Below are 55990 nucleotides of genomic sequence, written 5' to 3' on the forward strand. Positions count from 1 at the left end.
GAGCCGTTCGAAGCCGATGCCATGGTCACCAACGTGCCGGCGCTGGCGCTCGGCATTCTGACGGCCGACTGCACTCCGATCCTGTTCGCTGATGCAGAAGCCGGCATCATTGGCGCTGCCCATGCCGGGTGGCGTGGCGCGGCCAGTGGCATCTGCGAGGCGACAATCATGGGGATGGTCGCCATCGGCGCCAATGTCTCTCGCATCGTCGCGGCGATCGGACCGACGATTTCGGGGCCAAACTACGAGGTCGGCCCGCAATTCGCAGCTGACCTGCTGCGGCTCTACCCGAGTGCGAGCAATCGCATTTTCGTTCCCCAAAGCGGTGTCGAGCATTTCGATCTGCCCGGCTTCGTAGACGACTGCATTCGCGGCGCCGGTGTCGCCACGGTGGATCGCGTCGGCGGCTGCACCTATGGCGAACCGGAGCGCTATTTCTCCCATCGCTACGCCACCCATCAGGGCACGCGCACCGGTCGGCAGGTCGCCATTATCGGCCTGACGTGAATCTTTACCCATCCGACGTTTGTTGCGTTGCGAGTCCGGGAGCGACTCGCTAAAGGTGCCCGCGAAACTGGTGGTCTCCTCCCGGGACCGGTTGAGACAGGATCGCGCCCCATGAAGCTGGTGACCGGCAATTCGAACCGGGCTCTTGCCCAGGCCATCGCCAGCTATCTCGAGCTCCCCCTCACCGATTGCACGGTCAAGCGTTTCGCGGACAAGGAAGTCTTCGTCGAAATCCACGAAAACGTCCGTGGCGAGGATGTGTTCATCCTGCAGTCGACCAGCTTTCCGGCCAATGACAACCTGATGGAACTGCTGATCCTGACCGACGCCCTGCGCCGGTCCTCGGCACGCCGCATCACCGCCGTGCTGCCCTATTTCGGCTATGCCAGACAGGACCGTCGTGCCACGGGCCGCACCCCGATCTCGGCCAAGCTGGTTGCCAACCTGATCACCGAGGCCGGCGTCAACCGCGTCATTACGCTTGACCTGCACGCCGCGCAAATCCAGGGATTCTTCGACATCCCGACGGACAATCTCTACGCAGCGCCGATCATCACGCGCGACATCCTGGACAACTACAAGCTCGACAACACCACCATCGTCTCGCCAGACGTCGGTGGTGTCGCCCGCGCCCGTGCGGTGGCCCAGCGCCTGGGCACCGACCTTGCCATCGTCGACAAGCGACGCCCCAAGGCTGGTGTGTCCGAGGTGATGAACATCATCGGCGATGTGTCGGGCCAGTCCTGCATCCTGATCGACGATATCGTCGACAGCGGCGGCACGCTGGTCAACGCTGCCGAGGCCCTGCTCAAGGCCGGCGCCAAGCAGGTCTCCGCCTACATCACCCATGGCGTGCTGTCCGAGGGCGCCTCGGAGCGCATCGCGGCATCCAAGCTCAAGGAGCTGGTGGTGACCGACTCCATCGAAGAAACCGAAGCCGTGCGCAAGGCAGGCAATATTCGCCGCCTGGCGATTGCGCCGCTGATCGGCGAGGCCATTGCCCGCACAGCCAGCGAGCAGAGCGTGTCGAGCCTGTTTGACTGATTGTGCCACGCCCTCGTAGTTCGAGGCGCTGAAGAAGCGCACCTCACCATCAGGGCTGTTGATATGCCGAGCTCCTAGCAGGCCTCATGGTGAGGCGGGAGCGCAGCGACCCTCGAGCCACGAGGGCGTGGCGCGGTTCTTTCCAGCTCTTGTCGAAATCCGTCTCCCTCGCGCGACATTGCCCTGAAGGGCTATGGTGCCCGTGACGAGGAGATGCGCGATGAAGTTCATGCTGATGCTGTTTGCTGACGAGAAGGTCGGCACGTCGTTTCCGCCCGAGGAAATGGCCAAGGCCATGGAGCAGATGTACGCCTACCAGCAGACGCTGGAAAAGGCCGGAGCGTTTGTTTCAACTGCTGCTCTCGCACCGACATGGGATGGCCGGACAATCACCAAGTTTGACGGTGAACTGAAGGTCCACGATGGCCCATATGCCGAGACCCGCGAGCAGTTTGGCGGCTATTTTATGATCGAGGCGCCCGACATGGAGCGAGCGATCGAACTGGCCGCACTCTGCCCGGCGGCGACCTGGGGCCCAATTGAGATACGGCCCTTTCACCCCGGCTATGAACCCGACTGAAGATTGTTTGCCGAAACGTCGAAAGCCGTCTGGGCGCGCCGACATTGTAGCATCGGAGCATGCCGCACCGACGACACAGAGGACAAAACAATGCGCTACATGATGATCATCCACCACGACGACGAAGCCCTGAGCAAGGCGCCGCAGCAGGAGCTGTGGAGTGAGTATGCCGCCTTCAACCAGGCGCTCAACAAGGCCGGCGCTGGCTTCTCGGGCGGCTTGCGGCTGAGCCCGGGCAAGGAGGGCACCATCGTCCGCAGCCGTTCCGGCAAGACCGATGTGCTCGATGGTCCCTATGCCGACACGCGCGAACAGCTCGCCGGCTACTTCTTCATCGACGTCCCCGATATCGAGCAGGCCGTGGAATGGGCCAATCGCTGCCCGAGTTCGAAATATGGGGCCATCGAAATCCGCCCGATCGTCGAGCAGAACGCGTCGTGACGATGTCCGACGAGGCGCGCCGCACCGCCGAGCGGGTTGCCCGCGACAGCTATGGCCGCCTCGTCGCCTTTCTCGCCGCCCGCACCCGCGACGTGGCGGGGGCCGAGGATGCGCTGGCGGAGGCCTTTGCCAGCGCGCTCAAATCCTGGCCAGCGGATGGCGTGCCTGACAATCCAGATGCGTGGTTGCTGACCGTCGCCCGCCGCCGCCAGACCGACGCGGCGCGCCGACGGCACACCCGTACCGCCGGGGAGGTTCATATCCAGCTCATGACCGAGGAACTCGACGAAGCCGCTGCCAATCCCGAGGTCATCCCCGATCGCCGGCTGGCGCTGATGTTTGCCTGCGCCCACCCCGATATCGAGCGTGGCATGCGGGCGCCGCTGATCCTGCAGACCATTCTCGGCCTCACCGCCATCGACATCGCGGCGGCGTTTCTCATTCCGCCGGCCACCATGGGGCAGCGACTGGTGCGGGCCAAGGCGCGGATCAAGGAGGCTGCCCTCCCCTTCGGCATTCCCGAACGCGAGCACTTGCCCGAGCGACTCGATGCGGTGCTGGAGGCCATCTACGCGGCCTATGCCAAGGGCTGGACCGAGATTGGCGATACTGCGGCCGACAGGCTGGCCGACGAGGCGATCTGGCTGGGTCGACTGGTCGTTTCCCTGATGCCTGAGGAGCCCGAGGCCAAGGGCATGCTGGCGCTGATGCTCTATGCCGAGGCCCGCCGCAATGCCCGTCGCAACATCAGCGGCGCCTATGTCCCGCTGGAAGAGCAGGATATCGAACAATGGGACGAGGCGGCCATCATGACCGCCGAGGCCCTACTGCGCGACGCCAATCGCGCGGGACCCACGGGCCGTTATCAGCTCGAGGCGGCGATCCAGTCAGCCCATGTGGCTCGCCGGGTCACGGGTCAACCAACCTGGCCCGCCATTGTGGCGCTCTATGACGTGCTGCTGGATATGACCGGATCGCCAGTGGTTGTGCTCAACCGGGCAGCCGCACTGGCCGAAACCGCCGGCCCGGAAGCCGGGCTGGCCAGCCTCGATACCATCGCCGGCGACAAGCGTATGGCCAACTACCAGCCCTATTGGGCCGCTCGCGGGCACCTGGCTGCGCGTGCCGGGCAGAAGGACGCAGCATACGAGGCACTGACCCTCGCAATCGGCCTCTCAGCTGACGAAGCCGTGCGGCAGTATCTGATCGGCCAGCGTTCCAGGTTGAGCGACGGCTAGCAGCCCATGCCGCTTGCTCCCGCCTGCCCTTTCGGCTATAGCCGCGCCATGAAGCGCTCGTCACCCCTGGAGGACGGGCGCGTATGCTGTTGTAGTGACGCATACACCAACCAGAATGGATATTTCCATGGCTGCGACTAAGGTGCTCAGTGCACAGGCGCGTGAAGGAGTAGGCAAGGGGGCCGCTCGTGAACTGCGCCGTCAGGGACTCGTTCCTGCTGTTATCTACGGTGACAAGAAGGCCCCCGTTACCGTCTCGATCCCCTACAAGGACGCTCACAAGCAGATTTATGCTGGCGGCTTCCTCAGCCACATCATCGAACTCGATGTCGATGGCACCAAGCACCGCGTGATTCCGCGCGACTACCAGCTTGATCCGGTGAAGGATTTCCCGATCCACATCGACTTCCTGCGCGTCGGCAAGGGCACCAAGCTCAACGTCCAGGTGCATGTGAACTTCATCAACGAAGAAGCCAGCCCGGGCCTGAAGCGCGGTGGTACGCTCAACATTGTGCACCACACGCTCGACCTGACTGTCGATGCTGACAATATCCCCGAGGAAGTGACCGTCGATCTGACCGGTCTCGATATCGGCGATACCATCCATATCTCGTCGGTCAAGCTGCCGTCCGGTGCTGTCGACCACAGCCACGAAGACGACGTGACCATCGCGACCATCGTTGCTCCGTCGGCCCTGAAGTCGGCCGGCGACGCTGACGAAGCCGCTGAAGGCGAAGCCACTGCTGAGTAATTTCAGCTGGTTATGCTATGAGTTCGAGGCGGCCTTCGGGTCGCCTCTTTCGTTTTGGAGCCGGAAATGAAGCTGATCGTGGGCCTGGGCAATCCGGGCGGCCAGTATGCGGGCAATCGCCACAATATCGGTTTCATGGCGCTCGATGCGATCGCCAGACAGCACAATATTACCCAGTTCCGGACCAAGCATGCTGGAAGTCTTGCTGAGGGTAGCATCGGCGGCGAGAAGGTCATCCTGCTCAAGCCGCAGACCTTCATGAACCGCTCGGGCGACAGCGTTCAGCAGGTGGCGCAATTCTACAAGATCGCACCCGCTGATATCATCGTGCTGTACGACGAACTTGATCTGGCTGAAGGCAAGGTGCGGGTCAAGGTTGGCGGCGGCAATGGCGGGCACAATGGGCTGCGCTCGATCGATCCGCAGATTGGGCTGGACTATAAGCGTGTTCGGCTTGGCATCGGCCATCCTGGCAAGGAATTCGTGACCCATCATGTGCTTGGCGACTTCGCCAAGGCCGACCAGGCCTGGCTGGAGCCGCTGCTCGATGCGGTCGCCAAGAATGTCGACATGCTGATCAAGGGCGACGATAGCGGCTTCATGAACAAGCTGGCGCTGGCGGTGAAGGGTGCTGACGAGCCTCTGGCCAAACCGGCGCCCAAGGCGCAGAGCCATATCCGGCAGGCCCGACCGGCCAAGCCGCAGGTAGCGGCGCCGACAAGCGGGCCGATGGCTGATATGCTCAAGAAGATCTTCAGAGGAGATTGAGATGGCGGGTGAGGTGGTGTTCTTCCAGGCGCTGAGCCAGGACGGGTTTGTCACCGATGCCAACGGGTCCGCGGCGTGGCAGGGGCCGTATTTCATCCCCGAACTGGGATTTCATGATTTCATCGCCGCAGTGAGCGCGGTGATCATCGCCCGCCAGACCTACGAGACGATCGCGGCGGGTGGGAAGTGGCCCTATGGCGTGCCGGGCATCGTGCCGGCGAGCCACCCCCTCACCGATATCGGCGCGCCAGTCGAGGCCGTGCGCGATGAGCCAGCCGCGCTAGTGGCGGCGGCGCGGACCAAGGGCGACGGCACCGTCTGGGTGCAGGGCGACACGCCGCTGGCGCTGCGACTGATCGCGGCGGGCGTGGTGGATCGGTTGGAGCTGTTCGTGATGCCGGTGACGCTGGGGAGCGGCACCGAGAAGATCGACGTGGCGACCCTGCCCGGCTTCGAACTCGGTGGCGAAGTGAGCTTCGCCAACGAGGTTATCCGGAAAACGTATCGCCGCGTCTAGGCCGCGCTGACGCGCCAGACGGCGTCGCCGACGTCGTCGACAGCCAGCAGCGCGCCGTCCTTGGCCACGACGACGCCAACCGGGCGGCCGTTGGATGTCTTCTCGTCGTCGGCAAGGAAGCCGGTGAGCAGGTCGATGGGCGCGCCCTGCGGCTTGCCGTTGTTGAACGGCACCAGCACGACGCGATAGCCGCTGAGCTTGCTGCGGTTCCATGAGCCATGCTGGCCGATGACCATGCCAGATGGCAGGCCCGGCAGCGTGCTTTCGGGCAGCCAGCAGAGGCCGAGCGAGGCGGTGTGGCCGCCCAGCGCATAGTCCGGAGCCGAGGCCTTGGCGACCAATGCGGCATCCTGCGGTACGCGATCGTCGACCGTCTGGCCCCAATAACTGTAGGGCCAGCCGTAGAAGCCGCCATCTTTGACCGAGGTCAGGTAATCGGGTGGGGTTTCATCGCCCAGGCCGTCGCGCTCGTTGACCACCGTCCAGAGCTTGCCGTCGGTCGGCTCCCAGGCCATGCCGACGGGATTGCGCAAGCCGCCAGCAAAGATGCGGTGCTGCTCGGTCTTGAGGTCGAGTTCGAAAATGCAGGCCCGGCCTTCTTCGACTTCGAAGCCGCTCTCGGCAATGTTGCTCTGCGAGCCCACGGCGACATAGAGCTTGGTGCCGTCCTTGGAGGCGATGATGTTGCGCGTCCAGTGGCCGCCCGGCTTCATCGACATGAGCTTGCGGCCGGGCGCGGTGATTTTGGTCTGGCCAGCCTCATAGGGGAAGGCCATGACGCTGTCGGTATTGCCGATATAGAGCGTCGAACCGACCAGGGCCATGCCGAAGGGCTGGCTGAGGCCGCTCATGAACACTTCGCGCACTTCCGGCACGCCATCGCCATCGGCGTCGCGCAGCAACGTGATCTGGTTGGCGCTTGGACGGGTGGCGCCAGCACGGCTCATCACACGGTTCATGGCATAGTCGCGGACATTCTTGACCGTGCCAGGCAGTGAGGCCGACTCGGCGATCAGCACATCACCATTGGGCAGCACATAGGCCCAGCGCGGATGCTTGAGATTGAGCGCGAAAGGCGTGACCTTGAGACCGGACTTGACGGTCGGCACCTTGCCTGGCGCCCAGCCCATGGCCGTCGGCATCTTGAGCATAGGCATGGCGCCCTGCGGCTTGGCCTCGGGAATAGCGGGCTTGGTGCCGACCGCCTGCGCGAATGAGCCCATGTGGCGACCGCGATAGTAGTACCAGGCGCCACCGGCGATCAGGGCGGCCAAAACGACCAGGGTGAGCAGAACCTCCACGAGGCGCCTCCAACTGAAAGGAACAAGACTTGAATGGTAGCCTAATAGGCCGCCGGGCGCGGAACGGCAAGACGGCCATGCCCGTCCCGCATTGACTTCTCATCCCATCCGAACGATGTGAGGGCCAACAAATTCCGGAGCTTTCCCCATGGGTTTCAAGATGGGCATCGTCGGCCTGCCGAATGTCGGCAAGTCGACCCTCTTCAATGCGGTGACCCGCACCGCCGCTGCGGCTGCGGCAAACTTCCCGTTCTGCACCATCGAGCCCAATGTGGGCGACGTCCCGGTACCGGATGCGCGGTTGCAGAAGCTGGCGACCATCGGCAAGTCGGTCAACGTGCTGCCGGCGCGCATGAGCTTTGTCGATATTGCGGGCCTGGTGAAGGGCGCATCAAAGGGTGAGGGCCTGGGCAACCAGTTCCTCGCCAATATCCGCGAATGCGACGCCATTGCTTATGTGCTGCGCTGCTTCGAGGACGGCAACATCATCCACGTCAACAACAAGGTCGACCCGCTGGCCGATGCCGAAGTGGTGGAAACCGAATTGATGCTGGCCGATCTCGAAAGCCTCGAGAAGCGCCGCACGGGCGTCGAAAAGAAGGCCAAGGGCAATGACAAGGACGCCAAGGTCACACTGGACCTGATCGACCGCGCGCTGGTGCTGCTGCGCGAGGGCAAGTCAGCCCGTTTCGTCGAGCGCTCTGCCGAAGAAGAAAAGGCGTTCCAGGAACTGCAGCTGCTGACGTCCAAGCCAGTGCTTTACGTCTGCAACGTGGACGAAGGCTCGGCCGAGCATGGCAATGACATGAGCAAGGCCGTCGAGGCCTATGCCCATGCCAATGGCGCAGGTGTGGTCATCATTTCGGCCGAGATCGAGAGCCAGCTGGCGCAGCTTCCCGATGCCGAGCAGGCCGAATACCTGGAATCGCTGGGCCTTCATGAAGCCGGCCTCAATCGCCTGATCCGCGAGGCCTATGCGCTGCTGGGCCTGCAGACCTACTTTACCGTCGGCCCCAAAGAGACGCGCGCCTGGACCATCCACAAGGGCGACAAGGCCCCAGCGGCAGCCGGCGTCATCCACTCCGACTTCGAACGCGGCTTCATCCGCGCCCAGACCATCGGCTACGAGGATTTCGTGACGCTGGGCGGCGAGGTGGCGGCCAAGGAAGCGGGCAAGGCCCGCGACGAAGGCAAGGAATATGTCGTCAAGGACGGCGACGTGATGCTGTTCAAGTTTAATACTTAGCGTCGGCGGCCTTCGGCCGCAAAATCGCTACAGTGGAGCGATTTTAGACGCTAAGGCCATGAGGGCTGTGCCCGAATGGCCCAGCTGCGCCGCAATCACGGACCTATCCGGCCCACCCAGCATCGACTTCGTCGCTAGATCTCAGGATGGATCCCGGCCTTCGCCGGGATGACATCGTGGTTGGGGGCAGCTTACGACCCCATTTCGGTCGTTCGGAGCCAACTCATGGGTTCCCGAAAGCTGCCGTTCGCTGTGGCAGACAATATCGGCTTTGCGCCAGTTGGTCCAACCGGTCGTCGCAGTAATTTTGGCGAGATCACGAAGCACCCATTCGCCTCCGCATGCCGTCGCCATGTGTTTTGACAGGAATGATACAACGGACCTGTCACGCGCGGCTGAAAGTCTCCAAAAGAGACACGAAGCTGTGCCGTTCACCTTGGCCTTCGGTGAGTTTCACCCGGCCTTCGATGTCGCCCAGGTGCGTGTCCATCAGGTCCTGGGCCTTCTTCAGATTGTTTTCTCGCAGGGCCGCAACTATCGCTCGATGATGCTCAGCACCGCAATCGTCGGCGCGTTCGTCCTCGTAGAGCGCCATCACCAGGGATAGGCGAGCGACCAGCTTTGCCAGCATTTCGGACAGCACATCGTTACCGGCGATGCGCGACAGCTCGACGTGGAACTGCCCCACCGACGCGCTCTTGGGAGCGTTGTGGTCGGCGTGATAAATGCGAAGCTCCTCGTCAGTGAGGGCTTCCAGCCGGTCGAGATCGGCGGGGGTGATGCGCTGCGTGACCAGCTCCAGCGTCGTCCGCTCCAGGGCTCGTCGTGCTTCGAAGAGCTGTTTGGCCTCTTCGATTGAGGGCTCGGCGACGAATGTGCCGCGGTTACGCTTGCGCTCAAGCAGGCGGTCGCGCTGCAGCACGCCGAGCGCGCCACGGACCACGGTCCGGCTCACGCCGAAATGCTCGGCGATGGCTTCCTCGATGATCTTGCTGCCAGGCTTCAGCGCCCCTTCACCGATAGCCGTAGCCAGGGTGGCGCAGATGCGGTCCGTCACATCCTCGGCTTCCTCGATATCGGTCACCATTTCCGCCGCTGGCGACGGCTTTTTCCTTGTCGGCTTACGCATGCTCACTCCGAATCTTTGCCTAACAATAGCGCAGCTGGCGAAATTTTGTGCATCATTTTTGCGCGAGTATATCCGAACATATATTCGCATGAAGTTTCGCAAGTTTGTTGTAGAGACAATTACGCATTGTAATTCATATGCTTGTTCGATTTCTCGGCTGACGTCATCCGACATGGCACGGCGCTTGCAATGTCGTTGGCACGACCAAGAAACACCATTGCAAGTCTCATGCCGTTGCTGACGGCCACTCCGAACCGGGAGAGACCATATGACCGAGCTCATCGCCAACGCCCTGTCCGTCCGAGGGCTGACGCATAGCTATGGCGGCGCTGCCGCTGTCGATGACGTGTCGTTCACCGTCCCGGCCGGCGAGATTGCGGCGCTGCTCGGCCCCAGCGGTTGCGGCAAGTCGACCGTGCTGCGCGCCATTGCCGGGCTCATCGCTCCGCGCAGCGGCAGCATCGAGCTGGGCGCGACCAACCTGGCCAGTCTGCCGGCACGAGAGCGTGGCATCGGCATGGTGTTCCAGAATTACGCATTGTTCCCCCATCTGACCGTCGCCGAAAACATCGCCTATCCCCTGGCCTGCCAGCATGTCCCTCGGACAGAACGCCGCGAGCGAGTCGCCGAAATGCTCGACCTGGTGCAGCTCGGCGAATACGGCAAGCGCCTGCCGCGCGAGCTGTCGGGCGGACAGCAGCAGCGCGTTGCCGTGGCCCGCGCCATCGCACCCCGGCCATCGCTGCTACTGCTCGACGAACCCTTCGGGGCGCTCGACCGGGCGCTGCGCTTCGATCTGCAGGTCGAGATGCTGCACCTGCAGAAGACACTCGGCATCACCACACTGATCGTCACCCACGACCAGGAGGAGGCGCAGAGCCTCGCCAGTTCGCTGGTGCTGATGAACAAGGGCCGCATCGAGCAGATCGATACGCCGATGGCCGTCTATGACCGGCCGCAGACCCTGTTCGTCAATAGCTTCATCGGCCAGGCCAACCAGTTCGAGGCGACGGTCGAGGCCCTTGAAACCAACGCAACGACGCTCCGCCTGCGCTCCGGCGAGGTTCTATCCCTGCCACGCAGGTTGGATTTCGCCACCGGCGCCGCCGTGGTCGCCACCTGTCGGCCTGAGCACGTGTTTCTGGTCGATGCGCCCGCCGCCAACACGATGACGGCCACCGTCGGTGTCTCGGTGCCGCTCGGCGCAATCCTCGTCCACGACCTCATCCTTCCTAACGGTGGCGAGCTGCGTGCCAGCCAGTCGCGCGGACCGGAAACCCGTATCCCGGCCTCCGGCTCCACCGTCTTTGCCAGCATCGACACCGCGCGATGCCACGTCTTTCCGGCCCAGGCCGGGATGCCTTCTGCCTGATACGTCCCTCAAACCCCATGGTGCAACATGACTGAATTCAAACTCACTCGCCGCCAGTTCGGACTTCTCGCCGCCAGCGCTGCTGCTGCCGGCCTGCTGCCAATCCCCGCCCGCGCCGCCAATGGCAGCCTGGTCGCCGCGACTTTCCCGGGCAACTGGGAAGACGCCTATCGCCGCGTCCTGACTCCGTTGGTGTCGGAAGCCGGCTATGACCTGACCATTGCTCCGGCTTTGGCGCAGGACCAGTTGGCCAAGGTGATGGCCAGCCCCGGAGCCCCCGCCTATGACACCCTGCTGATGTCGCCCGGCCAGATGGCCATCGCGCTCGAAAACGACCTGATCCAGAAGATCGACACCAGCCGCCTCTCCAACTGGAGCAAGCTCGATCCGGCGTTCCAGGGCGAATACGGCCCGACCGTCACCGTCGAAGTCAATGGCATCGCCTACAATCCCGATCTGGTGCCGGCACCCAAGGGCTATGCCGACCTGTTCGAGAACCCCGCCTATGCCGGCAAGGTGTCCTGGACCGGATTTGGCTCCAACACCGCCGTGATGGCCTATACCCAGCTCGCCAAGATCTACGGCAGCGGCCCCGAGGACATGGACGCCGTGTTCAAGTTGTTTGCCGATCATCCGGAAAACCTGGCCGGCGTGGTCGACAGCACCAACAGCCAGATGTCGCTCTACCAGCAGGGTGAGATCGCGGTGTTCATGTGCAGCACCGGCAATGTCGCCAAGCTCAAGAGTCTTGGTCTCAATGCCGAGTTCGTGCATCCTGAGACCGGTTCGCCGGCGGCCCCTGTCAATATCCACCTGACCAAGGGCTCGAACAATCTCGATGCCGCCTATGCCTATATGGACGCCGCCATCTCCCAGGCAGCTCAGGAACAGTTGACCCTTCCGCCCACCGAGATGTTCCCGACCAATATGGACGTTGCCCTCACGCCTGGCATTGAAGCCTTTGTGACGCGCGACACCATCCCTTCGCTGGTCTATCCGGATTGGGCCTTGATCAACAAGAACCGCCCCGACTGGATCCGCGCCTTCGACGCCCTGGTCATGGGCTAAGACCATGCGGGCGAGCGGCTTTCCATTCCTCGTGCCTATGCTGGCATTGTCGGTGGCCTTCTTCGCACTGCCGCTCGCTCTGCTCTTTGCCTACAGTTTTGCGGGTGAAACCGGGCCATCACTGGAGAACTACGCCAGGTTCCTCGGCGACCCCTTCAATTTCCGCGTGCTGCTCAACACCGCCCGTCTCGGCTTCGAGACGGTACTGAGCACGACGTTGCTCGGCATCCCCATCGCGCTGCTGTTCTGGCATAGCGGACAGCGCACGCGACAGGTCATCATCTTCCTGACGCTGATCCCGATGCTCACCAGCAATGTCGTGCGTACCTTCGCCTGGATCGTCATTCTCGGGCGCCAAGGCCCGATTAGCGAAACGCTTATGGCACTTGGGCTAACCGGCGCGCCGATCAGCCTGATGTTCACCGAGTTTGGTCTGATACTGGCAATGACGCAGATAGACCTGCCGCTGATCATCCTGCCGCTGGTGGCCATCCTTTCGCGGTTGCCGCGCAACCTCACCGAGGCGGCAGAGGTCTCGGGGGCTGGTCCGTGGCGCGTGATGGTGACGGTGCTGCTGCCACTGATGGTCCCGGCACTGCTGGCGGGCTGGATCCTGGTCTATGCCAGCACCAGCGCCTCCTTCGTCACCCAAGCCGTCATCGGCGGCGCCCGCAATGTCTACGTCCCGCAACTGATCTATCGCGAAGTCGGCACCCTGTTCGACTGGCCGCTAGCCTCGGCTATCGCCGTCGTCCTGCTCTTCACCACCGGCATCCTGTTGCTGGCCCTCAGCATGCTGTCCCGTCACCGGAGGCTCGTCGGTCATGGCTAGAGTTTCGTCCAATCCGCTGCCCGCACTGCTCTACAAGCTGTTCGTCTTCGGCTTCGGCACGCTGTGTCTGGCCTTCCTGGTTGCACCGATCGCACTGGCCCTCGCCACCTCCTTCACCGGTGGCCAGACGCTGAAGTTCCCGCCGGAAGGCTTCTCGCTGCGCTGGTATGAGGCGTTGCTCGATCCGGTGCGCTCATCGACGGAGCACATCGCCGCATTCAACTCGCTCAAGATCGCGGCTCTGGCAGTACTCGGGGCCCTGCTGTTCGCCGTGCCGGCCGCCATCGGTGCCAGCCGTGTCGGGCGCCGGACCGCCAATTCGGTCGAACCACTGCTGCTGTCGCCGCTGGTGTTGCCGAGCCTGGTCTACGGCCTGGCCGCGCTGATCGTCGCCAACCTGATCGGCATCCGCCCGTCGCTGTGGCTCACGGTTGCCGGGCACATCGTGGTCTTCGGACCGCTGATGTACCGCGCTGTCGCCGTGGTCGCACAGGGTCTCGACCCATCGCTCGAGGAAGCATCGACCCTGATGGGCGCGAGCTGGCTCACGACGCTCCGCCGGGTGACCCTGCCGCTGCTGTTGCCGGGCATCCTTGCAGGGGCGTTCCTGGTCTTCATCCAGTCTCTCGACAATGTCTCGATCTCGCTGTTCCTCGCCGATCCCTCGACCACCGTGCTGCCACTGCGCATGTTCGCGCTGATCGAGGAAGGGCTCGACGTCCGCGTCGCTGCCATGTCCGGCATCCTCATCGTCGTGGTGCTGATCGGCCTGCTGATCGGCCGCCGTGCCCTCGGAAAATCCCAGACCTCATAGCCATTGCGCTCCGGCGCCCAAGCAACAAGGACCATCGAAATGAACATGCATGCACCCGCCGGCACCCGCCGGATCGAAGAGCTGTTGTCCGATTTCCAGCCCGATTTCGACTTCAAGGCGCCGCTGCCGCTGCCGCTCGAAGAGTATGAGGAGCGCCTGCGCCGCATCCGCCGCGAGGCCGTACTCGCCGGTCACGACGCGCTGGTGATCCATACCGACATGGTCGGCTGGTTCCATACCTCCAACGCCTACCTGCGCTATGTCTGCGACTGGATGCGCGAAGGCGTGCTGATCATCCCGACCGACAGCGACAAGCCGATCACCCTGCTGTCCTTCTTCACCCAAGCGGTCATCCTGCCACCCGGCGGCGAGCCCATGCTGGTCGAGGATATCTGGCAGATCGGCGCCATCGGCCGCGAATATGCCGACCGTCCCGGCTCGTCGATAGCATTGACTGCCCAGCACTGCGCCAATCTGCTGGCTAAGCTGGGCCTCTCAAAGGGCCAGATCGGTCGCCTCGGCGACCGCACCTCGCTCGAATTCTGGCGCTACCTCGAACAGGGCATGCCATCAGCCAAGTTCGTCGGCGACAATGCCATCATCGACCGTATGCAGAAACTGCGTAGCCCACGCGAGGTGGAAATGTTCCGCGCCGCCGCCCAGCTCATCAGCATCGGCACCCAGGCCGCCTATCACGTTACACGTCCTGGCGTCACCGACGCCGAAATCTATGCCGCCTTCAGCTTGGCGCAGCTTGCCCGTGGCGGCGAGACCGGCGACGGCTACCAGATCGGCATCAACGAATACGGTACCCATTGCGGCAAGCCCTATGGCCATGTCGTCCGCCCCGGCGACCTGATCAATCTCTACATCTCCAACGTCACCTATCGCGGCTATACGGCCCAGACGGCACGTATGATTGCTGTCGGCGAGATCACTGCCCGGCAGGAAAAGGTGCTCGCGGCCTGTACCGAGGGCGTCAAGCGCGCCGAAAAGCTGATCAGGCCCGGTACGCTGATCAGCGAAGTGAACAACGCCGCCTTCTCGTCCTATATCGAACACGGCATGCTTGATGCCCCCGACGCCCGCACCATGCCCTACAACTGGAGCACCGCCGACGACGGCGGTCCGCGCCTGCTGCCGCGCCAGTATGTTCCGGACGCAGATTGGGAAGCGCAGGGGCGCAAGCTGATGCACGTCTATCCGGCGACGCACGGCCCGCATAACCCGAACCTTGGACACTCGGTCGGCATGGCCGGCGCACAGAACAGCTTCAACGTCTCGTCGCATAATTTCGACCGGCTGGAAGAGGGCATGATCTTCGTGCTGCATACCCAATGGCTGGAGTCCCAGTCCGCCGGCTGCAACATCGGCGACTGCTATCTCGTGACCAAGGATGGCTTCGAAAACCTCAGCCGTCATACGCCGCTCGAAGCGCATCGGATCGCCGCCTGATGGATCAACTGGCCGCCACGCACACCCATTTCGACTTTGCCGCGCTCGATGCGCGGCAAAGATACAAGCTGCTGATCGGTACCGTGATACCGCGGCCGATCGCGCTCATCACGACGCTCGGTCTCGATGGCAAGGCCAATGCCGGCCCGTTCAGCTTCTTCAATGTGCTCACGCACGACCCGGCCATCGTGGCCATCGGCGTCGAGAACTATTCGGATGCCAGCTTCAAGGACACGGCGCGCAACATCCGCGAGACGGGCGAGTTCACCGTCCACATCGTGGACCAGGCCTTGGCCGCGCAGATGGAAATTTGCGCCATCAAGTTTGGGCCAGACGTGGATGAACTGGCCGAAGCCGGCCTTGAAACCGTCCCCGGACAAATGGTCCGCAGCCCGCGGATTCTCGCCGCGCCAGCAGCGCTGGAATGCCGCCGCTACATGACTCTTGAAGTCGGCAAAGCCCGCGAGATCATCCTTGGCGAAGTCGTCGGCCTCTACGTCCGCTCCGACGCCATCGACCCGAGCAACCTGCATATCGACCAGCACGCCATGGACGCCATCGGCCGCCTCGGCGGGCATAGCTATACCCGTACGCAGGATCAGTTCGAAGCAAAGACGCCCACGGCGCTTGAGTGGGAGAGCGCCAAGCGATGTGCAGGGTGAGAGCGCAGACCGAGTACGGCGGCTTTATCGAACTCTAGGCCAAGAGCGGACAGTCGCCTTCCCACCCCATTTCACACACTACGCGCCAGCCGTTTAGTAGTGCGCCGACCATGCCGCTGGCTGTAGACGGAACTCTAATGCGGCCCCGCCGGCAAAGCCTGCACCGTGCCACAGGGCCCGCCCTCCATGTTGACCGCAATGGCCTGTTCTTGTCCGTCAAAGCTCATGGCGTCGTACCAGTGGCTGATCTCCCTGGTGCTCGCCGGCACGTAGTGGAAGATCAGCGAGCGGCGGAAGCGGTCGGCGCTGGTATTGGGCGTCGAGCCGTGGATGACGCTGCCATTGAAGAACAGCACGTCGCCGGCCTTGAGCTCCATCATCTGCGGTTCGAGTCCATCAGGCGGCTCGACATGCTCGGTAGTGAAGAACAGGGCCGGATCGGCCTGCTCCGGGCAGGCAATGTCGAGCGTCGCGGTCTGGGGCACGCACATCATGCCGCCATTGCCGGCATCGGCATCGTCGACGGCAATCCAGGCAGCCATGCAGGTGCCTGGCTTCACCCGCAGGTAGAAATTGTCCTGGTGCAGATCCTGTCCCCGCGCCCCAGGCGGCTTGAAATAGAACATGGATTGGACGGCAAACGGCTCTTCTTCGAACAGGCTGGCAAGGATCGGGCGGATACGCGCGTCGAACATGAAGCGCGTGGCCACTTGCCCCACGGCTTTGTCGGCATGCTTGTGCGGATGCATCATGCGCGGGAATTGGGCCAGCGGATCATTGCTGCTGGGCGGCGTGCCATCTCGCGCCTTGGGCACGTCGGACAGGCCCGGTACCGGACCATTGGCGGCCGCCTGCATGAATGTCTCGCGGATATGTGCGATTTCATCGGGTGCGATCAGGCCTCGGATCGCAACAAAGCCATCGCGGGCGAACTGTTCCCGCTGCTCCAAATTCAGTCCCGTCTCCGCCATTGTGTCTCCTCCTGTTGCCTGGAGGGTACGAAGGTACGCCCCGCTGCACCATGGAACGGCCTGCCAATGACATGTAATATCCTGCTATGACCGTCGCAGCCGAAACCCCCCATAGAGCCGTCCTGAGCCTGCTCACTGGACACTTCCATGAGACATCAGGCTATCGCGCCGTGCGACGGCAAGGCGTTGGCGACTGGCTGCTGATTCACACCGTCGCTGGTCGCGGTCGCTTCGGCCATGCCGGGGGCGAGCTGATTGCGGAGCCCGGCGACTGGGTGTTGCTGCGGCCGGGCACGCCGCACGACTATGGCGTCGAAACATCCCTTCAGCGCTGGGACCTCGTTTGGGCACATTTCCAGCCGCGGGCCGACTGGCTGGCCTGGCTGAACTGGCCGGAGCAAGCGGCTGGTCTGATGCGGCTGCATGTCGAGGACGAGGCGTTCGGGGCGCAGTTTCTTGCAGTGCATGGCCTGCTTGGCAGCCAGCGGCTCCGATCCGATGCGCTGGCCATGAACGCATTGGAGGCGCTGCTGCTCAGGCTCGACGAGCACAATGTCGAGGGGCGGGCCAAATCGGGCGATCCGCGAATTCACCAAGCCATGGACTTCCTTGACCGCCATCTGGCGGAAAAACTGCTGATCGACGATGTGGCCGACGGTGTCGGACTATCGCCGTCTCGGCTGGCGCATCTGTTCAAGCAGCAGACGGGGCAGACTGTGCAGGGCTACCTTGAGGCGCGGCGCATGCAGGTGGCGGCGGACCTGTTGCGCCGCACCAGCTTTCCCATCAAGCAGGTTGCGGCGGCGGCCGGCTTCGAGAGCCAGTTCTACTTCTCGCAACGCTTCAGTCGCTGGACGGGACTGTCGCCATTGGCGTTTCGCAGGGACGGCCACTAGCCCTCAATGGTGTCCTTGCGCATCTGGCTCGGAGTCATGCCATAGGCCTTGCGGAAGTGCTCGTAGAATTGGGTCTGGCTCACAAAGCCGGACTGGAATGCCACGTTGGCAATGGAGAGGCTGCCGTCGAACAGCAGCGAGCGGGCGCGGATCAGGCGCATGCGGGTGACGAACTTGACCACCGAGATATGCATCACCTTGGTGAAGAGGTTGGTGGCATAGTTGGGATGCAGGCCAACCACATCGGCGATGCTCTCGGCGCTCAGCGGCTCGGTGATGTTTTCGACGATGTGGCGCACCATGCGGACCACATAGCGGACCGGCGAGCCGGTTCGGGTGCGCGAGCCGACGTCCTCGACCCAGGCGGGCAGCAGCTCGTCCCAGCCGGTGATGGCGGCGCGCCGGAACATGGTGCCGATCTCAGCGCGGACGATGTCGGTGCGCAGGGCGTTGCCGCTGCGATAGTCCTGGTGCCAGCGATCCAGTGTTTCGAGGCCGATGCAATCGGGGTTGAGCTGGATGACGCCGCCGCCCATCAGCGTTTCGGTGAGGCGGCCAAGCTGCGGCATTTCGAGGAAGGCATCCATCGGCAGGTAGATGTTGAGCTGGCGGCCATCGGCGATGTCCGTCAGTCCTACTGTCTGGTGCGGGATACCGGCCCAGAAGGCGATCAACCGGTTCGAACCGACGGCCACCGGCCCGCCATCGAAGGCGTAATCCATCGTCCCCTGGGTCAGCCAGTTGAATTCGATATGCCCATGGCTATGTGGTTGTGGCATGATCTGGGGCGCGAAGGAGCGGATGCCGAAACGGCCGAAAGCCTTCCCGGACGAATAGAAGCTGCGGTCCGGCCGCGGCGTGGGTCGGGGTGCGCGCTCGCGCACGGAACGCGTCAGGGACACTGTCTCAACAGTCATACTTATCGGCGCACTTCTTAGAAAACCGGAATAAGTCTCTATCATTCCGGATTGCTTCATTCATTGCAAGGCGTACGTTTTAGCCGTTCAGCACGGAAAGAGATCGGCAGGGAGTGTCCGATCGCGGCATCAATGCCAGCCGTTGCTATGGGAGGTTTTATGAGAAGACACACGATTGCCCTTGGCGGGGCAGGACTGATGCTGGGCGTTTCGCTGTTGGCGATTCCGGCCCAGGAATTGACGGGCGAACTGCCCGATCCGCCGGAATTCGCCGCGCAGAGCGAACCCATTTTCGTCAGCATTTCCGACATCATGGAATACAAGGCGCTGCCGGAATACCACGAGCCCGACTGGGTCACGAGCAAGTATGTCGAGGCCGGCACCCTGCCGCCCGTCGCCGAGCGCCTGCCCAAGGAACCGCTGGTTTACAAGACTGCCAACATGCCTGACGGCGTCGGCGTCTACGGCGACGTCATGCGTCACGTGATCGGCGGCCGGCCGGAAGGCTGGAACTATATTGGCGGCCAGAGCCAGGGTTGGGGCGGCATCGATATCGGCCTCTCCGAATGCCTGACGCGCACCGGCCCGCTGTTCATGGTCAAGGCCGATGAACTCGAGCCCATGCCGAACCTAGCCAAGAGCTGGGAATGGTCTGAAGACGGCAAGACGCTGACCATGCACCTCATCGAAGGCGCGAAATGGTCCGACGGCGATGCCTTCGACTCCGAAGACGTCATGTTCTACTGGGAAGACAACATCCTCGACACCAATGTCTCCCCGCTCAACGGCGGCACGCCCGAGACCTTCGGCGTCGGCACGACGCTCGAAGCGATCGACGCCTATACGATCAAGTGGACCTTCACCGAGGCCAATCCGACGCAGTACCTCTACGCCATGGCGTATGGCACGTTCTGCCCCGGCCCGAGCCATATCCTCAAGCCGCAGCATCCCAAGTACAACGCGGACAATACGTACGAAGAGTACAAGAACGCCTTCCCGCCGGAATATATGAACATTCCGGTGATGGGCGCCTGGGTGCCGGTTGAGTATCGCGCCGACGACATCGTCGTGATGCGTCGCAACCCCTACTACTGGAAGACCGACGAGAACGGCAATCAGCTGCCTTACCTCAACGAGATGCATTATCGCCTCTCGACCTGGGCTGACCGCGACGTTCAGGCTGTTGCCGGTTCGGGCGACTTCTCCAACCTCGAACAGGCCGAAAGCTTTGTAGAGTCGCTCAAGCGTTCTGCCGAAGACTCCGCTCCGGCCCGCCTGCAGTTTGGTGCTCGCACCATCGGCTATGCCCTGCGCATGAACTTCTCGGCCAATGGCTGGGGCGAACCCGATGAACGTGCCCAGGCTATCCGCGAACTCAACCGCGAACTGGATTTCCGCAAGGCAATCTCCATGGCGATCGACCGCCAGCGCCTGGGTGACTCGCTGGTCCGTGGCCCGTTCACGGCAATCTATCCCGGCGGCCTCTATGCCGGCACCTCCTACTACGACAAGGCGTCGACCGTGTACTACCCGTACAATGTCGAGGCTGCCAACGGCCTGCTCGATGGTCTCGGCCTCGCCGATACCGATGGCAACGGCGTTCGCAACCTGCCTGATGGCGGCGGCGATCTGGAAATCACGCTGCTCGCCAATACCGACTACGGCACCGATACCAACCTGGCCGAAGGCGTGATTGCCCAGATGGAGCCCCTGGGCATCCGGGTCATCGCCAACTTCCAGACCGGTACGGCGCGTGACGATATGGCCCAGGCCGGTCAGTTCGACTGGCATGTGGAACGCCAGGGCTCTGAGATGGTCTCGGTGGTCCAAGGCACTGCAGGCCTCGCCCCGACCGGCCCCCGCACGCACTACTTCCATCGTGCAGGCACCGACGGGACCCTCGATCTGCTCCCCTTCGAGCAGGAACTTGTCGACACCGTCAACGCCTTCATCGCCACGTCTGACAATGCCGAACGTGTCGAACTGATGAAGACCTACCAACATGTTTTCACAGAAAACGTCTACTCGGTCGGTCTGACCCAGTATCCGGGTGCGCTGATCATCAACAAGCGTTTCGCCAATATCCCGGCAGGCGCCCCGATCTTCATGTTCAACTGGGCCGAAGACAACATCATCCGCGAGCGTGTCTTCGTTCCCGCCGATCAGCAGGGCGACTTCGAGCTGCACCCCGAGACGCTTCCAGGCGCTCCGGGTTCGGCCGGCCCAATGTGATCTGAAACCGGCATGAACCCTGGCAGGGGGAGCAATTCCCCTGCCCACTCACTGAAAGGCTTGCGGCCATGCTTCGATTTTTGACGATGCGCGTCCTTGGCGCCATCCCCCTGCTGTTCCTGCTCAGCATCGTGACCTTCGCCATCATCCAGGCGCCTCCAGGCGACTACGGCGACACCATCCGATCCATGCTGATCAACCAGGGTGGCGCGGCCCCGGACGTCGCCGAAGCTCAGGCAGAAATCTATCGGCAGGCCAACGGCCTTAACGACCCGATGATCGTTCAGTATTTCCGTTGGATCACTGGCATCGTCACCCGTTTCGATTTCGGGCACTCGTTCTTCTACAACAAGGATGTTGGTATCGTCGTGGCCGAGCGCCTCCCGGCGACCATTCTGCTGGCGCTGACCTGCCACCTGCTGGCCTCGGGCCTGGGCATTGGCCTCGGCATCCTGGCGGCCACCCGTCAATATTCCTGGGTCGATACCAGCCTGGGCATCCTGTCCTTTCTCGGCATGACGATCCCGCGCTTCCTCCTGGCAATCATCATCCTGTACTTCCTGGTGTTCCGCATGAATGTCAGCGAGGTCGGCATGTTCTTCTCCGCCCGCTATGGCGGTGCGCCCTGGAGCTGGGACAAGTTCGTCAACCTGATGACCCATATCTGGCCGGTCATCTTCATCGCGACGTTTGGCGGCCTCGCCTACAATATGCGCGTCATGCGGGCCAACCTGCTCGACGTGCTCAACAGCCAGTATGTCGAGACGGCCCGCGCCAAGGGCCTGCCTGAAAGCGCCGTGATCATGAAGCATGCCGTGCCCAACGCGCTGCATCCGCTGATTGCCTATCAGGGCGTCGCCCTGCCCTACATGCTGACCGGCGAAATCGAAGTGGCCATCGTGTTCGGCCTTGCCACCGTCGGCCCGGCCATTGTGGGCTCGATGGGCGTCGGCGACGTCTATGTCACCGCCACCTTCATGCTGGTGCTCGCCGCCACGCTGATCATCGGCAATATCATCTCCGACGTTCTCCTGGTCGCGCTCGACCCACGGGTTCGGCTTGGAGGAGGCAGCGAATGACCGACATCAAGCCACATTCGTCCATTCCTCTGCCGACCGATGTCGCGGGTGGTCCCATGCCGACACCCGCACAAGAGGCAGACAACCCCAAGGTGGTGCTCACCCGTTTCGGATCGGGCAATGAGGGCTATGCCACGCTGGTGTGGCGCCGCTTCAAGCGCTCGCCCATGGGCATGATCGGGCTGATCCTGGTTGCGGGCATGCTGATCGTGTCGATCTTTGCCGACTTCTTCGCGCCGATGGATCCCAAGGAGGCCAACCTCCCTTTCGCGCCGCCTGATGTGATCGCGTTCGAGGATGCTGAGGGCAATTTCAGCCTCTTGCCCTATGTCTATCCCATCGGCGACACAGGCGAATTCGACCCGATCACCTTCCAGCCGCTCACCGGCCTGGTCAAGGACAACCCGACCCCGACAGGCTTGTTCGTGCCGGGCTACAGCTACAAGTTCCTTTGGCTCATTCCGTCGAACATCCACTTCTTCGGCTCGACTGACGGGCGACCGATCCAGTTGCTGGGCACCGACAAGTTCGGCCGCGACATTCTCTCACGCGGTATCGTTGGCTCGCGTATCAGCCTGATGATCGCCCTTGCCGTGGTCAGCCTGACCACCATCGTGGGTACGCTTGTGGGCATCACCTCGGGCTATATCGGCGGTCGGCTCGACAGCTGGGTGCAGCGCTTCGTCGACTTCGTGCTCGCCTTCCCGCAACTGCCGCTCTACCTGGCGCTGACCTCGCTCATTCCGGTGACGGCGCCGTCCAATGTGTTCCTGACCTTCGTGATCTTCGTCATGGCGGTGTTGGGTTGGGCGCAACTGAGCCGTGAAGTGCGATCCAAGACCTTGTCCCTGGCGCGCATCGACTATGTCCGCGCCGCTATCGCCGTTGGTGCCACCGATAGCCGTATCATCACCCGGCATATCCTGCCCAACGTGCTGAGCCACATCATCGTGTCGATCACGCTGGCCATTCCAAGCGTCGTGCTGCTCGAGAGCTTCCTCGGCTTCCTCGGCTTCGCCGTGAAACCACCGCTGATCTCCTGGGGCTTGATGCTGCAGGATACCGGCACCTTCTCGGTGATCGGCTCCTATCCCTGGATCCTGTCGCCCGTGATCTTCGTGCTCGTCACCGTGTTTGCGTTCAACGCACTCGGCGACGGCCTGCGCGACGCCATCGACCCCTATTGAGGAGCAGGCTAATGACCGAACCAAGCTTCACGCCTGTCTCCGATATCCGTCATGACCTAGGCAGCCATGGTCGCGAACTGATCCTGGATGCGCGCAATATCGGGATCGACTTCAAGGTCGAAGGCGGCACCGTCAACGCGGTGCGTGACGTCTCCTTCCAACTGCACAAGGGCGAAACCATCGCCCTGGTGGGCGAATCCGGCTCGGGCAAATCCGTGACGGCGCGCACGCTGATGAAGCTGCTGACCAAACGCGCGACCATCCTGCCCGACACGCAGATCACACTGTCCGGCAAGAACATCGTGGCGATGAGCGACCGCGACATGCGCAAGCTGCGCGGCAATGACATCGCCATGATCTTCCAGGAGCCCATGAGCTCGCTGAACCCGGTCTACACGATCGGCCAGCAGATCTGTGAAATCCTGCATCTGCACAACAAGATGAGCCGTTCCGAGGCCATGACGAAGGCCGAGGCGCTGCTCGAAGAGGTGCAGATCCCCGAGCCCAAGGCACGCCTCAACAACTATCCGCACCAATTGTCCGGCGGCCAGCGCCAGCGCGTCATGATCGCCATGGCTCTGGCCAACCGCCCCGACGTGCTGATCGCCGATGAGCCGACGACCGCGCTCGACGTGACCGTGCAGGCCCAGATCCTCAACCTGATCAAGGACCTCAAGGACAAATACGGCATGGCGGTGATCCTGATCACCCATGACCTGACGGTCGTTCGCCAGTTCAGCGAATATGTCTATGTGATGCAGAACGGGCGTGTGCAGGAGCACAATGCCACCGAGGCGCTGTTTGCCAATCCCCAGCACGCCTATACCAAGCATCTGCTGGCCTCCGAGCCCAAGGGCACGGCGCTGCCGTTGGATGATGGCGCACATGAGACTGTGCTTGAGGGCAAGGAGGTCAAGGTCAGCTTCACGCTGAAGCGCGGCGGCTTCTTCAAGCCCGACTTCTTCGAACTCAAGGCCGTCGACAACCTCGACATCAAGCTGATGCGACATGAAACGCTTGGTATCGTGGGCGAATCCGGCTCGGGTAAGACCACCTTCGGCCAGGCGCTGATCCGCCTGATCGGCAATCAGGGCGGCGAGATCTACTTCGACGGCGAACGCATCGACACCAAGGATCGCAAGGCCATGCGTCCGCTGCGGAGCCGCATGCAGATCGTGTTCCAGGACCCGTTCTCCAGCCTCAATCCGCGCATGTCGATCCGCCAGATCATCGAGGAAGGCCTGATCGTCAATGATATCGGCGCCAACCGCGCCGAGCGCGGCGACCGCGTGCGGCAGGCCTTGCGCGATTCTGGCATGCCCGACACCATTCTCAACCGTTTCCCGCACGAGTTTTCGGGCGGACAACGCCAGCGCCTTGCGATTGCCCGCGCTATCGCGCTGGAGCCCGAATTCATTCTGCTCGACGAGCCAACCTCGGCGCTCGACCTGAGTGTGCAGGCCCAGATCATCGACCTGCTGCGCAAGCTGCAGAACGAGAAGGGCCTTTCCTACCTCTTCATCAGCCACGACCTGAAAGTCGTTCGCGCCCTCTGCCACCGCGTGATGGTGATGCAGCATGGCAAGATCGTCGAACAGGGCCCCGTGGCCGAAGTCCTTACCAACCCTCAAACCGATTATACGCGCCGCCTTGTCCGCGCCGCGTTCGAGATAGCCGCCTAGGAGCATTCATTATGGCAAATCCAAAGATTACCTTTATCGGCGCCGGCTCGGCGGTGTTCATGAAGAACATCGTCGGCGACATCCTGCAGCGCCCCGCATTGGCGGGCGCCACCATCCGGCTGATGGATATCAATCCGACGCGGCTCGAAGAGAGCGAGATCATCGCCAAGAAGCTGATCGCCACGCTTGGCGTTCCAGCGCAGGTCGAGACCTATTCCAACCAGCGCCAGGCGCTTGATGGCACCAACTTCGTCGTCGTCTGCTTCCAGATCGGCGGCTTCGAGCCCTCGACCGTGATCGATTTCGAGGTGCCCAAGAAGTACAATCTGCGCCAGACCATCGCCGATACGCTCGGCGTTGGCGGCATCATGCGCGGCCTGCGCACGGTGCCGCATCTGTGGAGCATCTGCGAGGACATGCTGCAGGTGGCGCCCGACGCCGTCATGCTGCAATACGTGAACCCGATGGCCATCAACACCTGGGCCATTTCCGAAAAATACCCCACCATCAAGCAGGTCGGCCTGTGCCACTCGGTGCAGGGCACGGCGCATGAGCTGGCCAACGACCTGGGCATTCCCTACGAGGAAATCCGCTATCGCTCGGCCGGCATCAACCACATGGCGTTCTACCTCAAGTTCGAGCATCGCCAGCCCGACGGCAGCTACCGCGATCTCTATCCGGACCTGCACCGCGCCTATGCCGAAGGCCGTGCGCCCAAGCCGACCTGGAATCCGCGCTGCCCCAACAAGGTGCGTTACGAGATGATGACCCGCCTCGGTTACTTCGTGACCGAGAGCTCGGAGCACTTCGCCGAATACACGCCCTACTTCATCAAGGAAGGCCGCGAAGACATCATCGAGAAGTTCGGCATTCCGCTTGATGAATATCCCAAGCGCTGCGTCGAGCAGATCGCCAAGTGGAAGAAGACCTCCGAGGACTACCGCACGGCCGACCGCATCGAGGTGGCCCAGTCCAAGGAATATGCCTCGTCCATCGTCAATTCGGTGTGGACCGGCGAGCCCTCGGTGATCTACGGGAACCTGCGCAATAACGGCGTCATCACCAACCTGCCGAACAACGCCGCGGTCGAAGTGCCGTGCCTGGTCGACGACAACGGCCTGCAGCCGACCTTCATCGGCGACCTGCCGCCGCAGCTGACGGCGCTGATCCGCACCAATATCAACGTGCAGGAACTGACCGTAGCAGCCCTGATGACCGAAAATCGCGAACACATCTATCATGCCGCGATGATGGACCCCCACACCGCCGCCGAGCTGGATCTGGAGCAGATCTGGAACGTCGTCGATGACCTGCTCGAGGCCCATGGCAGCATGCTGCCGGAATGGGCTCGTGGCTCCCGGAAGCAGCGCGTGGCGTAATTCGCGGCGCAGAAGTCCTCCCCTGCTTCCAAGGACGGCCCCGATGCGCAAGCGTCGGGGCCGTTTGGGTTTAGAGGGGCAGTATGCCCTGCAGTGTCTGCACCACCAGCAGCGCGGCAAACACCGCCAGCGCCACCGCGGTGATCCGCTCCACCCGCGACGAGGTCAGCAGGCCGGCGGAGGATTTGGCCGCAAGCATACCGAGCGTCATCCAGCCGACGGCCGTGGCGATGACGAGGCTGGCGAAGACGCCGAGATAGGGCAGCCGCTCGACGAAGCCGACCTGCGGGAAGATGGCGAAGGCGAAGACCAGGCCCTTGGGATTGATCAGCGTGGTGGCGAATACCCGTCCAAGCGTGATGCCACGCTGGTTGATGTCGGCATGGCCGGCATTGCGCCACAGCTTCCAGGCCGACCAGAGCAGGAATGCTGCAGCCACGAACTTGGTGATGACAGGCACCAGCGGCTGGCTCTGCCCGGCGACACCCACCAGCTCGATCCAGATGGTGATGCCGATGAAATAGCCGCCGAGTTCCCCGGCCAGGAGCGGGAGGGAGCGGGTCAGCCCGCGTTGCGCGCCAGCCGCTGCCATAAGCGTATTGGTGGGGCCGGGTGTCGCCAGCAAAGCCAATACCGCGAGCATGAAGGGCAGGAGGTCATTCATGACATGGTCGTAGCAAAGAAAAGGGGCAGGCGCACCACCGCCTGCCCCAGATCGCCTTGATTTTGCAGCAGCTTAGTGGTGGCCTCCCACCACTTCGCGCAGCTCTTCGACCGAGCGCACCTGCTTGCGGGCGGCACCCTGCCAATCGGTGGTCTTGACCGTCGACTTGGCCATGCGCTCCTTGGCGGCGGGAATGGCATCGGCATATTGCGGCAGCCACTGCGCCTGGGCGACGACCATTTCGTCGACCATGGCCCAGACTTCGTCGGGCGTGCAGATGGCGCCAACCAGCGGGTCATGCAGCACGGCCAGCTTGAGCGTATCGAGATTGCCGGTCATGGCGGCCTCGACCGACAGGCGCTGCACCGAGACCGATACCGAGCAGGTGGCGGCGCAGGCGGTCGGCAGGGTAATGCCTTCGATCATGTTGATGCCGAAGCGATCGACATAGCCGGGGCTCTCGATGATCGCGTCATCGGGCAGATTGGTGATGATGCCATTGTTGCGGCGGTTGAAATGGCCGCGATAGGGACGGCCGGTCTCCATCGCCTCGATGATGTAGCTGGCATGCTCGCTGGTGCGCTTGTGTTCGCTGAGCGGCTTGTTGGCCTCTTCCTTGAACACGGGGAAGTCCGTCTCGAACCAGTTGCGGCGCTCGGTCGAGTAGCGGAGATAGCCGCCGGTTTCGCCATGGATCCAGTGGCTCATGTCGATCCAGCGATTGATCTCGTTCGGACGCTTGCGATACCAGGGCAGGTATTCGCTGAGGTGGCCATTGGACTCGGTGGAATAGACCCCGAAGCGCTTGAGCACGTCGATGCGGACCTTCTCGGTCTTGGAATAGACCGGATGCGCCTCGAAGCCGGCGATCAGCTCGGCTGCCTCGACCTTCCGGCCCTTGGCGCGGATGTCGATATACCAGGTCTGGTGGTTGATGCCCGAGCACACATATTCCAGCTCCGCATCGGTGACGCCGAGCACTTCGGCGATCTGGTGCGCGCCGTGCTGCACGCCGTGGCAGAGGCCGACGACGTTGACGCCGCCATACATCTCGGCCGCCCAGGTGTTCATCGCCATGGGGTTGGCGTAGTTGAGGAACAGCGCGCCGGGCTCGGCGACTTCCCTGATATCCTTGCAGAAATCGAGGATGACCGGGATGTTGCGCTGGCCATAGAGAATGCCGCCGGCGCAGATGGTGTCGCCCACGCACTGGTCGACGCCATACTTGAGCGGAATGGAAATGTCGGTTGCGAAGGCTTCAAGCCCGCCGACGCGAACGCAGCTCATGATGTAGCGCGCGCCCGTGATGGCGGCGCGGCGATCGGTGGTCGCGGTCACCTTGGCGGGCAGATTGTTGACCGAGACGATCGTCTCGATGACCTGCTTCACCATATCGAGGTTATGCGGGTTGATATCGGTCAGCGCGAACTCGCAGCCGACGAATTCCGGCACCTTGAGCAGGTCCGATATCAGGGTCTTGGTGAAGCCGATCGAGCCGGCGCCGATGACGGTGACTTTGAATGACATGAATGTCCTCCCGAAGCAGCATTCACTGCAAATTGGTGGACATATTGCTAGCCGCCACGACCGCAGGAGTGGTAGAGAAAGCTTGTGCGATTGCGGGTAATTTTGTGCTTTCTCAGCTTCTCGATCATGGCCACGAAGTCCGCCGGCTGACGCTGCCCAAAAGCACCGTGCCGCTCCATTGCATGGCCATCAGTGCCGGCTATGAGCAGCGCCGGAACGAAGTCTATTCCTGGGACGGCCTGCAACGCGGTTCTTCGCCGTTTCTCGTCATCCAGCATACGGTGGTCGGAGAAGGACGGCTCGACTTTGCCGGGGTGCAGCATCGGCTCACGCCGGGGCAGACGATGGTCCTCTCCATGCCGCATGCGCACCGCTACTGGCTGGAGCGTGGCGGGCACTGGGAATATTTCTGGATGGTGCTCAATGGGCGTGAGGCCTTGCGGCTGGCGCGGGAGATCATTGATGCGTCCGGCCCGGTCGTGACGTTGCCGGCGACGGTGATCGATCGGTTGGCGGCGGCATGTCTGACGTTGATCGATAAGCCGGAGATAACGCCGGGCGAAGCGTCCAGCGCAGCTTATGCCACGATGGCGGCCTTGCATGACGGCGTGTTCAGTGCCGACACGACGCCCGAGCGCAGCTTGCCGGCCGCGATCGCGCGGGTGGTGGCGCATGTGGAGGCCAACTTGGGACGGTCGCTGCAGGTGGAGCGGCTGGCCGGTATCGCCGAGATGAGCCGTGGCCACTTCGTGCGCCAGTTCACCGCCGCGACGGGCATGGCACCATCGGACTTCGTGCTGGAACGGCGGATCGAGCGGATCGAGCGGCTGCTGCTGGCAACTGATATGAGCGTGGTGGCCATCGCGGCGGCGGTGGGCTTTGCCGATGCCAACTATCTGGGCAAGGCGTTTCGGCGCAAGCGGGGCGTGGCGCCGCTGGAATATCGTGCAGCGGGAAGGTTGGCGGCGGGGACTTGACCCACGGCACCGTGTCATCCCGGCGAAGGCCGGGATCCATATCCGCATATCACCCCGAGAACAGTGTTTGTGGCCGTTGCCGGACATGGATTCCGGCCTTCGCCAGAATGACCCGGTCGATGGATGAAACATCTCAACCGCGCTTGCCAACCCACCTCAAAAAGCGCAAAACGCCTCCGTTGACGTATAGGGCAAGCAAATGACCAATCCTGTCACTGGAGATCGGCGCCATTTCGAGGATCTGGCGGTTGGCGAGGTTATCGACCTGGGCCACACCACCGTCAGCAAAGAGATGATCACCACCTTTGCCCGCGAGTTCGACCCCTTTCCCTTCCATCTCGATGAAGCGGCGGCCAAGGCCAGCCTGCTCGGTGGCCTTGCCTCGAGCGGCTGGCAGACTGGGGCACTGAGCCTGCGCATGCTGGTGGATAGCTTTCTGTCGAAGATCGCTTCGGCGGGCGGCTTGGGCTTTTCCGATCTCAAATGGAAGAACCCGGTGATGGTGGGCGACACCATTGGCGGCACAGTGACCATTGCCGAGCTGCGCCGCTCGGGCAGCCACCCGCAATGGGGCATCATGACCCTTGATTTCGATGTCCGGAACCAGAAGAACGCGCCCGTGCTGAGCATGCGGTTGGCCAACCTGATCGAGACAAGGGACGCAGCATGACACGCTGGTTCGAGGATATCGTCATCGACGAAGTGTTTCCGCTCGGTAGCCACACGTTTGGCGCCGAGGAAATCATCCGCTTCGCCACGCTTTACGATCCGCAGTATTTCCACCTCGATGCCGAGGCGGCCAAGCACAGCCATTTTGGCGGGCTGGTGGCCAGCGGCTGGCACACTGTGAGCGTGGGGCACCGCAAGATGGTGGATGCGCTGTTTGCCGAGGAAGAGCGCCTGCGCGGGCTGGGCAAGGAGCCCGGCGTGTCCGGCCCCTCCCCGGGCGTCAATTCGATGGATTTCAAGGTGCCCGTCCGGCCCGGCGATACGGTGACCTATGAGCTGGTGGTGACTGGCAAGCGGGCATCCAATTCCATTCCCGGCTGGGGGCTGCTGTTCAACAAGCTGACGGCGGTCAACCAGCGCGGCGAGCTGGTCTATCTTGCCGATCTGGTCGGTTTTTCCAAACTGCGCGACTACCGCATGCCAATCAGGCTGAAACTGATGCTGGCCCTCATCAAAGTTCCGTTGATCGGGCCTTTGCTCAAACGCGGCTCTTGAAAGGGTTCGGGCGCAGCGGCACTGTGCTGCCATGCGCCGAATCGCCCTCATAGCCGCCCTTGCTGTCCTGTCCGCCACCCCGGCATTCGCCCAGAGTTTCGAGGGCAACTGGGGCTGCCGCGATGCGACCACCAACAAGTCGGGCATCCTGACCATTTATGGCTCGGTCTATGGCTTCGCCTCGACCACCGCCAATGATGGCAGCTCGGGCACCGGCACGATCACCGGCTACCAGGATGGCGTTGGCTTCAACGATGGCGGGCTGAAGACAGCCAAGAACATCCAGGCCGGGCGGATTGTTGCCGATCCGAATTATGGCGTGGCGATCCAGCTTGAGACTTCGGACGCTATTGTGATGTTGTGCACCCCGCGAGGGTAGTGGTTGCGCCATCGCTCTTCCCGAACCCTTTCCACCACCGCGCGTCACCCTCGGGCTTGACCCGAGGGCTCTTCACTGGCGGAACGTTCAGTAAGTGCAGTGCCCTCGGGTCAAGCCCGAGGGTGACGATCGAGTATGGGGTTGCGCCGGTGGTTTGCCGCTCGACCGGCCCCAAAAAGCGACATTCCGCCGCTCCCCGCTTGAACTTTTCGCGCGATCAGGCATTTTAGTTTCGTAGCGCCGGGCCCCTCTGGCGAGGATGACGTATGTCCTCGTGATGTCGGAGCTACTCCAAACTTCATGGAGAAAGGTCCGGCGATGGAATCGCTTCTTGGCGCCCTTATGGGCGATTTTCTCGGTACTCCCGTCTATTTCTGGGTCGCGTTCATCGCGATCGTTATCGCTCTGCTCGTCTTCGACCTCGGCATCCTGCACAAGGATGAACACGAGATCGAAGCCAAGGAGAGCCTGTTGCTCTATGGCTTCTACGTCGCCATTGCGATGGCATTCGGCGCCTGGGTTTGGTGGCAGCGCGGCGCTGAGGCCGGGCTCGAATTCTATACCGGCTACCTGCTCGAACAGAGCCTGGCGATGGACAACATGTTCGTCATCGCCACCATCTTCGGGTTCTTGGCGATCCCCCGCATCTACCAGCACCGGGTGCTGTTCTGGGGCATTCTGGGCGTCATCCTGTTCCGCGCGGTGCTGATTGGCCTGGGCGCTGCCCTGGTCAACGAGTTCAACTGGATCCTGTTCGGTTTCGGCGCCTTCCTGGTCTTCACCGGCATCCGCATGTTCAGCCACAAGGACGAGGAGCCGCATCTGGAGGACAACAAGGTCTTCCAGTTCATCTCACGCCGCTTCCGCGTCACCAAGGAGCTGCATGGCCGCGCCTTTACGGTCAAGCAACCCGACCCCAAGACCGGCAAGATCGTCACCTGGCTGACGCCGCTGGCCGTGGCGCTGATCATGGTGGAAGTGGTCGATCTGGTGTTCGCCGTGGACTCGGTGCCTGCGGTCTTCGCGGTGACGCAGGACACGTTTATCGTCTATACGTCCAACATCTTCGCCATTCTTGGCCTGCGCTCGCTCTACTTCGCGCTGGCAGCGGCAATGAACCGCTTCCGCTACCTGCAGGTCTCGCTGGCCATCATCCTGGTGCTGGTTGGCATCAAGATCTTCCTCGTGCCGCTGCATATCCATATCGACACGCTGCTGAGCCTGTTGGTCACGCTGTCTATCCTGGCCGGCGGCATCATCTTCTCGTTGTACAAGACGCGCAACGAGCCCGATATCAGTGCCGAACAGCAGCCGAAAACAGGGCAGCTCGAACCCTGATCTGATCGCAATTCGGGCCGGCGGTTGACGCCGGCCCGATGATTTTTTATGTTTCGCCTCGTTTCCAAGATGAGGTCCGCGCCGAAATGAACTGAGAACTTGCCCCGGATGTCCGAGAATTTGCCGTTCCGCGCCTGCGCGTGACCGGGAGATTGTGGATGTCGCTGAGAGCAAGATCAGGTTCAGTTGCGCCCCTGCCCTAGTGGCAGCCCGACTCGTCTCCCCTTAGCGACATCCCCGGCAGCCAACCAAACCACGCTTCATCGCGCGGCGCTTTGCGCTGCGCCGTTTTCAGAACCCCGCCGTTGCGTTGAAAGCGTCGGACGGGGGTAGCGAAAGGCTTTGCCTATGCCCAGAAACACATTCCGTCGCCCACAACCGGTCGCCCGCGCCCATGATGTTCCACGCCATGGCGCACCGATCCCCATGCGCAAGATCGAGACCAAGAAGGTCGTCCAACCGAGGCCGGAGGCCACGATATCACTGCCGGCATTGGACGCTCTGCTAAGGCCGACGCGGCCCTAAGACCAGGGGCCGGGCGCCAACAACACCGACGCCCGGCCTCGACGCCTGCGCCAGTCTTGCCGCAATTGCGGTCTAGCGACTGTGACAACGACAAGAAGGAGACGACTATGGGGAAGATCCACGAGATCGTATTCGACTGCGACAAGCCCAGCAAACTGGCGGCCTTCTGGGTCGGGCTGCTCGATGGCTATGCTATCCGCGCCTATGACGAAGCGGAGATCGCGCGCCTGGCGGCACTGGGCTTCACGCCTGAGACCGACCCAACCGTGATGGTTGACGGCCCCGGGCCTTCGGTCTGCTTCCAGAATGTCGAGGGTCGCCGCTACGACAATAACCGCGTGCATTTCGATATTGAGGTCAGCGACCGCGCCGGTGAAGTCGAGCGGCTGAAGGAGGCCGGCGCCGAGACAGTGCGCGTGCTGCCGACCTATACCGTGATGCGCGACCCTGAAGGCAACCAATTTTGCCTCGTTGACCGGCGCGAGGCGATGGCGGCGTAAGCCGAACCTGCTGACATCATCTGTCGGGGCCCGCGCCTAGGTTGCCCGCATCACCTGTACGGAGCTTCGCCATGACCCTCGTTGCCAGTTGCCACTGCGGCGCCACCAAGATTGAGCTGCCGCATCTGCCGCTTGCCGCCAAGGAGTGCAATTGCAGCTATTGCAGCCGCACCGGCGCCGTCTGGGGCTATTACAAGCCCGGCGAGATGCAGTTTCTCCAGCAGGACGGCGAGAGGACCTATTCGGCGAGCGACGGCATGAACCAGCACCATTTCTGCGGCAATTGCGGCATGCAGACCTGGGGCGATTCGCTGGACTGGGGGTCGATCTACAATGTGGATGGGACGCCCAAGGATGGCTACACGCCGGGGAGCTTGCCGACGGAACGCAGCTATGCGGTGAACCTGCGGCTGGTGGATGATCTGGACTGGAGCCAGGTGGCGGTGGAGAAGGTCGACGGGCGGGCGAGCTGGTAGGGGCTGACGCAAAGAGTCCTTTGCTGGATACCCCCACCTAACCTCCCCCTGATAGGGGGAGGGACAGATCGAGTATCTGGCACGATGTTGCCACAAGCGCTACGCAGTCCCTCCCCCTTCAGGGGGAGGTTAGGTGGGGGTACTCCGATGTCGGAGCGACCTCACTCAGTGCCCCTCGAACCCGATTAGCGCCGTCACCGCAACCCCCTCGGCCTTGAGCTTGTCCGCGCCGCCCAAATCGGGCAGATCGATCACGAAAGCGGCGTCCTCGACCCTGGCGCCGGTGCGGCGGAGCAGACCGACTGCGGCGATGGCGGTGCCGCCGGTGGCGATCAGGTCGTCGACCAACAGAACGGTATCGCCGCTGTCGAGCACGTCGGCATGGATCTCGATCGTGTCGACACCATATTCGAGCGCGTAGTTCTGCCCGATTGTTTCGCCCGGCAGCTTGCCTTTCTTGCGGATGGGGATGAAGCCCACGCCGAGCGCGATGGCAACGCCTGCCCCGAAGATGAAGCCGCGCGCTTCGATACCGGCGACATGGGTGATGCCCCTGCCGCGATACTGGCTGGCGATGCGCTCGATGCTTTCCTTGAAACCCTCGGGGTGCTCGATCAGCGTGGTGATGTCACGGAACAGAATACCCTTCTTGGGATAGTCCGGAATCGTGCGCACGAGGGCCTTGAGGTCGAGCGACATGGGCAAACCTGGAATGACGTGGATCAGGGAAGGCGGCGGCCAACGATGTGCCGGGCAATGACGCCGGCATTATAGGCAGCCGTGCGGGTGACGTTGATCGCAGTCTCGCGGGCCTTGGGATTGGCGGCCACGGCGATGATGCCGGCCCGCACCACCGGATGGCGGGCCATGGTCACGGCGGCGCCGACAACGGTCACGGCAATGCGGATGGCGGACATGTCGGCTCCCTCGGCACCTGATTTGCGTATCACCCCATATTGCGGTCTGGGGCGGGAATGGCAAGGGGCTGGAGCCGTTGTGATGGCCCAGAAAAAGCGAAGGGCCCGCAAGGGCCCTTCATTCATTTTCGATATCAGGTCGATCAGTGCTCAATACCAGCCCAGATGCGGCGCTTGGTCAGGTACATGAGACCCGCGAAGCCGATGAGGAATAACAGCACGACGAAGCCGGTCTGCTTGCGACCTGCCAGGTGCGGCTCGGCCATCCACATCATGAAGGCCGCGACGTCCTTGGAATACTGGTCGACCGTTTCCGGCACGGGGGTCTGGCCCTCGAGCACTTCATAGGTCACCTGGCCATCCTGCAGCGGCGGCGCCATGCCGATGGCGTGGCCGGGGAAGACGTCGTTGTAATACTTGCCTTCGGCCAGCTCGAAATCGTGCGGTGCTTCTTCGTGGTAGCCGGTCAGCAGCGCGTGGATGTAATCCGGGCCGCCTTCCGAATAGCCGGTGAAGTAGTTGAAGATCCAGAACGGGAAGGCATCGGTCACGCCGCGGGCCTTGGCCAGAACCGAGAAATCGGGTGGCACAGCACCGCCATTGGCGTCGCGTGCATCCTGGTCGGTGGCGAAAGGCTTGGGGAAGCGATCGGCGGCAACCGCCGGGCGCGTGCCGGTGTCGGTCGTCGCGTCGGGGATCTCGTACTCGGCAGCCAGTGCCTTGACCTGCTCTTCGGAGAAGTGGGGACCACCCTCTTCGGACAGGTTGCGGAAGGCGATCAGCCGGGCGCTGTGGCAGCTAGAACAGACCTCGCGGAAGATCTGGTAGCCGCGCTGCAGCTGGTTCTCGTCATAGGTGCCGAAGATACCGGCAAACGACCAGCTCTGCTTCTGGATTTGCGGCGTCGAGTGATCCTGGGCCATCGCGGGCGCGGCAAAGCCAGCCACAAGCGCTACGGCAGCAAGGATAGTCTTGGTATTGAACATGGTCACTATCCCCCTCACGCGTGCGACTTGCCGAGAACACTCTCGGAGATACTGGTCGGCAGCGGCTTCGGGGTCTCGATGCGGCCGAGAACCGGCAGGATCAGCACGAAGTGCAGGAAGTAGTAGGCGGTGCAGATCTTGGACAGGATCACGTAGATGCCATCCGCCGGCTGCGCACCGAGGTAAGTAAGGCCGATGAAGTTGACCACGAAAATCCAGTAGAACCACTTGAACATCGGGCGGAAGTTGCCCGAGCGCACCTTGGACGTGTCCAGCCATGGCAGCAGGAACAGGATCAGGATCGAGCCACCGAAGAAGATGACGCCGAGCAGGCCGGAGTTGATGAACAGCAGGTTGAAGTCGATGGCGCGCAGGATCGCGTAGAACGGCAGGAAGTACCATTCGGGCACGATGTGAGCCGGGGTGACCTGGCTGTTGTACTGGATGTAGTTATCCGGGTGACCCAGGATGTCGGGCGCAAAGAAGGCGAACCAGGCAAACGGGATCAGGAAGACCACCATGCCGAAAGCGTCCTTCATCGTGTAGTATGGATGGAAGGGCAGCGTATCGCGGTCCTTGTCCTTCACGTCGATACCGACCGGGTTGTTGTTGCCCGGCACGTGCAGCGCCCAGATATGGAGCGCCACGACGGCGGCAATGACGAACGGCAGCAGGTAATGCAGCGAGAAGAAGCGGTTCAGCGTGGGATTGTCCACGGTGAAGCCACCGCGCAGCAGTTCCAGCAGCGGCGTACCGACCACGGGGATGAAGCTGAAGATATTGGTGATCACCTGCGCGGCCCAGCCAGACATCTGGCCCCAGGGCAGCACGTAGCCCATGAAGGCGGTCGCCATCATCAGCAGGAAGATCAGCACGCCGAGGATCCACAGGATTTCACGCGGCGCCTTGTAAGAGCCGAAATACATGCCACGGAAGATGTGGATGTAAACGGCGGCGAAGAACATCGAGGCGCCCACGGCGTGGAACGACTGGATCATGCGGCCGCCATTGACGTCGCGGCGGATGTGCTCGACCGAGTCGAAGGCCATCGAGACCTGCGGCGTGTAGTGCATGGCCAGTATGATACCGGTGACGATCTGGATACCCAGGCACATCACCAGGATCGCGCCGAAGGTCCACCAGTAGTTGAGGTTCTTCGGCGTGGGGAAATCCATCAGGTGCTCTTTGGAGAACCGGATGATCGGCAGGCGCTCATCGAGCCACTTCTCGACGGCATTCCCGGGCGTGTAAGTCGAATGTTCTGACATCGGAAAAGCCCCCACTAACCGATCTGGACCAGCGTATCGCTGACAAATTCATACGGCGGAATGACCAGATTGGTCGGCGCGGGCCCCTTGCGGATGCGGCCAGCCGTATCGAACTGCGAACCGTGGCATGGGCAAGCCCAGCCATCGAACTCACCGGCTTCCCCAATCGGGATGCAGCCAAGATGCGTGCAGTTGGCCAGCATGATCAGCCACTGCTCATGGCCTTCCTTGGTGCGCGACTCGTCGGTGGCAGGATCCTTGAGATCGCTCATCGGCACGGCGCGTGCCTCGTCGATCTCGGCCTGGGTGCGGTGACGCACGAAGACCGGCAGACCGCGCCAGAGAATGGTCACCGACTGACCAACCTCAATGGCGCCGACGTCGAACTCGATACTGGCCAGGGCCAGGGTCGAGGCGTCGGGGTTCATCTGGTTGACCAGGGGCCAGACCGTGGCGGCAGCGCCGACAGCGGCCACCGCGCCCGTTGCGACGAAGATGAAATCCCGCCGGTTCGTTGAAGAGTGAGCTTGCGTGGCCAAGGTCCGTATCCCCGTACAATGCACATCCGACGCGGCCGGTAGCGGCAAACCATTTCACGCATACGCAGAATCGGCCGCCGGCCACCCTCAAGCGACCCGTCAGTTAGGGCTCTTTTTGCACTGTCCCATGCGCTTGTCCAGTGATCCACGCGGTGACATGGAGCAACTGCGACACTATACCCGTGCCGGCCCCGAAAACCCGTTGGAAAACCCCATGCCAGTCGATCTCGCCCTCTATCAGCCCGACATCGCCAACAATACCGGCACGCTGATCCGGCTGGGGGCCTGCCTGGGCACGACGATCCACATCATCCATCCGACGGGGTTTGCCTTTTCCGCCAAATCCCTGGCCCGGGCGGGCCTCGATTATGTGGACCATGCAGCGGTGCGCGAGCATGTCAGTTGGTCGGCCTTCGACGACTGGCGAAAGGCGAAAGGACGGCGGCTGGTGTTGCTGACCACCAAGACGCAGACATCGGCTTATGCGGTGACCTACGAGGCCGACGACATCCTGATGGTGGGCCGCGAAAGTGCTGGAGTACCTGACGCCGTGGCCGATGCGGCCGACCTGCGCATCCGCATTCCGATGCGCGATGGTTTGCGCTCGATCAACGTCGCGCTGGCCGCAACGCTTATCCTGGGCGAAGCAAAAAGGCAGACCGACGGGTTTACAGGGCTGAAATGACCGCTATCTCTGACACCATGACACTTCCAGACGATATCGCGGCCAAGCAGGCCACAGCCCAGGCCTGGTTCCGCACGCTGCGCAACCGCATATTCGCGGCTTTCGAGCAGATTGAGGTCGACGTGCAGGGACCGCACGTCGATCGTCCGGCTGGCAAGTTCGAAGTGACGCCGTGGGATCGCGCCGCCGGTGGTGGCGGCGAGATGGGGATGCTGCATGGCCGCGTGTTCGAGAAGGCGGGCGTGCATATCTCGACCGTCCATGGCGAATTCTCTGCCGATTTCGCCAAGCAGATGCCGGGCACCGAGGAAGGCGCCAAGTTCTGGAGCTCGGGCATTTCGCTGATCGTGCATCCATGGAACCCGCATGTGCCGGCGGTGCATATGAACACGCGGATGATCGTGACCGGCAAGCAGTGGTTCGGCGGCGGCGCGGACCTGACGCCGGTGCTGGATCGGCGGCGGGTGGCGGATGATCGCGACACAATCGACTTCCACACGGCGATGAAGGCGGCTTGCGACGGGCGGCCTGGCGTCGATTACGAGCGCTATCGCAAATGGTGCGACGATTATTTCTTCCTGCCGCATCGCAACGAGCATCGCGGCGTGGGCGGCATTTTCTACGACCACCACAATTCCGGCGACTGGAAAGCCGACTTCGATTTCACCAAGGCGGTGGGCGAAGCCTTCCTTGGGATTTATCCCGATTTGGTGCGGCGCAACTTCGAGACAGAGTGGACCGAAGCGGACCGGCACGAGCAACTGGTACGGCGCGGGCGCTATGTGGAGTTCAACCTGCTCTATGATCGTGGCACCACATTCGGGCTCAAGACCGGGGGCAATGTGAACTCGATCCTGTCCTCGATGCCGCCGGAAGTGCGCTGGCCGTGACATGACGCTGTCAGCCGTCGAGATCGTTGGCTATCGCTCGGTCCGCAAGATCCGGTTCCCGTTGCGGCAGCTGACGGTGCTGGTCGGTGGCAATGGCGTTGGCAAGACCAACCTCTATCGCTCGCTGGAACTTCTGCAGGCGGCGGCACGGGGCACGCTGGCTGACGAGATCGCCCGAGAGGGCGGTCTCGGCTCGATCTTCTGGGCGGGCGGCAAGGACCTTTCGCCGGACGGCAGTTTCGATCCGATGTACCGCGCCAACGGCTATCGCAAGGGCGAGGGCAACAGCCTGCGCCTCGCGGCGCGCTTCGGCGACCTGGGCGATGGCAGCTTCGACCCCACCTACCAGATCGAAGTAGGCTTCCCACCCAGGGAGGCAGCAGCCGCCTTTCCCAACGAAGCGCAGGTCAAGACCGAGAGCCTCGACTGGCAGCAGCGCGGTAAGACGGTCAACCTGATGGACCGCAAGGGCGGGGTGGCGTGGGCACGCGACGCGAACGGGCGCCGCGAGCTTGCCAATGACGACCTGCTCGCCAGCGAGACGGCTCTGGCGGCTTTGTCCGGCCGCACGGAAATCGCTCTCGTGCGGGATAGCCTGGTTGCCTGGCGCTTCTTCCACGGGTTTCGCACCGACGCAGAATCGGCATTGCGCCGACCGTCGCGGGCCGTTACTGCGCCATCGCTCACCTCGGACGGTAGCAATCTGGGGGCGGTGCTGGCGACGCTGCACCACATCCGCGGTGATCGGATCGATCTGGACAGAGCCATCGAGGACGCGTTTCCCGGTGCCGAACTGGTGATTCCCGAGGTCGGCGAGTTCGCGAGCTTCGGCATGCGCTACCCGGAAATGCCCAAGCGGGTATTCGAGCCGCATGAACTGTCGGACGGCACCCTGCAGTTCCTGGCGCTGGCGGGCGCCCTGCTCTCCTACCGCCTGCCGCCCTTCATCGCCCTCAACGAGCCCGAGAATAGCCTCCATCCCAAGCTGCTGCCGATGCTGGCGCGGCTGATCGTCAAAGCAGCGGAGCGGAGCCAGGTCTGGGTGGTGACGCATGCCCGCGAACTGGCCGACGCCATCGCCGCCGAAAGTGGCGTACTGCCCCGCGAAGTGGTGCGCGACGATGATGGGACGTGGCTCGAAGGTTTGGGTCAAATGGGGGAGTTTGTGGACGATTGACGGCCACAAATCCTGGAACCCTACCCTATCCCAAACGTTTCTTCCTGACGCAACAACGAGGGAGATTCGACATGAAACGCTTTGATTCCGGCTCGCTGATCCCCGGCGCCACCTGGCATGCCGAGGCTGAGACTGAAGCCGAAGTGGTTCGCCGTGCGGTGGAAAATCTCCGCAATATCCACGGTGAAACCGAGGTGCGGCCCGACATGATCGAGCGCATCAAGGAGCGCATCGTCGATAGCGACGGTGCGAGGACGACCAAGCACTAGCGCTCGACAAGCGCCAGCAGGTCGTCTCTTGCGAGAGTAAAATCGCTCTCGATCCAGGCCTCTTCCAGACGGGCCAATTGCTGACCCAGGGCCGGTCCCGGCGCCAAGCCGAGGCCGGTGAGGTCGTGTCCGGAGACGGGCAGTTCTGGAATGCGCAGCCGGGCCATTTCGCGGGCGGCCTCGGCGAGATGATCGCGACTCCAGCGGTCGCTGGCTGCGGCGACGGCCAGGCCATCCACAGCGGCTTCGCCATAGCGATAGGCGGCTTCGCCGATCTTGTCGCGGACCAGTAAGTCGGCGGATAGGGCGATGGCGCGAGCGCCCTTCACCACGTCCTTAGACAGCCGCCAGCGCTCTTGCACGGTCTCGGGCTGACCGGAGGCAAGGATAGCGAGGCGACCAAGCGGGGCCCGACCGCCGATGGCTTCGTAGGCCAGCAGTTGCCTAAGCACCGGCTCGGACGCTTCGAGCAGCCCGATCTCGCTCATCACCGCGAGCGTGCCCGCCACGGCTGGCAAGGCAAGCATACGCATGAGTTCTGAGCCGACGCGCTCGGCCGAAAGGTGATCGAGACGGTGTACGGCGTCGCGGGAGGCCGCGAGGCCGTCCGGATCGTATTGCTGGCCACCATGGCTCGCTGAGAAGCGGAAGAACCGATAGACGCGCAGGCCATCTTCGGCGATGCGCTGGCTGGCATCGCCGATGAAGCGGACGCGGCCGTTGAGAGCGTCTTCGATGCCGGCAAGCGGATCGTAGAGCGTGCCGTCGTCGGCGCAATAGAGCGCGTTCAGGGTGAAGTCGCGGCGGCTGGCATCCATGCGCCAATCGGTGCCGAAAGCGACGACGGCGTGGCGACCGTCCGTTTCAATATCCTGCCGCAGGGTGGTGACTTCGGCCAGGGTATCGCCGAGCTTGAGCGTCACGGTGCCGTGGTCGATCCCGGTGGGATAAGTGGCGATTCCGGCGGCACTGGCGCGCGCGATGACGTCAGCGGGCAGCAGTTCAGTGGCCAGGTCGATGTCGGTGCTGTCGCGAAGGCGTTCGAGGATGCTATCGCGCACCACGCCACCCACCGCGCGGGTCCGGCGCTTGTGCCCGTCCAGCGCGGCAAAGATCGCCTGCGTTTCCGGTCGGTTGAGCCATTCGGCCGATTGCAGCGCGGCGACTCTCACGGCACGGGCTCAGTCATGGCCAGGTCGCGGAAGCGCCGGGTCAGGTTGGCGGTAATGCCCCAGATGCGGTGGCCGTCATGGTCGATCTGCCAGGTGCGATGCTCCTTGCCGTCGCGCTTGATGCGGAATTCTCCATAGGTGTCGGAGCTCAGGATGCGCTGCAGCGGCACTTCGAACACGGAATGCACTTCGCCCGGATTGGGCACGAAGGGGCCGCTGGGTTCGATGGTCGCGACCACGGGCGTGATGAGATAATTGGTGCCGGTGAAATAGGTCGGCATGAAGCCGATAACGGTGGCGTCCTGACGCTCCATGCCGACCTCCTCGAAGGCCTCGCGCAAAGCGGCGGCGGCTACGTCGGCATCGGTGGCGTCGACTTTGCCGCCGGGGAAAGCTACCTGTCCGGAATGCGCCCGCAGGTCGGGGGAGCGCTCGGTATAGAGCACGGTATAGCCCTCGGGGCGGCGAATCAGGGCGATCAGCACGGCGGCAGGCACGGGCGGCCGGCTGAACGGTCGCTCGGGCGCCCAGTCAGGCACAAGCGTATCGACCGCCGGCAAGGGCGGCGGCACGGTTAACAGGCGCGTGGCCAAACGGTCGATGATGGCGTCGTCGGACGACAAGGGCATACCGGATTGTGGTTCGGAGGCGGGAGCTTAGTGCAGTGAAGTGTGTTGGGTCCACCCAAGTTTCACACCCCGCCGGCCGTCACCCTCGGGGTTGACCCGAGGGCACTACACTTACGGAGTTCGACAAGTGTAACGCCCTCGGGTCAAGCCCGAGGGTGACGATCGAGTATGTGGGGCGTAGCGCTCAGCCCTGCTGCCAGGCGGCGATGGGGCCGCTGAGGGTCTCAGCCAGGGTCTTGTCCTCGGCGAACAGCAGGACGCGGGTTGGGTCGACCGGGCCGGGGAACTGGATATTGCCCAGGGTCGTCGGCTCCCAGCCCAGCGGGCAGTAATAGTCGCGGTCGCCGACCAGCATGACGAATTCGCCATCGCCGCGCGCCAGCGCATTCCGGGTGACTTCGCGGGCCAGCAGCTTGCCGGCGCCGAGCTTGCGGAAATTGGGGTGGGTCGCCAGCGGACCGAGCATCCAGCCGTTGCGGCCGCCGATGGAGATCGGGGTCATCCAGACCGAACCACAGGCCGTGCCGTCGACTTCGGCAACCAGGCTCAGGCTGGGATCGATCTTGAAGCGCTCGCGGATGCGATAGGCCGTCTTGGCGAAGCGGCCGGGACCGAAGGCGATGGCCTGCAACTCGTCGATGAAGGCATCATCGGCCTGCGTGGCAGGGCGCACGGTGGGGACGTGAAGCGAAGCGGCGGAGACAGCAGCAGTTGCGGCCGAAGGCGCAGACGAGAGGGTCATGACAATGATCCAGAATGGGGATGCGTAGGACAAACCCGGCGCTTGAAAAAGCACCGCTTCGAAAGACCAATTACGGTCGTCGTGTCACCAGCAAAACCTTCACCATCCTGGGCGCCTCCAGACGCCTGAAAATCGCATTAGCACCATGGGGCCTTCGCGTAAAATGAAAATCATGGATCACCAGGCAAAATACAAGATGCGCAGAGCTTCTGTGTCCGAAATGCACAACGGTTCGTTGCTTTGAAAACGCCTTATCGCTCGCATCGCCCAAGCCTATGTGTCACCCAACGCAACCGACGGCGGCACTAGAGGCTGCCAACGAGTCGATAACATGACGGAAAGGGTTCGATCTTGGGACAATTGATCGACGGCAAATGGTCCACCCAATGGTACGACACCAAGAAAACCGGTGGTGAATTCAAGCGCACGCAGGCCGGCTTTCGCAATTGGGTGACGGCGGACGGCAGCGCCGGCCCATCGGGCGAAGGCGGCTTCAAGGCCGAAGCCGGTCGCTACCACCTCTATGTGTCGCTGGCCTGCCCCTGGGCGCATCGCACGCTGATCTTCCGCAAGCTCAAGGACCTGGAGTCGCTGATCTCGGTGTCGGTGGTGTCGCCCAAGATGCCGGACGAAACCGGCTGGAGCTTCGACAAGACGACTGGCTCGACTGGCGATGCGCTGCTGGGCAAGGACACGCTGTGGCAGGTCTATACCCAGGCCAAGCCGGACTATACCGGTCGCGTCACCGTGCCGGTGCTGTGGGACAAGCAGACCAGGCAGATCGTCTCGAACGAGAGCTCGGAAATCATCCGGATGCTCAACTCGGCATTTGACGAGCTGACCGGCAACACGGAGGATTTCTATCCGGAGGCGTTGCGCGGCAAGATCGATCCGATCAATGCCCGCGTCTATGACGACATCAACAACGGCGTCTACAAGGCCGGCTTTGCCACGACGCAGGAGGCCTATGACGGTGCGGTGACCAAGCTGTTCGAGGCCCTGGATTGGGTCGAGGGCCTATTGGGCGAGACGGCCTACCTCACCGGCGACAGCATCACTGAGGCCGATTGGCGGCTGTTCACCACACTGGTGCGGTTCGATGCGGTCTATGTCGGGCACTTCAAGTGCAACCGGCAGCGCATCGCCGACTACAAGAACATCTCGCATTACCTCAAGGCGCTGTACGAGGTGCCCGGGGTGAAGGAGACGGTCGATCTCGACCATATCCGCACGCACTATTACTGGAGCCACATCACAATCAATCCAACGCGGATTGTTCCGATCGGGCCGGACCTGCCGTTTTTGAAGTAGGTGCGGTTCCAAACGCTCAGACGCAATCCCTCCCACCCACAATCGCCTCTCGCGGACTTGATCCGCGGGTCACTCTCAACACGGCACACGCGGCGAGAGGCCCGCGGATCAAGTCCGCGGGAAGCGGCTGTGGGTGGGGAATGCTCTTGGATAACCTTAGTATCCCCAGACATCCCGCTTCGGCACGCCGTCGAAATATTCGTCGATGCGCTGGCTGGTGGCGGGGGTTACTTTTTCCGGCAAAGCGTGGCGGTCGAACCAGGCGACTTCTGATATTTCGTGGTCGGGCTTGCGCTCGAATGCCTTTTCGAAGCTCTTGGCCACGTAGAACGCTACGTGGTCACGGTTCGTGACCGGACTCGAATTGTGATAGATGCCGAACAGCTCCATCGGGCCGACGACGCGGTAGCCGGTTTCCTCAAGTGTCTCGCGGGCGCCGGCATACTCCATGGTTTCCCCAGGACTGACGCCTCCACCGGGGAACTGCCAGCCAGGCACATAGGTGTGGCGGATCAGCAGGACCTTGTCGCCATCCACCACCATGACCCGGGAGCCCAGCGTCATGCGATGCCATAACCCCTTGAGGGTGAGGAAGACCTTGGCACGCCAGCGCTGGAATCCATTCATCTGCATCAGGGAACACTCCTTGGGAGGCCATCGTTAGCAGAGACTGGATCACGACAAAATTGACCCTGGAGGCCGATTGACCGTTTTCTTGCCCCGCCCCATCTGGCATTACGCGTCGCAATGATCACCCTGGCCCACATCTCCGACATTCACCTGTCTCCCATGCCCGCAGTGTCCTGGCGCGATCTGCTGGGCAAGCGCATCACCGGCTACATGAACTGGAAGCTGCGCCGGCATGGCGAGCTGAACAGCGAGACGCTGGCCAATCTGGTGCTCCACCTGCAAGCGCAGAATGCCGACTTCACCGCGGTCACTGGCGACCTGGTGAATCTGGCCCTGCGGTTCGAGGTCGAACGGGCCGGCGAGTGGCTAAAGGCGCTCGGCCAGCCCGACAAGGTCGCAGTCTGCCCCGGCAATCATGACGCCTATGTCCCCGGCGCGCTCGAATCGGCGCAGGAGCTGTGGGGCGACTACATGAAGGGCGAAACGCTCGACAACGAGGTGTTTCCCTTCGTTCGGCGGGTTGGCGAGGTGGCGGTGATCTCTTGCTCGAGTGCCGTGCCGACGCGACCCTTCCTGGCGATCGGGCGCTTCGACCTCAAGCAGGCAGATAGGCTGGGCCGCATCCTCAAGATCATGGGCGAGGCTGGTTATTTCCGCACCGTGCTGATCCATCACCCGCCCAATCCGGAACTGCAGCATCCCTCATTCGGCCTCAAGGGACACAAGCTGTTCCGCCAGGTGGTCGCCGAGCATGGCGCCGAGCTGATCCTGCACGGCCATACGCACCGCTCATCGATCCACTCGATTCCCGGCAAGGGTCACGAAGTGCCGGTGGTCGGTGTCGCCGCCGCAAGCGCAGCGCAGGGCGGCACTCTGGACGATCCTGCCCGCTACAACCTGTTCCGCATCGAACGCTCTGGCGACGACTGGAGCTGCACGATGCGCGAATACGGCTATCAACGCCTTGGCAGCGAAATCGTGATGCGGCTGCAGATGCGGATCAGGTGAGAGCTGGCCGCTTCGCTACTCCTCCAATTTGTCGCGGACGCGTCCGTGAACTTCCTCGGCTTCCGGGGTCATGATCTCGGCAAAATCGCTCATCTCAAAAACAGGACGAATCTCGATCTCGCTTCGGCCCGGCATTGGATTGGGGCAACGCTTGACCCACTCAACGGCATGGTCCATGTCGCGCACCTCCCAGATCCAGTAGCCGGAAACCAGCTCCTTGGTTTCAGCGAAAGGCCCGTCGATCACCATGCGGCTGGCACCGTCGAAGGCGATGCGCTTGGCCTGGGAGCTCGCCTTGAGACCATCGCCGCCGAGCATGATGCCGGCGTCGACCAGTTCCTCGTTGTATTTGCCCATGGCGACCAGCAGCTCGGACCCTGGCATGATGCCTGCCTCGCTGTCGGTGGTGGCTTTGACGAAAACGACGACTCGCATGGTGTTCTCTCCTGAGGTTTGGGGCCGACGCGGCTCCTACCCACTCGACGAACGAGGCTAGCTGATTTCGACATCGAGAAAAGTGCCCCACTCCCGCCATGCCCGCAAATCACCTATATGGGTGACATAGAGCGAGTGACCCCAGCCTTGACCGACCAATTCCTCATCGAGCGCCCGACCTTTGATCCGACGACGGGCGAGGCCCGCTTCATCTACGGCCTGGACGGTCTGCGCTTCGTCGAAGTGCTCGGCCTGCCCTTGGGCGCCGATGCGGCTGCGGCCGACAGCGCTGCGTTTCACAAGCTGCTCGACCTGACGGCGGTCGTGCTCGGTGTGAGCTATTTCAAGCTCAAGGCGCCGTTCGAGATTGCTGCGCCCGATATCGCGCTGACCGAGGCCGAGCGGGCCTTCGCCATCGATGTCTACGAAAACGGGCTGGGCGAGTTTTATGCCCGCAACAACCTGCAGCGCTTCGGCAAGCTGACCATAAGCGCACCTCAGGACGCCGAGGCGGTCAAGCCCGCCGTCACGCTGCCCAACCGCACGCTGCTGCCTATCGGCGGCGGCAAGGATTCGCTGGTCAGCGTCGATCTGCTCAGCCATACCGGCGTTGACTTCACGCCCTTTGCGGTCAATCCCAAGGGGCCGATCATCACCTCGGTCGACAAGATCGGCGCCAAGCCGGTCTATGTGACCCGCACGCTCGATGCCGAGATGATCCGGCTGGGCAAGGAGCCCGGCTTCTATAACGGTCATGTGCCGTCGACCGCCATCAATTCGATGATCGCCTCGCTGTGCTGCCTGCTCTACGGCTACAACCAGATCGTGCTGAGCAACGAGCGCTCGGCCAGCGAGGGCAATGTCGAGTTCGACGGGCGCGAGACCAATCATCAATATTCCAAGTCGCTCGGCTTCGAGCTGCTGATCGCCGCCATTCTCAGCGATGCGACCGGCGGGGCACTCAAGTATTTCTCGCTGCTGCGGCCCTATTCAGAGGCGCGCATCGCCTCGCTCTTCACGCACGAGACCAAGTTCGACCATGTGTTTTCGAGCTGCAACCGCAACTTCCGGCTGGCCGGCCACCAGGGCGACCTGTGGTGTGGCGAATGCCCCAAATGCCACTTCGTCTTTCTGATCTTCGCCCCCTTCATGGCCAAGGACCGGCTGCTATCGATCTTTGGCAAGGACCTGCTCGACAATCCTGCCAATGAGGGCTCGTTCCGCGAGCTGGCGGGCCTTGCCGGCCAGAAGCCGTGGGAATGCGTTGGCGAAATCCTCGAAGCCGCAGCCTGCCTCTATACCCTGACCCGGCATGCCGACTGGCACGAGGCGGCGGTGGTGAAGGCGGTGAAGGCCGATCTGTTCGCGCAATATGGCGAGCCCAAGCTGCAGGCGGCGATGGCAGAATGCCTGACTGACAGCCACGACCACCACATCCCGCCCGCGCTTGCCGCCAAGGTGGCCGCCTATGCGGTTTGAGGAGCCCATCCTGCTCTATGGCGCCGGTCGCGAGGCCGTCTCCACGCGGGCTTTCCTCAAGGCGCGCCAGCCTGAGCTGAAGGTGTTCGTGACGGTCGATAGCGGCACGGCCGATATCGAGGACGTCGAGGCGATTGCGCCAGCCGATCTGCCTGCTGCCATCCGGGCGCATCGCTTTGGGCTGATCGTCAAAAGCCCCGGCGTTTCGCGCTACAAGGACGTCTTCGACATTGCCCGCGATGCGGGCATTCCGGTGACGTCCAACCTCAATCTGTGGGGCGGCGCCTACCGGGCCGACCGCACAGTGATCGCCATTACCGGCACCAAGGGCAAGTCGACAACAGCGACGCTGGTGCACCTGATGCTGACGCGGTCGCGTATCGATGCCGGACTGGCGGGCAATGTGGGCGTGGCGCCGCTCGATATTGCCGACAAGCATGCCGTGGTGATCTTCGAGCTATCGAGCTACCAGACTTCGGACATGAGCTTCCTGCCCGACATCGCCGCCGTGACCAACCTTTACCCCGAACATGTCGACTGGCATGGATCGGTGGAGCGCTACTACGCCGACAAGCTGCACCTGATCGATCGCGATGGCGGCTATCCGGTGGCACTGGGCGCAGGAGCCCGTGGCAATGCCATCGTGGCCAAGGCCGTGCGCGACCATCGTCGCCTGATCCGCGACCTGACATCGGACGAACTGGCGGCGGTCGACGCCGCCGCAGCGCGCTCGCGGCTGAAGGGCAGCCACAATCTCGACAATGCCCGGCTGGCGGCACAGATCGCACTGGCAGCCGGAGGCACCATTGATGGCGTGATCCGCGGCATCGCCGCCTTCGTTCCCTTGCCCCATCGGCTGGAGGAACACCAGTTCGGCGGCACCATCTTCGTCGATGACTCCATCTCGACCACACCCGAGGCCACCAAGGCCGCGCTATCGGCTTATCGTGGCTATCGCCTGGCGCTGATCGCGGGCGGGCATGAGCGCGAACAGGACTATACCGAGCTGGGTGGCCTGTTGGCCGGCTATGGCGTGACCACACTCGCCTGCCTGCCGGTGACGGGCGCAAGGCTGGCCGCTGCTGCTCAGGCCGCCGCGCCTCACATCACCGTTCTGACGCCACCCGATCTCGAAACCGCGATGCACGAGCTACATGCCAAACGCCGCGACTTCGATGCGGTCATCCTGTCGCCGGGGGCGCCGTCCTACAACCAGTTCAAGAATTTCGAAGAACGCGGCGCACGATTTATCGCGCTGGCGCAAGCCATCTTCGGTTAGCTGCCTGCCGAAATTGGCAGTTTCCGGCAAAGCGCCGGCAGCGTACATCAGCGCCTGAACCCCGCGTTCAGGAGCCACCATGTCCGGCCTGATCTATCTCGGCATCGCCATTGTCGGCGAAGTGATTGCGACGTCGTTCCTGCGCGCTTCGGCGGGATTCACCCAGCTGATCCCGACACTGGTGGTGATCGTGGGCTACGGCTTCACGTTCTATTTCTTCTCGCTGGCACTGCAGACCATTCCGGTCGGCATCGGCTATGCCATCTGGTCGGGCACCGGCATCGTGCTGATCTCGATCATCGCCTATTTCGCCCACGGCCAGACCCTGGATCTGCCGGCGATGATCGGCATCGGCCTCATCCTGGCGGGCGTCCTGGTGATCAACCTGTTCTCGCAGTCATCGGCGCACTAGAAGCCGTTGATGAGGGCGCTCGGCGGCACGCCCGCAGCGACCAAGCCGCCACGGATCTGTTCCATCAGCGCATCGTCCTGAATGCGGTCGCGTAGGGTCGTCAGGACACCACGCATGCGAAAGCTGGGCACATCGAGTACCTGTGGCAGGTAGCGGTTGACAACGGCTCCCTCCCCGGCGCTCTGCGCGGCCAGAATGGCCAGGATCGGCCCCAGTTCGCGGTCTGCCTGGGCATAACGCTCGGCGCGAACGATGGCCTGTTCGTAATTGCCGTCGCGCAGCGCCAGCAATGCCGGGACACCCTGATACCAGGCCGGGGCGTCCGGCGTACCATCCGCCGCGTCGCGTGCCATCTGCTCGGCGTCGGCCAGATTGCCGCCAAAGGCCAGCAGGCGCGCATAGGCGGCCAGCGCATCGGCACTAGCCGGATTGAGCTGGATGGACGAACCATAATCGGTTCGTGCGGCAACCAGATCTCCCATCGCCTCGCGCAGCCTCGCATGCTGTTCCCAGACGAACCCGCTAACCGGCGAGAGGGCAATTGCGCGATCAAGGTCGACCTCGGCGAGGCGGAACCGATCCGCGCGGCTACCAGCTGTATCCGCAGTGCCAACATGGTCGGCGGTAAGACTGGCCTTGATGGCAAGGCCGATGCTTGCCTCTCGGTCCGCTTCTGGCAGCGATGCGATGCAGGCTTCCGTTCGCGCTGCTTCGGCAGCCATGCTCGTTTCGCGATAGAGGGAGAACAACATGCGGCAAAGATACAGGCTGACGCCCCCTTCGGTCGGCACGCCACTCGTCAAGACCTGCCGCGCCACCTGATGCAACGGTCCGCGCGGACTGCCCAGGACCAGGCTCAGCAAGCGCGAAACATGATCCAGGACATCAGGCCTGACCGCGGCCTCAGCCGAGACGGGGACTGTGTGGTTCCACACCACGCTGCCGGTGGCACTGTCGGTGAGGATGGCGCTGTACTGCACGACAAGACCATCGGGCCGAACGATACCGGTCAACACATAGTCGCTGGTTGGGAGATCGGTGACCGATATATTGCCATCGCCACCACCGCCGTAGCGGACCTTTATATCCTCGAACTGCTCGAGATCTGTCACCAGTTCGATGGCAAGTCCGGCGACCATTGGCCCGCCATTCGTCGGACCGGCCAGGTTCTGGAACTCGACGATGGTAACGCTTGGCTGCTGTGAGACGCCAGTGGCTGCCGGCGCGTCGCGCCCGCCTGGTCCCCAGGTTCCGATGGCAAGTGCCGCTACGACAATGCCGGCTGCGATGACTATCAGAGCAAACCACGAGACATTGACGCCGCCGCGACGAATACCGCCGGCAACACGGGCCGATGATTCCGGCGTTTCGGCCACGCCCATTTCCAGCGGAACCGGTACATCCGCCAAAGAAAAGACCGGTACGTAGCGCCCGACGGGAAGTCTGATTCGCGTGGCTTCACCACTGCCCTGCCCACTATAATAGTCGTCGAGCAGGCTGCGCAGCCGCCGCGCCTGCACGCGCACGATCGGGTCGGATTGCGGATCGAAGTCCGCCCCTCTTCCGAGTACGTCGACAGCTATGGAATAGGCCTTGATCGACTGCTCGTCGCCATCAAGGGTGCGCCGCACGATGTAATCGAGAAACCTGGCGAGTTGCGGTGAGCGTGAAATTTCTGACCACTCGAGCAGCCGCTTGAGTGCCTGCAGGACCAAGTCTCGCTGCAGTGCAGGATCAGGCACGAAAACCTCCGGATCGGGCGATGCCAATTGGCGCGCTTTACATGTAAAACGCAAGTCCTCGTAACACCGGCTTTACGTCAGTTTGCCTTCACGCCCGTGAACGTTTCCATCATATGCGGGGTGTCGCCGTTGACGACGCGACATAGACTTCGGACGGTTCATCCCCTCCGAAGCGTTTTGACCACCCAGATTCGAACACGACGGCGACCGCAACACAATGCGTGACCTGGCGTAGATTCATCGGTTTTGGCTTGGCCTGCAGCTTGTGGGACAGGGAGGCATGTATTGAACGTTTATGTGGATAACACGCCTTTCCTGGCGCTCATCGACGATGATCAGCATTCAGCCCACCTGCTGACGCGGATGCTCGTTGCGCATGGTTCGCCCGACATTGCCTGGTATGGCGATGCGTCGGACGGCGCCGCACGCCTGCACGCCGTACTCGCCGACATCAACGCGAATTGGCCGAGCCTGCTGATTGTCGATCTGAAGTCGCATAGCGGTGCCAATCTGGACTTTCTATCGTCCATCCAGCACCTGGCGCGCCAGAAGGGCGTGCCGGTGGTTGTGATGGCGGCTGCCACGGATCGCCAGGGCCGCCAGGCGTTGCTTGATGCCGGCGCTTCCGCAGTTTTCTTCCGCCAGGCCGAACTCGACGCTTATAGGCGCGAGGCGGCGGGCATTGTCAGTTTCTGGGCGCGCAGTCAGCGCCTTGATGCGGTTGGCATGTAACTCCTGCGTCCACAGGTTACGTGCCTAGGTCGGGAGGAGCGCTGCATAGACGGTTTTCGGACCGTCCCTGCATTCCCAAGCGCTCCTCCGGCCACTCCATTCCTCTTCAGTCGGTTTGCACCGTAACTGAAGGGGGCGCCGGCCCTACTCCAAGGGGGTACGGCGCAGGGGCGCGGTCGCAACACCTCCCGGTTGCGCCCGCACGGGGGGAGAAGCAGTTCAGCGTCGCGCTCGTCCCTCAGCGCCGACGCAGAAGAATCCTGCTTCTCCCCGCGGCCCGTCCGACAGCTAGTCCACTTTGACCGAAGTCTGCGCGTCTCGTCCAACGACACGATGCGCAAAGGCTCGCAAGGCCGCCAGCACCAGTACGGCGAGCAGGGCGACGCCGAAGGCGATGATGTAGTAGCCCAGCGCGGTGGCGACACCGACCGCGCCTGCCAGCCACATGCCGGCACCAGTGGTAATCCCTTGGATTGTAGCGCCACTCTTGAAGATGGCGCCCGCCCCCAGAAACGCAATTCCGGCCGTCACAGCTTCCACCGCGCGGATCGGGTCGGCCTGCGCGCCATTGGGACCAACTTCGATCGTATGAAAAATCTCGAAGGTCAGGATCGTGAAAAGGGCTGCCGCGACGCACACCAGTATATGGGTGCGTAGGCCTGCCTCGGCCGTATTCCTCTCGCGCTCGAAGCCAATCATCGCGCCTAGAATGGCCGCGATCAGCAGTCGTATGGCAATGATATGCTGAGGAAGATAGGTCTGGACGAAACCGAATTCATTGCCGACATCCATGGCAGAGTTCCGAGTTGTGACGCTAGGGTGACAACCCGGATTCCGGGGCTTGGTTCCAGCGCTCGACGAGTGACACCGCCCACGCCGCAATGAATGCGGGCGGCGGCAGGATGATCCAGCCGTCAAGGTCACCGACAGCGGTATAGTCATTGCTGGCCACCCCCAGCGCCGTGATAGCGCAGACCAGCGCGGCGCGATCATCATGGTTGGTGACAGTTGCGAGGCCGAACGCCAATGTGCGGCCCGGAAGGTGATGTTCAAGCAACCGCTCCAGCGTTCCGTCAGCGACCAGCGCCTCATAGTAGCGATCCGATCGCTTCTGGCGCGGGCCCTTTTGGGGATCGCTGTGCAAGAGGCCCAGAAAGCCGGTCGGGAATGCCTCTGCCAATGCCACCTTGTGAATGGCATGGGGATGGGATGCCTCCGCGATCATGCCACGCTCCAGAAGTAGGCGCGCAAACTCGTTGGTGTGGTGATTGAGCAGCCTGCCGACCGGACTGCGTGATGACCCCGGCTGGCTGATCCGGCTGGCAATCGCCTTGTTGCTGAGCGCCCGCTCGGCAAGACGGAAGCGATCGATGACGGCCAGATCTCCCCGCAGCGGCCCGTCCAATGCCGCCGCCAACAGATGCTGAGCACCGCACACTTCCATCACCATGTCCCGACGAGTATCGGCATGCCCGGTGAAATGCCGAATGGTCCAGGTGACAGTCGCGCCATCCCAATCCAACCGGCAGATGCCGCTGGACGCATTCCTCAGCGACCAACCCACATCAATCCCAAGCACCGAGCCAGTCTCGGGCAGCATCAGACCGTCTTCAGCCAGCCGCCATCGACGAAATAGGTGCTGCCGGTGGAATAGCTGGCTTTGTCGGAACACATGAAGACGAAGAAGTTGGCCAGCTCGGCCGGCGTGGCGAAGCGCTTCATGCCGCCGGCTTCGTCAGCCACGCCCTGCAGGTGGGCCTGCCAGCCGTCTTCGCCTGCAATCTGCTTGGCGGTCTTGATCCAGTCCGGCGTCAGCACCAGTCCTGGATTGACGGTGTTGACGCGAATATTGTCGCCGACGACCTCGTTTGCGAGGGTCTTGGAGAACATCATCAGGGCGGCTTTGGTGGTGTTGTAGATCGGCTCGTACCAGAGCGGTTGTACGGCGCAGATGGAAGCATTGTGAAGGATGACGCCGCCGCCACGTGTCTTCATGCCCGGTACCAGTCCGCGCGCAAGCCGGACGGCCGCCATGACGTGCAGGTCCCAGTAATACTGCCACTTAACGTCGTCGGCTTCCGCGATGGTCTCGTTGGAGCCGGTGCCGGCATTGTTGATCAGGATGTCGGCAGCGCCGAAGGCCTTCTTGGTCCCGGATATGACCGCATCGCAACCCTCTGCTGTGGCAACGTCAGCGGCAATTGCGGTTACGATGATGCCAAATTTGTCGGCTATCCGCGCCGCTTCGTCATCGCCGCGCTCCTTGTTACGGCCGACCAGCACGAGGTTCGCGCCCTCTGCGGCGAGCCCCTCGGCCACGGCCAGTCCAATACCCACCGTGCCACCGGTGATGACGGCGACCTTGTCGCGTAGGTTCAAATCCATACGAGCCTCCCTGCCACGCCCTCGTGGTTCGAGGGTCGCTTCGCTCCCGCCTCACCATGAGGACTGTTGGAGCACCGAGTTCAAGTAGCCCTCGTGGTGCGGGCTCTTCGCGAGCCTCGAACCACCAGGGCGTGGCAGCCTACCCCGCCACCCTGATCTGCAGCTTAACATCGGTCGGGCGCGCCTCGACCGCACGATCAAAGGCTGCCTTAGAATCCTCAAATGCAAAGGTCTCCGAGATCAGTGGCTTCAGGTCCACCTTGCCCGACGCAATTAACGCGATGGCGCGGTCGTATTGGTGGGCGTAGCGGAACACGTTCTCGATCCGCAGTTCCTTGACCGAAGCGCCGGCAATGTCGACCGCGACCGGCTCGACGGGAAGGCCAACCACGACGATGCAGCCACCGGGCCGCGGCAATTGCATGATGGTCTTCCAGGCGTGCGGAGAACCAGAGCACTCGAACACCACATCGACGCCCCAGCCATCGGTCAGGCGGGCGACTTCGTCGACGATACTGTTGTCGCGAATATTGACCGGGATAATGCCCTGGTATTGTGCGGCGATGTCGAGCTTGGGCTGCGCCAGATCAGCGACGACCACCCGCGCACAACCACCCGCCAGCGCCGCCAGCGCGACCATGGTGCCTATGGGGCCAGCGCCGAGCACCAAAGCCGTGTCACCGGGTGTGATCCTGGCCTTGGTGGCCGCCTGCATGCCGACCGCGAAGGGTTCCACCATCGCACCCTCGGCAAAGCTCACGTGATCGGGCAGCTTGAACGTATAGTTGGCTGGATGGACCACTTCTGGCGTCAGCACGCCATGAACAGGAGGCGTGGCCCAGAAGGCTACGGCTGGATCGACATTGTACATGCCCAACCGGCTGGCGCGGGAATTGGGGTCGGGAATACCCGGCTCCATGCAGACACGGTCGCCGACTTTGAGATGCGTCACGCCGGCGCCGACTTCGGTGACCGTACCGGCAGCCTCGTGGCCGAGCACCATGGGCGCATTGACCACGAACGGGCCGATCTTGCCGTGGGTGTAGTAGTGGACGTCCGACCCACAGACACCCACCGTGTGGATGGCGATCTTGACCATGCCCGGGCCAACCTCAAGCGGCAGATCGATGTCGCGCAAAGCCAGCTCGTGCTGACGTTCGAGGACGAGGGCGCGGACTTTGGTCATGACGAGTTCCTGGACGCTGGGGTGTCGGGCATTTGCCCAACGCATGAGCCATTTCTAACTCAGACAGTCGCTGCCGCGAAGACGCCAATCTGAATTTCGGTCCAGCCGCCGCAGTTGTGATTTCCGCCGGGTTTTGCCCATTTCCGGTATGGATTCGGCTTGCGCGGTAACCAGTCCGCAATTCTGCATAGGCTAAGCTTGAAATCCTTACGCACTGACCCGGTTGTGATGCAGCCCAAGACTCTCGAACGCTGGCAGTTCTCCGCTTCTGTGTTGCTGCCCGTCATCCTGGCGCTGGTCATCACTGCAGCGGCCGTGCTCGGCTTCGTCTTCTGGTCAACTGCCAATATCGACCAGCGGGCGCTCGAGCGGCAGAGCTCAATGGTCGCGCAGGTCATCGAGGCGCGTCGCGCGCAGGTGCAGCACGATCTCGAAAGCG

The 55990-nt window shown here is 62.7% G+C and carries 60 protein-coding genes (2 of these 60 only partly in view); 39 read left to right on the forward strand and 21 right to left on the reverse strand.

Annotation, left to right across the window (positions count from 1 at the left end; translation table 11 throughout):
• The 8 genes from pgeF to IM737_RS07070 form a co-directional block, all read left to right on the forward strand.
• Positions 1 to 507 carry the 3' portion of a peptidoglycan editing factor PgeF gene (gene pgeF, locus IM737_RS07035; protein ID WP_236899210.1) on the forward strand. 264 nt of this gene lie to the left of the window's left edge, so only the last 507 of its 771 coding nucleotides appear in the window; its start codon lies off the left edge, out of view; the stop codon is at positions 505 to 507.
• Positions 508 to 618: 111 nt separating this feature from the next.
• Positions 619 to 1551 carry a ribose-phosphate pyrophosphokinase gene (locus IM737_RS07040; RefSeq protein ID WP_236899211.1) on the forward strand — a complete coding sequence of 311 codons (933 nt, stop codon included), beginning with the start codon at positions 619 to 621 and terminating at the stop codon, positions 1549 to 1551.
• A gap of 220 nt (positions 1552 to 1771) precedes the next feature.
• On the forward strand, positions 1772 to 2131 hold the full coding sequence (locus IM737_RS07045) for a YciI family protein (protein WP_236899212.1): 360 nt from the start codon (positions 1772 to 1774) through the stop codon (positions 2129 to 2131).
• Positions 2132 to 2221: 90 nt separating this feature from the next.
• Positions 2222 to 2572 (forward strand): YciI family protein, encoded by a 351-nt coding sequence (locus IM737_RS07050; protein ID WP_236899213.1) that lies wholly within the window; start codon positions 2222 to 2224, stop codon positions 2570 to 2572.
• A 2-nt stretch (positions 2573 to 2574) separates the two neighbouring features.
• Positions 2575 to 3810, forward strand: a complete 1236-nt coding sequence (locus IM737_RS07055) for an RNA polymerase sigma factor (RefSeq protein ID WP_236899876.1) — start codon at positions 2575 to 2577, stop codon at positions 3808 to 3810.
• Between the two features lie 127 nt (positions 3811 to 3937).
• On the forward strand, positions 3938 to 4561 hold the full coding sequence (locus IM737_RS07060; RefSeq protein ID WP_236899214.1) for a 50S ribosomal protein L25/general stress protein Ctc: 624 nt from the start codon (positions 3938 to 3940) through the stop codon (positions 4559 to 4561).
• A gap of 66 nt (positions 4562 to 4627) precedes the next feature.
• Positions 4628 to 5329, forward strand: coding sequence for an aminoacyl-tRNA hydrolase (pth, locus tag IM737_RS07065; protein WP_236899215.1), 702 nt, complete (start codon positions 4628 to 4630; stop codon positions 5327 to 5329).
• A gap of 1 nt (position 5330) precedes the next feature.
• Complete coding sequence (locus tag IM737_RS07070) at positions 5331 to 5846, forward strand: dihydrofolate reductase family protein (RefSeq protein ID WP_236899216.1); 516 nt, start codon at positions 5331 to 5333, stop codon at positions 5844 to 5846.
• Here IM737_RS07070 and IM737_RS07075 read toward each other — a convergent pair.
• Positions 5843 to 7111 carry a PQQ-dependent sugar dehydrogenase gene (locus tag IM737_RS07075; protein WP_236899877.1) on the reverse strand — a complete coding sequence of 423 codons (1269 nt, stop codon included), beginning with the start codon at positions 7109 to 7111 and terminating at the stop codon, positions 5843 to 5845. The genes IM737_RS07070 and IM737_RS07075 overlap by 4 nt on opposite strands.
• Before the next feature lie 184 nt (positions 7112 to 7295).
• Between IM737_RS07075 and ychF the strand changes: the two genes are divergently transcribed.
• On the forward strand, positions 7296 to 8393 hold the full coding sequence (ychF, locus tag IM737_RS07080) for a redox-regulated ATPase YchF (RefSeq protein WP_236899217.1): 1098 nt from the start codon (positions 7296 to 7298) through the stop codon (positions 8391 to 8393).
• 385 nt (positions 8394 to 8778) lie between these two features.
• Here ychF and IM737_RS07085 read toward each other — a convergent pair whose 3' ends face one another.
• A complete protein-coding gene (locus IM737_RS07085; protein WP_442874176.1) occupies positions 8779 to 9522 on the reverse strand; it encodes a GntR family transcriptional regulator in 744 nt (247 codons plus the stop codon).
• Between the two features lie 268 nt (positions 9523 to 9790).
• Here IM737_RS07085 and IM737_RS07090 point away from each other — a divergent pair, with 268 nt between their 5' ends.
• Genes IM737_RS07090 through IM737_RS07115 form a run of 6 tightly spaced genes read left to right on the forward strand, consistent with a single transcriptional unit; the run spans position 9791 to position 15725 of the window.
• A complete protein-coding gene (locus tag IM737_RS07090; protein WP_236899218.1) occupies positions 9791 to 10894 on the forward strand; it encodes an ABC transporter ATP-binding protein in 1104 nt (367 codons plus the stop codon).
• 27 nt (positions 10895 to 10921) lie between these two features.
• On the forward strand, positions 10922 to 11962 hold the full coding sequence (locus IM737_RS07095) for an extracellular solute-binding protein (protein ID WP_236899219.1): 1041 nt from the start codon (positions 10922 to 10924) through the stop codon (positions 11960 to 11962).
• A 4-nt stretch (positions 11963 to 11966) separates the two neighbouring features.
• Positions 11967 to 12794 (forward strand): ABC transporter permease, encoded by an 828-nt coding sequence (locus IM737_RS07100; RefSeq protein WP_236899220.1) that lies wholly within the window; start codon positions 11967 to 11969, stop codon positions 12792 to 12794.
• Positions 12787 to 13608: an ABC transporter permease gene (locus tag IM737_RS07105; RefSeq protein WP_236899221.1), complete on the forward strand. Its 822-nt coding sequence runs from the start codon at positions 12787 to 12789 to the stop codon at positions 13606 to 13608. The genes IM737_RS07100 and IM737_RS07105 overlap by 8 nt, the downstream gene beginning before the upstream one ends.
• A gap of 39 nt (positions 13609 to 13647) precedes the next feature.
• Complete coding sequence (locus tag IM737_RS07110; protein ID WP_236899222.1) at positions 13648 to 15063, forward strand: M24 family metallopeptidase; 1416 nt, start codon at positions 13648 to 13650, stop codon at positions 15061 to 15063.
• On the forward strand, positions 15063 to 15725 hold the full coding sequence (locus IM737_RS07115; protein WP_236899223.1) for a flavin reductase family protein: 663 nt from the start codon (positions 15063 to 15065) through the stop codon (positions 15723 to 15725). The genes IM737_RS07110 and IM737_RS07115 overlap by 1 nt, the downstream gene beginning before the upstream one ends.
• Before the next feature lie 134 nt (positions 15726 to 15859).
• Here IM737_RS07115 and IM737_RS07120 read toward each other — a convergent pair whose 3' ends face one another.
• On the reverse strand, positions 15860 to 16696 hold the full coding sequence (locus IM737_RS07120; RefSeq protein ID WP_236899224.1) for a phytanoyl-CoA dioxygenase family protein: 837 nt from the start codon (positions 16694 to 16696) through the stop codon (positions 15860 to 15862).
• Positions 16697 to 16782: 86 nt separating this feature from the next.
• On the opposite strand from IM737_RS07120, the gene IM737_RS07125 reads away from it, so the two are divergent.
• The gene (locus IM737_RS07125; protein ID WP_236899225.1) at positions 16783 to 17592 is read left to right on the forward strand and encodes a helix-turn-helix domain-containing protein; all 810 of its coding nucleotides are present in this window, start codon (positions 16783 to 16785) and stop codon (positions 17590 to 17592) included.
• On the opposite strand, the gene IM737_RS07130 is transcribed toward IM737_RS07125, so the two are convergent.
• A complete protein-coding gene (locus tag IM737_RS07130) occupies positions 17589 to 18509 on the reverse strand; it encodes a helix-turn-helix domain-containing protein (protein WP_236899226.1) in 921 nt (306 codons plus the stop codon). The two genes, IM737_RS07125 and IM737_RS07130, sit on opposite strands and share 4 nt — an antisense overlap.
• 159 nt (positions 18510 to 18668) lie before the next feature.
• On the opposite strand from IM737_RS07130, the gene IM737_RS07135 reads away from it, so the two are divergent.
• From IM737_RS07135 to IM737_RS07155, 5 genes are all read left to right on the forward strand, one after another.
• Entirely contained in the window at positions 18669 to 20741 is a 2073-nt protein-coding gene (locus IM737_RS07135; RefSeq protein ID WP_236899227.1) for an ABC transporter substrate-binding protein, read from the forward strand.
• A gap of 68 nt (positions 20742 to 20809) precedes the next feature.
• The gene (locus tag IM737_RS07140; RefSeq protein WP_236899228.1) at positions 20810 to 21820 is read left to right on the forward strand and encodes an ABC transporter permease; all 1011 of its coding nucleotides are present in this window, start codon (positions 20810 to 20812) and stop codon (positions 21818 to 21820) included.
• 56 nt (positions 21821 to 21876) lie between these two features.
• Positions 21877 to 23007: an ABC transporter permease gene (locus tag IM737_RS07145; protein WP_236899879.1), complete on the forward strand. Its 1131-nt coding sequence runs from the start codon at positions 21877 to 21879 to the stop codon at positions 23005 to 23007.
• 11 nt (positions 23008 to 23018) lie between these two features.
• Positions 23019 to 24689, forward strand: coding sequence for an ABC transporter ATP-binding protein (locus tag IM737_RS07150; protein ID WP_236899229.1), 1671 nt, complete (start codon positions 23019 to 23021; stop codon positions 24687 to 24689).
• Positions 24690 to 24697: 8 nt separating this feature from the next.
• Positions 24698 to 26068 carry an alpha-glucosidase/alpha-galactosidase gene (locus tag IM737_RS07155; protein ID WP_236899880.1) on the forward strand — a complete coding sequence of 457 codons (1371 nt, stop codon included), beginning with the start codon at positions 24698 to 24700 and terminating at the stop codon, positions 26066 to 26068.
• A 70-nt stretch (positions 26069 to 26138) separates the two neighbouring features.
• On the opposite strand, the gene IM737_RS07160 is transcribed toward IM737_RS07155, so the two are convergent.
• Together IM737_RS07160 and IM737_RS07165 are read right to left on the reverse strand one after the other, a co-directional pair.
• Positions 26139 to 26732, reverse strand: a complete 594-nt coding sequence (locus IM737_RS07160; protein ID WP_236899230.1) for a LysE family translocator — start codon at positions 26730 to 26732, stop codon at positions 26139 to 26141.
• Positions 26733 to 26804: 72 nt separating this feature from the next.
• Complete coding sequence (locus IM737_RS07165; protein ID WP_236899231.1) at positions 26805 to 28259, reverse strand: alpha-glucosidase/alpha-galactosidase; 1455 nt, start codon at positions 28257 to 28259, stop codon at positions 26805 to 26807.
• 104 nt (positions 28260 to 28363) lie between these two features.
• On the opposite strand from IM737_RS07165, the gene IM737_RS07170 reads away from it, so the two are divergent.
• The 7 genes from IM737_RS07170 (at position 28364) to IM737_RS07200 (ending at position 33678) form a co-directional block, all read left to right on the forward strand.
• On the forward strand, positions 28364 to 29236 hold the full coding sequence (locus IM737_RS07170) for an AraC family transcriptional regulator (protein ID WP_236899232.1): 873 nt from the start codon (positions 28364 to 28366) through the stop codon (positions 29234 to 29236).
• Positions 29237 to 29435: 199 nt separating this feature from the next.
• Positions 29436 to 29906, forward strand: a complete 471-nt coding sequence (locus tag IM737_RS07175; RefSeq protein ID WP_236899233.1) for a MaoC family dehydratase — start codon at positions 29436 to 29438, stop codon at positions 29904 to 29906.
• Complete coding sequence (locus IM737_RS07180; RefSeq protein WP_236899234.1) at positions 29903 to 30460, forward strand: MaoC family dehydratase; 558 nt, start codon at positions 29903 to 29905, stop codon at positions 30458 to 30460. Before IM737_RS07175 ends, IM737_RS07180 begins: the two co-directional genes overlap by 4 nt.
• Before the next feature lie 31 nt (positions 30461 to 30491).
• The gene (locus IM737_RS07185) at positions 30492 to 30839 is read left to right on the forward strand and encodes a hypothetical protein (RefSeq protein ID WP_236899235.1); all 348 of its coding nucleotides are present in this window, start codon (positions 30492 to 30494) and stop codon (positions 30837 to 30839) included.
• A gap of 318 nt (positions 30840 to 31157) precedes the next feature.
• Entirely contained in the window at positions 31158 to 32177 is a 1020-nt protein-coding gene (locus tag IM737_RS07190) for a TerC family protein (RefSeq protein ID WP_236899236.1), read from the forward strand.
• Between the two features lie 632 nt (positions 32178 to 32809).
• Entirely contained in the window at positions 32810 to 33202 is a 393-nt protein-coding gene (locus IM737_RS07195; protein WP_236899237.1) for a VOC family protein, read from the forward strand.
• A 71-nt stretch (positions 33203 to 33273) separates the two neighbouring features.
• Positions 33274 to 33678: a GFA family protein gene (locus IM737_RS07200; RefSeq protein WP_236899238.1), complete on the forward strand. Its 405-nt coding sequence runs from the start codon at positions 33274 to 33276 to the stop codon at positions 33676 to 33678.
• 165 nt (positions 33679 to 33843) lie between these two features.
• Here the strand turns inward: IM737_RS07200 and IM737_RS07205 are convergent, their stop codons facing one another.
• The 5 genes from IM737_RS07205 to petA form a co-directional block, all read right to left on the reverse strand.
• On the reverse strand, positions 33844 to 34377 hold the full coding sequence (locus IM737_RS07205; RefSeq protein WP_236899239.1) for an adenine phosphoribosyltransferase: 534 nt from the start codon (positions 34375 to 34377) through the stop codon (positions 33844 to 33846).
• 23 nt (positions 34378 to 34400) lie between these two features.
• Positions 34401 to 34595 (reverse strand): hypothetical protein, encoded by a 195-nt coding sequence (locus IM737_RS07210; protein ID WP_236899240.1) that lies wholly within the window; start codon positions 34593 to 34595, stop codon positions 34401 to 34403.
• Positions 34596 to 34738: 143 nt separating this feature from the next.
• A complete protein-coding gene (locus IM737_RS07215) occupies positions 34739 to 35581 on the reverse strand; it encodes a cytochrome c1 (RefSeq protein WP_236899241.1) in 843 nt (280 codons plus the stop codon).
• A gap of 14 nt (positions 35582 to 35595) precedes the next feature.
• Entirely contained in the window at positions 35596 to 36849 is a 1254-nt protein-coding gene (locus tag IM737_RS07220) for a cytochrome b (protein WP_236899242.1), read from the reverse strand.
• Positions 36850 to 36863: 14 nt separating this feature from the next.
• Positions 36864 to 37388: a ubiquinol-cytochrome c reductase iron-sulfur subunit gene (petA, locus tag IM737_RS07225; protein ID WP_236899243.1), complete on the reverse strand. Its 525-nt coding sequence runs from the start codon at positions 37386 to 37388 to the stop codon at positions 36864 to 36866.
• A 214-nt stretch (positions 37389 to 37602) separates the two neighbouring features.
• Between petA and IM737_RS07230 the strand changes: the two genes are divergently transcribed.
• From IM737_RS07230 to IM737_RS07245, 4 genes are all read left to right on the forward strand, one after another.
• The gene (locus IM737_RS07230; RefSeq protein ID WP_236899244.1) at positions 37603 to 38073 is read left to right on the forward strand and encodes a tRNA (cytidine(34)-2'-O)-methyltransferase; all 471 of its coding nucleotides are present in this window, start codon (positions 37603 to 37605) and stop codon (positions 38071 to 38073) included.
• Positions 38070 to 38963, forward strand: a complete 894-nt coding sequence (gene hemF, locus IM737_RS07235) for an oxygen-dependent coproporphyrinogen oxidase (RefSeq protein ID WP_236899245.1) — start codon at positions 38070 to 38072, stop codon at positions 38961 to 38963. Before IM737_RS07230 ends, hemF begins: the two co-directional genes overlap by 4 nt.
• 1 nt (position 38964) lies before the next feature.
• On the forward strand, positions 38965 to 40140 hold the full coding sequence (locus tag IM737_RS07240) for an AAA family ATPase (protein ID WP_236899246.1): 1176 nt from the start codon (positions 38965 to 38967) through the stop codon (positions 40138 to 40140).
• A 71-nt stretch (positions 40141 to 40211) separates the two neighbouring features.
• The gene (locus IM737_RS07245; protein ID WP_236899247.1) at positions 40212 to 40409 is read left to right on the forward strand and encodes a DUF1059 domain-containing protein; all 198 of its coding nucleotides are present in this window, start codon (positions 40212 to 40214) and stop codon (positions 40407 to 40409) included.
• Here the strand turns inward: IM737_RS07245 and IM737_RS07250 are convergent.
• The 3 genes from IM737_RS07250 to IM737_RS07260 all read right to left on the reverse strand — a co-directional run bounded on the left by IM737_RS07250 (position 40406) and on the right by IM737_RS07260 (position 42952).
• On the reverse strand, positions 40406 to 41581 hold the full coding sequence (locus IM737_RS07250; protein WP_236899248.1) for a CCA tRNA nucleotidyltransferase: 1176 nt from the start codon (positions 41579 to 41581) through the stop codon (positions 40406 to 40408). The two genes, IM737_RS07245 and IM737_RS07250, sit on opposite strands and share 4 nt — an antisense overlap.
• Positions 41578 to 42204, reverse strand: coding sequence for a CoA pyrophosphatase (locus IM737_RS07255; protein WP_236899249.1), 627 nt, complete (start codon positions 42202 to 42204; stop codon positions 41578 to 41580). The genes IM737_RS07250 and IM737_RS07255 overlap by 4 nt, the downstream gene beginning before the upstream one ends.
• 190 nt (positions 42205 to 42394) lie before the next feature.
• Positions 42395 to 42952, reverse strand: coding sequence for a GNAT family N-acetyltransferase (locus IM737_RS07260; protein WP_236899250.1), 558 nt, complete (start codon positions 42950 to 42952; stop codon positions 42395 to 42397).
• Between the two features lie 351 nt (positions 42953 to 43303).
• Between IM737_RS07260 and IM737_RS07265 the strand changes: the two genes are divergently transcribed.
• Positions 43304 to 44263 carry a glutathione S-transferase family protein gene (locus tag IM737_RS07265; protein ID WP_236899251.1) on the forward strand — a complete coding sequence of 320 codons (960 nt, stop codon included), beginning with the start codon at positions 43304 to 43306 and terminating at the stop codon, positions 44261 to 44263.
• 156 nt (positions 44264 to 44419) lie between these two features.
• Here IM737_RS07265 and IM737_RS07270 read toward each other — a convergent pair whose 3' ends face one another.
• Positions 44420 to 44896 (reverse strand): NUDIX domain-containing protein, encoded by a 477-nt coding sequence (locus tag IM737_RS07270; RefSeq protein ID WP_236899252.1) that lies wholly within the window; start codon positions 44894 to 44896, stop codon positions 44420 to 44422.
• Between the two features lie 114 nt (positions 44897 to 45010).
• On the opposite strand from IM737_RS07270, the gene IM737_RS07275 reads away from it, so the two are divergent.
• Positions 45011 to 45901, forward strand: coding sequence for a metallophosphoesterase family protein (locus IM737_RS07275; protein WP_236899253.1), 891 nt, complete (start codon positions 45011 to 45013; stop codon positions 45899 to 45901).
• Positions 45902 to 45916: 15 nt separating this feature from the next.
• On the opposite strand, the gene IM737_RS07280 is transcribed toward IM737_RS07275, so the two are convergent.
• Positions 45917 to 46336 (reverse strand): YciI family protein, encoded by a 420-nt coding sequence (locus tag IM737_RS07280; protein ID WP_236899254.1) that lies wholly within the window; start codon positions 46334 to 46336, stop codon positions 45917 to 45919.
• Between the two features lie 147 nt (positions 46337 to 46483).
• Here IM737_RS07280 and IM737_RS07285 point away from each other — a divergent pair, with 147 nt between their 5' ends.
• The 3 genes from IM737_RS07285 (at position 46484) to IM737_RS07295 (ending at position 49506) form a co-directional block, all read left to right on the forward strand.
• Positions 46484 to 47815, forward strand: a complete 1332-nt coding sequence (locus IM737_RS07285) for a hypothetical protein (protein WP_236899255.1) — start codon at positions 46484 to 46486, stop codon at positions 47813 to 47815.
• Positions 47805 to 49094: a UDP-N-acetylmuramoyl-L-alanine--D-glutamate ligase gene (gene murD / locus IM737_RS07290; RefSeq protein WP_236899256.1), complete on the forward strand. Its 1290-nt coding sequence runs from the start codon at positions 47805 to 47807 to the stop codon at positions 49092 to 49094. Before IM737_RS07285 ends, murD begins: the two co-directional genes overlap by 11 nt.
• A 79-nt stretch (positions 49095 to 49173) precedes the next feature.
• A complete protein-coding gene (locus IM737_RS07295) occupies positions 49174 to 49506 on the forward strand; it encodes an SMR family transporter (protein ID WP_236899257.1) in 333 nt (110 codons plus the stop codon).
• Here IM737_RS07295 and IM737_RS07300 read toward each other — a convergent pair.
• Positions 49503 to 51248 carry a tetratricopeptide repeat protein gene (locus IM737_RS07300; protein WP_236899258.1) on the reverse strand — a complete coding sequence of 582 codons (1746 nt, stop codon included), beginning with the start codon at positions 51246 to 51248 and terminating at the stop codon, positions 49503 to 49505. The two genes, IM737_RS07295 and IM737_RS07300, sit on opposite strands and share 4 nt — an antisense overlap.
• Positions 51249 to 51533: 285 nt before the next feature.
• Here IM737_RS07300 and IM737_RS07305 point away from each other — a divergent pair, with 285 nt between their 5' ends.
• Positions 51534 to 51980, forward strand: coding sequence for a response regulator (locus IM737_RS07305; RefSeq protein WP_236899259.1), 447 nt, complete (start codon positions 51534 to 51536; stop codon positions 51978 to 51980).
• A gap of 288 nt (positions 51981 to 52268) precedes the next feature.
• Here the strand turns inward: IM737_RS07305 and IM737_RS07310 are convergent, their stop codons facing one another.
• From IM737_RS07310 to IM737_RS07325, 4 genes are all read right to left on the reverse strand, one after another.
• Complete coding sequence (locus IM737_RS07310; protein ID WP_236899260.1) at positions 52269 to 52772, reverse strand: MgtC/SapB family protein; 504 nt, start codon at positions 52770 to 52772, stop codon at positions 52269 to 52271.
• A gap of 22 nt (positions 52773 to 52794) precedes the next feature.
• Entirely contained in the window at positions 52795 to 53580 is a 786-nt protein-coding gene (locus IM737_RS07315) for a hypothetical protein (RefSeq protein WP_236899261.1), read from the reverse strand.
• Positions 53580 to 54365, reverse strand: coding sequence for an SDR family NAD(P)-dependent oxidoreductase (locus tag IM737_RS07320; RefSeq protein ID WP_236899262.1), 786 nt, complete (start codon positions 54363 to 54365; stop codon positions 53580 to 53582). Before IM737_RS07320 ends, IM737_RS07315 begins: the two co-directional genes overlap by 1 nt.
• 139 nt (positions 54366 to 54504) lie before the next feature.
• Positions 54505 to 55551, reverse strand: a complete 1047-nt coding sequence (locus tag IM737_RS07325) for an NAD(P)-dependent alcohol dehydrogenase (RefSeq protein ID WP_236899263.1) — start codon at positions 55549 to 55551, stop codon at positions 54505 to 54507.
• A 228-nt stretch (positions 55552 to 55779) separates the two neighbouring features.
• Here IM737_RS07325 and IM737_RS07330 point away from each other — a divergent pair, with 228 nt between their 5' ends.
• Positions 55780 to 55990, forward strand: the start of a protein-coding gene (locus tag IM737_RS07330; RefSeq protein WP_236899264.1) for a putative bifunctional diguanylate cyclase/phosphodiesterase. Its footprint extends 2009 nt past the window's final position; the window shows 211 of its 2220 coding nt (coding positions 1–211); it begins with the start codon at positions 55780 to 55782; its stop codon lies off the right edge, out of view.

It is taken from the genome of Devosia sp. SL43, from assembly GCF_021729885.1.
GTDB lineage: Bacteria > Pseudomonadota > Alphaproteobacteria > Rhizobiales > Devosiaceae > Devosia.

Bases quoted from the DNA above. Each gene is read 5' to 3' on its own strand.
- IM737_RS07200 (WP_236899238.1), top strand. From the start codon at position 33,274: ATGACCCTCGTTGCCAGTTGCCACTGCGGCGCCACCAAGATTGAGCTG.
- IM737_RS07140 (WP_236899228.1), top strand. From the start codon at position 20,810: ATGCTTCGATTTTTGACGATGCGCGTCCTTGGCGCCATCCCCCTGCTG.
- IM737_RS07270 (WP_236899252.1), bottom strand. From the start codon at position 44,896: ATGCAGATGAATGGATTCCAGCGCTGGCGTGCCAAGGTCTTCCTCACC.
- IM737_RS07310 (WP_236899260.1), bottom strand. From the start codon at position 52,772: ATGGATGTCGGCAATGAATTCGGTTTCGTCCAGACCTATCTTCCTCAG.
- IM737_RS07210 (WP_236899240.1), bottom strand. From the start codon at position 34,595: ATGTCCGCCATCCGCATTGCCGTGACCGTTGTCGGCGCCGCCGTGACC.
- IM737_RS07125 (WP_236899225.1), top strand. From the start codon at position 16,783: ATGACCGTCGCAGCCGAAACCCCCCATAGAGCCGTCCTGAGCCTGCTC.
- IM737_RS07115 (WP_236899223.1), top strand. From the start codon at position 15,063: ATGGATCAACTGGCCGCCACGCACACCCATTTCGACTTTGCCGCGCTC.
- IM737_RS07145 (WP_236899879.1), top strand. From the start codon at position 21,877: ATGCCGACACCCGCACAAGAGGCAGACAACCCCAAGGTGGTGCTCACC.
- IM737_RS07325 (WP_236899263.1), bottom strand. From the start codon at position 55,551: ATGACCAAAGTCCGCGCCCTCGTCCTCGAACGTCAGCACGAGCTGGCT.
- IM737_RS07045 (WP_236899212.1), top strand. From the start codon at position 1,772: ATGAAGTTCATGCTGATGCTGTTTGCTGACGAGAAGGTCGGCACGTCG.
- IM737_RS07260 (WP_236899250.1), bottom strand. From the start codon at position 42,952: ATGACCCTCTCGTCTGCGCCTTCGGCCGCAACTGCTGCTGTCTCCGCC.
- IM737_RS07070 (WP_236899216.1), top strand. From the start codon at position 5,331: ATGGCGGGTGAGGTGGTGTTCTTCCAGGCGCTGAGCCAGGACGGGTTT.
- IM737_RS07215 (WP_236899241.1), bottom strand. From the start codon at position 35,581: ATGTTCAATACCAAGACTATCCTTGCTGCCGTAGCGCTTGTGGCTGGC.
- ychF (WP_236899217.1), top strand. From the start codon at position 7,296: ATGGGTTTCAAGATGGGCATCGTCGGCCTGCCGAATGTCGGCAAGTCG.
- IM737_RS07245 (WP_236899247.1), top strand. From the start codon at position 40,212: ATGAAACGCTTTGATTCCGGCTCGCTGATCCCCGGCGCCACCTGGCAT.
- IM737_RS07190 (WP_236899236.1), top strand. From the start codon at position 31,158: ATGGAATCGCTTCTTGGCGCCCTTATGGGCGATTTTCTCGGTACTCCC.
- IM737_RS07160 (WP_236899230.1), bottom strand. From the start codon at position 26,732: ATGAATGACCTCCTGCCCTTCATGCTCGCGGTATTGGCTTTGCTGGCG.
- IM737_RS07085 (WP_442874176.1), bottom strand. From the start codon at position 9,522: ATGCGTAAGCCGACAAGGAAAAAGCCGTCGCCAGCGGCGGAAATGGTG.
- IM737_RS07185 (WP_236899235.1), top strand. From the start codon at position 30,492: ATGCGCCGAATCGCCCTCATAGCCGCCCTTGCTGTCCTGTCCGCCACC.
- IM737_RS07175 (WP_236899233.1), top strand. From the start codon at position 29,436: ATGACCAATCCTGTCACTGGAGATCGGCGCCATTTCGAGGATCTGGCG.
- murD (WP_236899256.1), top strand. From the start codon at position 47,805: ATGCGGTTTGAGGAGCCCATCCTGCTCTATGGCGCCGGTCGCGAGGCC.
- IM737_RS07150 (WP_236899229.1), top strand. From the start codon at position 23,019: ATGACCGAACCAAGCTTCACGCCTGTCTCCGATATCCGTCATGACCTA.
- IM737_RS07095 (WP_236899219.1), top strand. From the start codon at position 10,922: ATGACTGAATTCAAACTCACTCGCCGCCAGTTCGGACTTCTCGCCGCC.
- hemF (WP_236899245.1), top strand. From the start codon at position 38,070: ATGACCGCTATCTCTGACACCATGACACTTCCAGACGATATCGCGGCC.
- IM737_RS07060 (WP_236899214.1), top strand. From the start codon at position 3,938: ATGGCTGCGACTAAGGTGCTCAGTGCACAGGCGCGTGAAGGAGTAGGC.
- IM737_RS07180 (WP_236899234.1), top strand. From the start codon at position 29,903: ATGACACGCTGGTTCGAGGATATCGTCATCGACGAAGTGTTTCCGCTC.
- IM737_RS07240 (WP_236899246.1), top strand. From the start codon at position 38,965: ATGACGCTGTCAGCCGTCGAGATCGTTGGCTATCGCTCGGTCCGCAAG.
- IM737_RS07040 (WP_236899211.1), top strand. From the start codon at position 619: ATGAAGCTGGTGACCGGCAATTCGAACCGGGCTCTTGCCCAGGCCATC.
- IM737_RS07195 (WP_236899237.1), top strand. From the start codon at position 32,810: ATGGGGAAGATCCACGAGATCGTATTCGACTGCGACAAGCCCAGCAAA.
- IM737_RS07230 (WP_236899244.1), top strand. From the start codon at position 37,603: ATGCCAGTCGATCTCGCCCTCTATCAGCCCGACATCGCCAACAATACC.
- IM737_RS07050 (WP_236899213.1), top strand. From the start codon at position 2,222: ATGCGCTACATGATGATCATCCACCACGACGACGAAGCCCTGAGCAAG.
- IM737_RS07315 (WP_236899261.1), bottom strand. From the start codon at position 53,580: ATGCTGCCCGAGACTGGCTCGGTGCTTGGGATTGATGTGGGTTGGTCG.
- IM737_RS07055 (WP_236899876.1), top strand. From the start codon at position 2,575: ATGTCCGACGAGGCGCGCCGCACCGCCGAGCGGGTTGCCCGCGACAGC.
- IM737_RS07275 (WP_236899253.1), top strand. From the start codon at position 45,011: ATGATCACCCTGGCCCACATCTCCGACATTCACCTGTCTCCCATGCCC.
- IM737_RS07130 (WP_236899226.1), bottom strand. From the start codon at position 18,509: ATGACTGTTGAGACAGTGTCCCTGACGCGTTCCGTGCGCGAGCGCGCA.
- IM737_RS07120 (WP_236899224.1), bottom strand. From the start codon at position 16,696: ATGGCGGAGACGGGACTGAATTTGGAGCAGCGGGAACAGTTCGCCCGC.
- IM737_RS07100 (WP_236899220.1), top strand. From the start codon at position 11,967: ATGCGGGCGAGCGGCTTTCCATTCCTCGTGCCTATGCTGGCATTGTCG.
- IM737_RS07205 (WP_236899239.1), bottom strand. From the start codon at position 34,377: ATGTCGCTCGACCTCAAGGCCCTCGTGCGCACGATTCCGGACTATCCC.
- IM737_RS07295 (WP_236899257.1), top strand. From the start codon at position 49,174: ATGTCCGGCCTGATCTATCTCGGCATCGCCATTGTCGGCGAAGTGATT.
- IM737_RS07280 (WP_236899254.1), bottom strand. From the start codon at position 46,336: ATGCGAGTCGTCGTTTTCGTCAAAGCCACCACCGACAGCGAGGCAGGC.
- IM737_RS07320 (WP_236899262.1), bottom strand. From the start codon at position 54,365: ATGGATTTGAACCTACGCGACAAGGTCGCCGTCATCACCGGTGGCACG.
- IM737_RS07220 (WP_236899242.1), bottom strand. From the start codon at position 36,849: ATGTCAGAACATTCGACTTACACGCCCGGGAATGCCGTCGAGAAGTGG.
- IM737_RS07110 (WP_236899222.1), top strand. From the start codon at position 13,648: ATGAACATGCATGCACCCGCCGGCACCCGCCGGATCGAAGAGCTGTTG.
- IM737_RS07090 (WP_236899218.1), top strand. From the start codon at position 9,791: ATGACCGAGCTCATCGCCAACGCCCTGTCCGTCCGAGGGCTGACGCAT.
- IM737_RS07105 (WP_236899221.1), top strand. From the start codon at position 12,787: ATGGCTAGAGTTTCGTCCAATCCGCTGCCCGCACTGCTCTACAAGCTG.
- IM737_RS07165 (WP_236899231.1), bottom strand. From the start codon at position 28,259: ATGTCATTCAAAGTCACCGTCATCGGCGCCGGCTCGATCGGCTTCACC.
- IM737_RS07135 (WP_236899227.1), top strand. From the start codon at position 18,669: ATGAGAAGACACACGATTGCCCTTGGCGGGGCAGGACTGATGCTGGGC.
- pth (WP_236899215.1), top strand. From the start codon at position 4,628: ATGAAGCTGATCGTGGGCCTGGGCAATCCGGGCGGCCAGTATGCGGGC.